The organism is Streptomyces sp. 2A115 (genome assembly GCF_052245575.1).
Lineage (GTDB): Bacteria > Actinomycetota > Actinomycetes > Streptomycetales > Streptomycetaceae > Streptomyces.
The window spans coordinates 114571-172241 of sequence record NZ_JBQQCG010000001.1 but is presented as its reverse complement, the minus strand read 5'-3'; the positions used below and the strand labels follow the sequence as shown (position 1 = coordinate 172241).

Sequence of the window (57671 nt, the reverse complement as noted above, 5' to 3'; positions counted from 1 at the left end):
CGGGCCGGTGGCCGCGAGTGCCCGGTGCCGCAGCTGGTGCGCCTCGTCCCGGACGGTGCGGGCGGCGCGCAGGTGCAGGGCGGCACGGCGGGAGGGGCCGAGCTGGTGGTAGACGGCGGCGTGCACGAGGGGGTGTGGGAAGCGGACCACCGGGTCGCCGGGGGTGTCCGTCAGCAGGCCCGCGTGGACGGCCTCTTCGAGTGCGGTGAGCATGTCGGAGCTCCGGCGTTCCTCGTCGAGGAGGTCCGCGTCGGCGACCTCCCACGCGTCGGCCGGCGCACAGTGCGAACCGAGTACCGCCGCAGCGCACACCAGGGCGTCGGCCGCCGGGGAACAGGTGGCGAGCCTCGCCAGTACGAGCGCCGCGAACGACTTGGGCGCGGGCGGAGCGACGGCCGGCTCCTCGAGCGCGTCCAGCAGTCCCGCGCCTTCCTGTTCCAGGAGTGCCTTGACGTGGAGGGGGTTGCCGGCGGTGTGCGCGTGCAGCCGCGCGGCGGCTCGCGCGGTGAGCCCTCGTACGCCCATCTCACGGCTGAGTCCAGTGAGTTCGGCGGGACCGAGTCCGTCGAGCCGCACCCGCACGGCGTCGTCGGCGGTGAACAGCCTCCGCAGCCCCTCGGTCAGGCGCGCGTCGTCGGCGTCCCGCACGACGACGAGAACGAGCACGCGGTCGGCTCGCAGTCGCCGTACCGCGAAGGCGAGGGCCTGGAGGGAGAGGTGGTCCGCCCATTGGGCGTCGTCGAGGACGAGAGTGACGGGGAGCTGGGTGACGGGGTTGTCGGCGGCCGGGGCTGCCGGGCCGTCGGGAGCGCGGGCCCCGGGATCGTCGGAGGCGCCGGCTTCCGGGCCGTCGGGAACGCCGACTCCGGGATCGTCGCAGGCCGGTGTTCCGCCCGCTCCCTGTGCCTCGTCCAGCGCTTCCAGCAGTTCCGCTCCGGCGGCGTGCGCGTCGGCCCATCTGCCGCCGCGCCGTGCGCCGAGCAACTGCTCCAGCGCCCCGAACGCCAGCTGCGACTCGGCTTCCTCTCCCGCTCCGTACAGGACGTGCTGGTCGTCGCGGAGGAAGCGGCGGACGAGGGCCGTCTTGCCGATGCCTGCCGGGCCCTCGACGAGCACACGCTGAGGGTGTCCGGCGCGGGCGCGCTCACGCGCCGCCGTGAGGAGCGCGAGGCTGTCCTCTCGTCCGACGAACTCTCCGACGAACTCCATCTGAGCCCACCCCCGCCCGGTCGGCCTGCCCTGCTGGGCATCCTGACGAGCGAGGGCTGCGGGGTCCAGCGTTCCGGCTCCTGGGTGCCTCCTAGGTGTCGTACGCCGATCGCACTACTGCGCTCCGTAGACCGGCTGGGGCGCCTCCGCCTCCGCGAGCAGCTTGAGGGCCGTGTCCCCGGCCTCGGAAGCAGTCCACCGTGCCCCTTTGTCGGCGGTCGGCCCGGGTCGCCAGCCCTCCATGACGGTGATGCGGCCTCCCTCGGTCTCGAAGACCCGGCCGGTGACTCCGTCGCTCGCGGCGGAGCCGAGCCAGACGACGAGCGGGGAGACGTTCTCGGGTGCCATCGCGTCGAAACCGCTGTCGGGTGCCGCCATCGTCTCCGTGAAAGTGCCCTCGGTCATTCGGGTCCGCGCGGCCGGCGCGATGGCGTTGACCCGCACTCCGTAGCGCCCCATCTCGGCGGCGGCCACCAGCGTGAGCCCGACGATCCCGGCCTTGGCCGCGCTGTAGTTCCCCTGCCCCACCGACCCCAGCAGCCCTGCTCCGGAGCTCGTGTTGACGACCCGCGCCCGGGGCGTGCGCCCGGCCTTCGCCTCCGCCCGCCAGTGCGCGGCGGCGTGCTTCAGCGGCAGGAAGTGCCCCTTCAGGTGTACGCGTATCACGGCGTCCCAGTCGTCCTCGTCTAGGTTCACCAGCATCCGGTCGCGCAGGAACCCGGCGTTGTTGACGAGCGTGTCGAGCCGTCCGAAGGCGTCCAGCGCGGTGCCGACGAGGGATGCGGCGCCCTCGGACGTCGCGATGTCCCCACCGTGTGCGACCGCCGCACCCCCCGCCGCCGCGATCTCCTCGACGACCCGCCCGGCCGGGCTGTCGGACCCGGGCGAACCGTCGAGCCCGACACCCAGGTCGTTCACGACGACCCGCGCGCCCTCCGCCGCGAACGCGAGCGCGTGCGCCCGCCCGAGCCCCCGCCCCGCGCCGGTGACGATCACGACCCGCCCGTCGCAGATTCCGGTCATCTCACTTCCCCTGTTGATCTTGTTGATCCTGCTGATGCCTCTGTTGACCCTTTGGATCTTTTTGGCGTTGCTCCTTGTTGACAGTCGCCGCGTCCAGGAAGGCGAGCCGCTCCCCTCCGCCGTGCACGTGGAGGCTGGCCCCGGTGATGTACGCGGCGGCGTCCGACGCGAGGAAGACGGCCGCGCTGCCGACGTCCGAGGGCTCGGCGAGTCGCCCCAGCGGGACGGTGCGGGACACGGCCGCGATGCCGTCCTCGTCCCCGTAGTGGAGGTGGGACAGCTCGGTCCGGACCATCCCGACGACCAGCGTGTTGACCCGCACGTCCGGTGCCCACTCGACGGCCATCGAGCGCGCCAGGTTCTCGAGGCCCGCCTTGGCCGCCCCGTAGGCCGCCGTGCCGGGCGAGGGCCGTGTCCCGCTCAGGCTGCCGATCATCACGACGGAGCCCCGGGCGCGTTGGAGATGCTCGTACGCGGCCAGGGACGCGGTCAGCGGCGCGGTGAGGTTGAGTTCGATCACGCGCGCGTGCCGCTCGGCGTCCGCCTCCGCGAGCGGCCGGTAGGGGGCGCCGCCCGCGTTGTTGACGAGGACGTCGACCCGGGGCAGCCCGTCGAAGAAGGCGCGCACGGCAGCCGGGTCCCGCAGATCGACGGGCACGAACTCGACGCCCTCGACCGGCACTTCGGGCGGCCTGCGCGCACAGACCACGACCTCGGCGCCCGCCTCGGCGAACGCCCGGGCGATCCCGGCGCCCACGCCCCGGGTGCCGCCCGTGACCACCGCGAGCCGTTTATCCACAGGGCCTCCCGCTCGTGGGTATTCGCTGTTACCTTCACACCTGACGAACCTAACAAACGTTTGGTGGAAAGGTAGCTGATGCGTCCATGGGTGTCTCCACCTCGGTCCCGGAAAAGGGGATCTCCGCCATCACGGTCGACTTCCCGCCCGTGAACGCGCTGCCCGTGCGCGGCTGGTTCGAGCTGGCCGACGCCCTGCGCGCGGCCGGCCGTGACACCGAGACCCGCTGTGTGGTGCTGACGGCGGAAGGGCGCGGGTTCAACGCGGGCGTGGACATCAAGGAGATACAGCGGGACACGCAGGACGCACAGGGCACACGGGAGACACAGGAAACACGGGATCCGCCGCGTCATGGCGCGCTGACGAGTCATGACGCGCTGATAGGCGCCAACCGCGGCTGCGCGGAGGCGTTCGCGGCGGTGTATGAGTGCGAGGTGCCGGTGGTCGCGGCGGTGCAGGGCTTCTGTCTGGGCGGTGGCATCGGGCTGGTGGGGAACGCGGACGCGATCGTGGCGAGCGATGACGCCACCTTCGGCCTGCCCGAGCTGGACCGGGGGGCCCTGGGTGCGGCCACGCATTTGTCCCGCCTCGTCCCGCAGCACCTGATGCGCGCGCTCTACTACACGTCGCGTACGGCCACTGCTGCGGAGCTGCACGCACACGGTTCGGTGTGGCGGGTGGTACCGCGGGCCGGACTGCTGGACGCCGCCCTGGAGTTGGCGCGGGAGATCGCGAGCAAGGACGGGCAGCTGATCCGGCTCGCCAAGGCCGCCATCAACGGCATCGACCCGGTGGACGTGCGCCGCAGCTACCGCTTCGAGCAGGGCTTCACCTTCGAGGCCAACCTCGCCGGGGTGGCGGACCGGGTCCGCGACACCTTCGGCAAGGCAGACGAAGCAGAGGAAGCACAAGAAGCACAGAAAGCACAGGAAGCACAGGAAGCACAGGAAGCACAGGAAGAGGAAGACGAAAGGAGGGACCGGTGAGCGACAAGACCATGTCGGCGAAGGACGTCGTCGCCCGTCTGGCGAGCGGGATGACGATCGGCATCGGGGGCTGGGGGTCGCGCCGCAAGCCGATGGCCTTGGTGCGGGCGCTGCTCCGCTCCGGGATCAGCGATCTCACGGTCGTCTCGTACGGCGGCCCGGACGTCGGCATGCTCGCGGCCGCCGGGCGGATACGGAAACTGGTCGCCCCCTTCGTGACCCTCGACTCGATCCCGCTCGAACCGCACTTCCGCGCGGCGCGTGAGCGCGGGGCCTTCGAACTGATGGAGGTCGACGAGGCGATGTTCATGTGGGGACTGCATGCCGCCGCGAACCGGCTCCCCTTCATGCCGGTGCGGGCCGGGATCGGCTCGGACGTGATGCGGGTCAACCCCGGGCTGCGCACGGTGACTTCGCCGTACGCCGACGGGGAGGAGTTGGTCGCCATGCCCGCCCTGCGCATGGACGCCGCGCTCGTCCATGTGAACCGCGCGGACCACCTGGGCAACGGGCAGTATCTGGGCCCGGATCCGTACTTCGACGACCTGTTCTGCGAGGCGGCCGACACGGCGTACGTCTCCTGCGAGCGGATCGTCGACACCGCGGAGCTGACGAAGGCGGCACCTGTGCAGAGCCTGCTGATCCAGCGGCACAGCGTGACCGGCGTGGTGGAGGCGCCGAGCGGGGCGCACTTCACGTCCTGCGCCCCCGACTACGACCGGGACGAGGACATCCAGCGGCTCTACGCCTCCACGCCCTGGCCCGAGTTCGCCGAGCGGTTCCTCACCGGTGACGAGCAGGCGTACCGGTCCGCCGTGGAGACCTGGCACAAGGAGCGGTAATGAACGCGTCCAGGAACACCGTCACCGACGCCCCTCTTCTCCCGCCCACCCGCGCCGAGTACTGCGTGATCGCCTGCGCCGAGGCATGGCGGGACAACGGGGAGGTGCTCGCCAGCCCCATGGGGCTGATCCCCTCCGTCGGCGCCCGGCTCGCGCGGCGGACCTTCGCCCCCGACCTGCTCCTCACCGACGGTGAGGCGACACTGATCGGCCCGGACGGCACGCCGGAGGGCTGGCTGCCGTACCGCCGGCACCTCACGATGGTCACCGGCGGCCGACGCCACGTGATGATGGGCGCGAGCCAGATCGACCGGTTCGGCAACCAGAACATCTCCTGTATCGGCGACTGGGAGCGGCCCGCCCGGCAGCTCCTCGGGGTGCGCGGAGGCCCCGTCAACACCCTCAACAATCCGGTCAGTTACTGGGTGCCCAAACACTCGACGCGGGTCTTCGTCGAGAAGGTCGACATGATCAGCGGGGTGGGATACGACAGCGCGGCGGCGGCCGGCCCCACGGCGACCCGCTACCACCGCATCCCCCGGGTCGTCTCGAACCTCGGAGTGTTCGACTTCGCGACCCCGGACCACTCGATGAGGCTCGCTTCACTGCATCCCGGGGTGACGGTCGAGGAGGTCGTCGCGGCGACCCGATTCGAACTGACCGTCCCGGACGAGGTCCCGTACACCCGCGAACCATCCCTGGAGGAGCTGGAGTTGATCCGCGAGGTCATCGACCCGCAGGGACTCCGCGACCGAGAGGTCCGGGAGTCCCGGGAGGTCAAAGGCTGATGGACAAGGCTGGTGGAGAAGGCTGATGGAGACCGCGCTCACGAAACTCGTCGGCGTCCGCCACCCCATCGTGCAGACCGGCATGGGCTGGGTCGCCGGCCCCCGTCTGGTCTCCGCCTCGGCGAACGCGGGCGCGCTGGGCATCCTCGCCTCCGCGACGATGACGCTCGACCAGCTGCGGGGGGCGATACGCGAGGTCGGCTCCCGCACGGACGCACCGTTCGGGGTGAACCTGCGCGCGGACGCCGGGGACGCCCGCGACCGAGTGCGGATGATCATCGAAGAGGGTGTGAAGGTGGCCTCCTTCGCACTCGCCCCCTCCCGCGAACTGATCGCCGAGCTCAAGGACGCGGGCGTCATCGTCATCCCGTCCGTCGGGGCCCGCCGCCATGCCGAGAAGGTCGCGGCCTGGGGCGCGGACGCGGTGATCGTGCAGGGCGGCGAGGGCGGGGGCCACACCGGCGAGGTGGCGACGACCGTCCTCCTCCCCCAGGTCGTGGATGCCGTGGACATACCCGTCGTCGCGGCGGGCGGCTTCTTCGACGGCCGGGGTCTGGTCGCCGCGCTGGCCTACGGGGCGGCGGGGATCGCCATGGGGACCCGTTTCCTGCTCACCTCCGACTCGACGGTGCCGGACGCGGTGAAGGCCCAGTACCTGGCGGCGACGGTGCGGGACGTGACGGTCACGACGGCCGTGGACGGCCTGCCGCACCGCATGCTCCGTACGGATCTCGTCAACTCCCTTGAGGGAGCCGGCCGTACGAGATCCCTGGCCCATGCGGTGCGCCGGGCCGCCGCCTTCAGAAAGCTCTCCGGCCTCTCCTGGCCCCGCCTGGTCCGCGACGGACTCACCATGAAGCACGGCAAGGACCTGTCCTGGAGCCAGGTCCTCCTCGCCGCCAACACTCCGATGCTCCTGCGCGCGTCGATGGTCGAGGGCCGTACCGATCTGGGGGTGATGGCCTCGGGCCAGGTGGCCGGCGTGATCGAGGACCTGCCGTCATGCGCGGAGCTGGTGGAGCGAATCATGACCCAGGCGAACACCGTCATATCCAACCTGAGCTGAAGCGCCCCATAAGGGGCGCGGGGCGGTGACATCATGCGGCTGTGCCGCGTAGGCGGGACCAGCCCAAGACAACCCACAGCCAACGACGTTCTACATCCGCTCAATGATCGTCACGTTCGCCTGCCCCCCACCCTCACACATCGTCTGCAAACCGAACCGCCCACCCGTCCGCTCCAGTTCATGCAGCAGGGTCGTCATCAGCTTCACACCGGTCGCACCCAGCGGATGCCCAAGAGCGATCGCACCCCCGTTGACGTTGACCCGCTCAGGATCCGCCCCCGTCTCCTTCAGCCAGGCGAGAACGACCGGCGCAAACGCCTCGTTGATCTCGACGAGGTCGATGTCGCCGATGGACATGCCGGTCTTCTTCAGGGCGTACGCGGTGGCGGGGATGGGCGCCGTCAGCATCCGTATGGGGTCCTCGCCGCGTACGGAGAGATGGTGGATCCTCGCACGCGGCACAAGCCCGTGCTCCCGCACCGCCCGCTCGGAGGCGAGCAGCATCGCGGCGGCGCCGTCGGAGACCTGCGAGGAGCAGGCGGCGGTGATGGTGCCGCCATCGACGACCGGCTTCAGACCGGCCATCTTCTCCAGCGAGGTATCCCTGCGGGGCCCCTCGTCGACCACGACATCCCCGTAAGCCACGGTCTCGCGCGCGAAGCGCCCCTCGTCGATGGCCCGGATCGCCCGCTCGTGGGACCGAAGCGCGAACTCCTCCTGATCGCGGCGGCTGATGCCCCACTTCGCGGCGATCGTCTCGGCACCGTAGAACTGGTTCACCGGCCGGTCCCCGTATCGCGCCCGCCAGCCCTCGCTCCCCGCGAACGGCCCCTCCGTGAGCCCCAGCGGCACGGTGGCCTGGCGGGAGGCGAAGGCGATGGGGATCTGCGTCATGTTCTGGACGCCGCCCGCGACCACCAGGTCCTGCGTGCCGGACAGGACGCCCTGCGCGGCGAAGTGCACGGCCTGCTGAGAGGACCCGCACTGCCGGTCGACCGTCACCCCGGGCACCTCCTCGGGCAGCCCGGCCGCCAGCCAGGACGTCCGCGCTATGTCACCGGCCTGGGGCCCCACGGTGTCCAGGCAGCCGAAGACGACGTCCTCCACGGCAGCCGGATCGACAGCGGAGCGCGCGACCAGGGCCTTGAGCACATGCGCGCCCAGGTCGGCCGGGTGAACCCCGCTCAGCCCGCCCTTCCGGCGCCCCACGGGCGTACGGACCGCTTCGACGATGTAGGCCTCGGCCATGGCAACTCCCCTGTGAGTCCCAATAAATCCCGATGAGTTACGTGCGTACGGCGATCCCGTCCAGCACCATCGACAGGTACTGCCGGGCGATCTCCTCCGGGCTGTGCTGTCCGCCGGGCCGGTACCAGGACGCGGCGACCCACACGGTGTCGCGCACGAACCGGTAGGTGAGGCGGATGTCGAGTTCGTCCCGGAAGACCTCGGCGGCCACGCCACGCTCCAGCGTGGACAGCCACGCCTTCTCGAATTTGCGCTGCGACTCGGCGAGGAACGCGAAACGCTCCGTCGCCGCGAGGTGCTTGGACTCCTTCTGGTAGATGGCGACGGCCGCACGGTGCCGGTCGATCTCCCGGAAGGACTCGGTGACCAGGGCCTCCAACGTTTCCCTGGGCCCGAGTTCGGCGTCCAGGACGGTGTCGTACCCGTCCCAGAGCTCGTCGAGGAAGGTCCGCAGAATCTCCTCCAGCATCGATTCCTTGGAGTCGAAGTGGTAGTAGAGGCTGCCCGCGAGCATGCCCGCGTGATCCGCGATCTTGCGGACGGTGGTGGCGTTGTAGCCCTGGTCGGCGAAGACCTCGGCGGCGGTGCCGAGGAGTTCACGGCGCCGCTCGGGCGAGGCGGTCACCTGGGGCTTCTTCTTGGTAGGCACGAACACATTGTGGTCCTACGCATGCTGACTGCTGACGGAGACGACCTCGCCGGTCATGTACGACGAGTAGCCGGACGCCAGGAACACGATCACGTTGGCCACCTCCCAGGGCTCGGCGTACCGCCCGAAGGCCTCTCGGGCCGTCAGCTCCTCCAGCAGTTCGGGGGTCGTCACCTTCACCAGGTGCGGGTGCATCGCGAGGCTCGGTGACACCGCGTTGACCCGCACCCCGTACGCGGCCGCCTCCAGCGCAGTGCACCGGGTCAGCGCCATCACGCCCGCCTTCGCCGCCGCGTAGTGGGCCTGACCGGCCTGGGCCCGCCAGCCGACGACGGAGGCGTTGTTGACGATCACGCCTCCCCGCCCGCCCTCGCGAAAGGCCCGCAAGGCCGCGCGCGTGCACCGGAAGGTGCCGCCCAGCGTCACGTCGAGCACCCTCGACCACTGCTCGTCCGTCATGTCGACAAGGTCCGAAGTGCCGCCCAGACCCGCGTTGTTGACGACGATGTCGAGCCGCCCGTGCAGCCCTACGGCCGTGTCGAACAGCGCCCGCACCTGGGCGTCGTCGGTGACGTCACACGGTATGGCCGCGACGTCCTCGAACTCCCCGGACAGCTCCTCCTCGTACTCCTTGAGCCGCCGCGTGTGCGCGTCGCTGATCAGCACCCGCGCACCCTCCTCCAGGAAGCGGCGGGCCGTGGCACCGCCGATCCCCGCACCGGCCGCCGCGGTGACGACTGCGGTGCGGCCGCGCAACAGCCCGTGCCCCGCCTCGTACGCCGGGCTCTCGACGTCTGTCATAGCCCCACGCTAACCTACCAAACACTTGTTAGGGAAGTCCCGCCGTCCGAAGGGTGCCGCCCGTGGACCTGACCCACTCCCCCGCCGACGAGGCGTTCCGCGCCGAGGCCCGGACCTGGCTCGACGCACACGTACCGGCCGTTCCGCTGCCCTCCTTGGAGACCGAGGAGGGCTTCGCGGCCCACCGCGCGTGGGAGGCGGAACTGGCCGCGGACCGCTGGTCGGTGGTGTCCTGGCCGACCGCCTACGGCGGACGGGACTCGGGGCTCGTACGGTGGCTGATCTTCGAGGAGGAGTACTACGGCTCGGGCGCCCCGGGCCGGGTCGGCCAGAACGGCATCAGCCTCCTCGCGCCGACCCTCTTCGACCACGGCACCGAGGAGCAGCGGGCGCGGATCCTGCCGCCGATGGCCTCCGGCGAGGTCGTCTGGGCCCAGGCGTGGTCCGAGCCCGAGGCCGGTTCGGACCTGGCCTCGCTCAGGTCCAGAGCGGTGCGTACGGACGGCGGCTGGCGCTTGAGCGGGCAGAAGACGTGGTCGTCGCGGGCCGCGTTCGCCGACCGTGCCTTCGGCCTGTTCCGCAGCGAGCCGGACACACCGAAACCGCACCAGGGGCTCACCTACCTGATGTTCGACCTGCGCGCGCCGGGTGTCACCGTCCGCCCCATAGGCCGCCTCGACGGAAAGCCGGCCTTCGCCGAGCTCTTCCTGGACGAGGTCTTCGTGCCGGACGAGGACGTGATCGGCGAGCCCGGCCAGGGCTGGCGGGTCGCGATGTCGACGGCGGGCAACGAGCGGGGGCTGACGCTCCGTTCCCCCGGCCGTTTCCTGGCGTCGGCCGACCGCCTGGCCGCGCTCTGGCGGGAGCGCGGCCAGGACCCGGTCACCCGCGACCGCGTGGCCGACGCGCTGATCGGCGCCCGCGCGTACCAGCTCTTCACGTACGCCAACGCCTCCCGTTTCCTCGAAGGCGAGTCCATCGGCCCCGAGTCCAGCCTCAACAAGGTCTTCTGGTCCGAGTACGACATCGCGCTGCACGAGACGGCCCTCGATCTCCTGGGCGCGGAAGGGGAATTGACGAACGGTGAACCGGCGGGCGGAGAGCCGGCGGGCGGCGCCTGGGCCGAGGGATACGTCTTCTCGCTCGCCGGCCCCATCTACGCCGGCACGAACGAGATCCAGCGCGACATCATCGCCGAGCGCCTCCTGGGCCTGCCGAAGGGACGCCGCTGATGCGTTTCCTCCTGGACGACGAACAGCGCGCCTTCGCCCACTCGCTCGACGCCCTGCTGACATCGGCGGACACGCCCTCGGTCGTACGTTCCTGGGGTGCCGGGGACCATACGACCGGCCGCGCGCTGTGGTCCCGTATCGCCGACGCGGGGGTCTTCGCGCTCGCGGTTCCCGAGGAGTACGAGGGTGTCGGACCGCGTCCCGTCGAACTGGCCGTCGCCTTCGTGGAGCTGGGGCGGCACGCGGTGCCGGGCCCGTTGGCGGAGACGGTGGCGGCGGCCGCGCTGCTGACGGAGCCGGGCGTGGCAAAGCGGTTCCTTCCGGGGCTGGCCTCGGGAGAAGTGATCGCGACGGTGGCCCTGCCGGGCGGAGGACCGTACGTGCTGGACGGAGACGCGGCCAGCCTCCTGCTCCGCGTCGACGGCGACGGCGACAGCGACAGCGACAGCGACGAACTACGGCTGGCCCCCGGGCACGGCCGGGTGCGTACGTCCATCGACCCGGCCCGGCGGCTCACCCGTCCGGACGCGGGCGGTGAACTCCTCGCCACCGGCCCGCACGTCACCGAGGCCGCCGCCCACGCCCTCACCTGGGCCCGCCTCGCCACCGCCGCCCAGGCCCTCGGCGTGGGGCTCACCCTCCTCGACAGGACCGTGGTGTACGTCAGGCAGCGGACCCAGTTCGGCGTGCCCATAGGTTCGTTCCAGGCGGTCAAGCATCGACTGGCCGACGCGAAGATCGCGTTGGAGTTCGCCCGGCCGCTCCTCTTCGGTGCCGCGATCTCGATGGCCCCGGCCGACGTCGCCGCCGCCAAGGTCGCGGCCTGCGAGGCGGCGTACGCGACCGCCCGTACGGCACTGCAACTGCACGGCGCGATCGGCTACACCGCGGAGTACGACCTCTCCCTGTGGCTCACCAAGGCCCGTGCGCTGCGCACCGCCTGGGGTACGCCCGGCGAGTGCCGGGCGCTGGTGATCAGCGAGCGGTGAGCAGTGAGCAGTGAAAGCGACAAACGACAAATAACAAACGAGAGTGACCAGCGATCAGCACTAGCACTAGCACTCAGTGGTGATGCTCGTCGCTGCTCGTGAGCTCGCGGTACTCCTCGACCGTCGGCTTGGGGATGTGTGTCTCGGGTCCGTACATGGCCCGGGCCAGCCGCGCGCGCAGCCGCTGGGACCGCTTGACCTTGCGGGCGACACCGTTCGCGTCGACGAGCGGGCCCACGTCGTACGGCGGAGCCTGCTCATGCTGGGTGAGGGTGAACCGCTGCTCCTTCGAGAGCGGTTCGTGCACCTCGATGTACTCGCCGTGCGGCAGCCGTTTGATGGTGCCGGACTCCCGCCCGTGCAGCACCTTGTCGCGGTCGCGGCGTTGCAGCCCGATGCAGACCCGTCTCGTGATCATGAAGGCCAGCACAGGCACCACGAAGAAGGCGATCCGCACGAACCACGTGATGAAGTTGATCGACAGATGCAGATGCGTGGCCACGATGTCGTTGCCGCCGCCGATCAGCAGCACCCCGTACAGACTCAGCCAGGCCACCCCGAGACCGGTGCGTGTGGGGGCGTTGCGCGGCCGGTCCAGGATGTGGTGCTCGCGTTTGTCCCCGGTGATCCACGCCTCGATGAACGGGTACACGCCGATCGCCAGCATGATCAGCGGGAAGAGGGAGAACGGGATGAAGACGCCCAGTGCCAGCGTGTGGCCGAAGGCGTTGATCTCCCATCCCGGCATCACCCGGATCAGCCCCTCGGAGAAGCCGAGGTACCAGTCGGGCTGGGCGCCCGTGCCGACCAGGTCCGGGCGGTAGGGGCCGATGGCCCAGACGGGGTTGATCGTGGCGATGGCGCTCACCGCCGACACCACACCGAAGACCAGGAAGAAGAAGCCGCCGGCCTTGGCCATGTAGACCGGCATGAACGGCATGCCGATCACGGTCTTCTGGTCGCGGCCGGGCCCTGGGTACTGCGTGTGCTTGTGGTAGAAGACCAGGATCAGATGGGCGACGACCAGGCCGAGCATGATCCCGGGCAGCAGGAGGATGTGGATCGGGTACAGCCGGGAGATGATGTCGTGGCCCGGGAACTCTCCCCCGAAGAGGAAGAAGGAGAGATACGTCCCCACGAGCGGCACGGAGAGGATCGCGCCCTGCGCGAAGCGGATGCCGGTGCCGGAGAGCAGGTCGTCGGGGAGTGAGTAGCCGGTCAGCCCGGTGATGATTCCCAGGAAGAGCAGCGTCCAGCCGAACAGCCAGTTCACCTCGCGCGGCTTGCGGAACGCGCCGGTGAAGAACACCCGCATCATGTGGATGAGCATCCCGGCGACGAACACGACCGCCGCCCAGTGGTGGATCTGCCTTATGAGGAGTCCGCCGCGCACGTCGAAGCTGATGTCGAGCGTGGACTCGTACGCCCTGGTCATCAGGATGCCGTTCAGCGGCTCGTACGAACCGTTGTAGACGACCTCGGCGCCGCTCGGCTCGAAGAACAGCGTGAGGTAGACGCCCGTGAGGATCAGGATGATGAAGGTGTAGAGGCAGATCTCGCCCAGCATGAAGGACCAGTGGTCCGGGAACACCTTGCGCATCTGGGACTTGGCCAGCGTGTGGATCCCGAGCCGGCCGTCGGCCCAGTCCGCCAGTCGCTCGCCCTTGCCCGTCTCCACGGGCCGTCCCTTGCCCGTCCGCGCCGGACCTCCGTCACTCCGCCCGGCGTCCACCGATCGCGCGCCCATGCGTGACCTTCCCCTTGGCTCACCTCAGAGTGGCTCACCTCAGAGTGGCACGCCACCCGGGCGAAGCCAACGGGACGCTCAGGATCCTCGCCGCCGAGTCCCAGGGAACCCTCCAGCCGGGCGATCCCTCAGGCGGACGTCGGCAGCCCGATCACCGCCGTTCGCCCCTTCGCGTGCAACTCGGCGGTCCTCTCCCCGTCCCTCTTCCCGGTCAGCAGCACGGCGTCGTACGGCCCGAGCCGCGCCCCGGCGACCTCGGCGGTGCCGTCGAGCGCGACGACGAGCAGGGCCGCCGGGCCGGTCGCAGAGCCGGTCTCCGGGGTGGTCTCCAGGCCTGTCTCCAGGCCTGTCTCCAGGCCTGTCTCCGTGGCCGAGAGCGGCAGTCGCCCCCGTACGACAGCGACGGTCGGGGTCCCCCGGCCGCCGGCTCTGCGCCACATCACGTTGAGGTTCACCACCGGTCCGCCGAGGAGGCGGCAGTCGGTCGGGACGTCGCCGCGGAAGTCCTGCGGGACGAATCGCTCGTCGACGAGCCGCCGCTCGCCGCCCACCGTCAGGTCCATGCCCGCCCCCTCGACGACCGTCAGCGTGCGGTCGACCTCTGGGAACGCGGAGAACGGCCCGTCCGCAGCGACCTCGGCGAGGCTCACGCGCCACGTGAAGTCGCCCATGCCGGCGTCCGGCGGCCAGGCCGCGATCTCGCGGGTCAGGCCGCCGCCGTTCTTCCAGGGCACGGCGACACGTTCGGCGGCGGGCAGCAGCCGTACGTCCGCCTTCACCGGACGATCCCCTGGGCACGCGCAGCCGACAGCCACTGCGGGAACTCACTCACCAGCCGGTCGTACAGCTCACCGTCCGGGACCCGTCGCGGATCCGCACCGGCGTGGAAGAAACCGGCGTTGTCGACGACCCGCTTCCCCGGCACCGCCAGCTCGTCCAGCTTGCGCAGGAAGTCGAACTGCTTGCTGGACGTGTCCCCGAAGCCGATGAACTGCCAGAACAGCGGCAGTCTGGCCGCCTTGCACAGGTACCGTTCGGCGGCGAGCTTGTTGATCGGGCCGCCGTCGGTCTGGAAGACGACGAGGGCCGGTTCCTTGGAGCCGCTGTCGAAGTAATGGTCGATGACCGCGTCCATGGCCAGGTGGTAGCTGGTCTTGCCCATGTGCCCGAGCCCGGCGACGATCCGCTCGATGCGCCCCTGATGGTTGTCGAGCGCGATGTCGGTGACGGCGTCGATGTCCGTGGAGAAGAAGACGACGGGGACCGTCCCGTCGTCGTCGAAGTGCGCCGAGAGCCCCAACACCCGGTCGGCGAGCGCCTGTACGCTCCCGTCCGCGTAGTACGGCTTCATCGACCCCGAGTAGTCGACCACGAGATAGACGGCGGCCCGCTGCCCGCTCAGCCCGTGCTTGGTGAGGGAGACCTGCGCGCTCTTGTAGAGACTGACCAGCGCGGGCGCGGTCTCTTCCACCTTGGTGAGGCTGATCCCGGCCACGGAGGGGCTCCTTTCGGTCATGGACTGACCGGGTGAGCCTAACCGGGTAGCCGCTCCTGGAAGGCCGGCAGCTCGAAGAGCCGCTGCTTGGCCGTGTCGTCCATCAACTCGACGAGCGGGAGGACCAGTTCCCAGAGGTCCTCCTTGTCGACACCGCGGGCCAGCACATCGAGTTGGGTGTCCGAGAGCGCGCCCACGCTGTTGGCCACGACCCGGCGAGCGGTCGGCGGCAGCGCCCCCACCGTCGGCAGGAACTCCGCCCAGACTCCGGTCGCCACCACTCCGCGTACGAGCCCGCCGAGCACCGAGGGATCCCGCAGCGCGGGCAGGGCCGCGACCGCCCGCAGCTCGTTCTCGCTCAGCAGTGCCACGATCGGCAGCAGCGACTCCCACAGGTCCTGCTCGGCGGTGGTGCGTACCAGGGAGTCGAGCCGGGCCTCGGGCTGGGCGGCGGTGAGCGAGGCGATCCAGGCCCGCTGCTCACCCTCCACCATGCCCGCGACGGCCATCGCCTCCGGCCACAGCCCGTCCTCGGCGGCGGACGCGATGACCGAGGAGATCCGCTCCTCGCCCATCAACTCCACGATGTGGCCGAGCCGTTCGGGATGATCGATGACGAAGCCCGTTCTCAGCACGGTGGCGTCGTCGAGCCGCGGCAGGATCCGGAGCAGCGCCGAGTCCCGCAGATGGCCGACGAACCGGCCCATCGTGAGATGGTCACCGCGGTCGGCGAGAACGAGTGCGATGCGTACGACGATGTCGTCGTCCAGCCTGCCCATGATCGCGGCGATCCGGCGCGGGTCGACGTGGTGGCAGCACCGGGCCGTGAAGTCGGCCGGCAGCCTGTCGATGATGTCGGCGGCACGGGCCGGTTCGAGACGCCCGGCGAGAGCGGCGGCCAGGCGCGGCCCCAGCGCCTTCTGCGCGATGCCCGCGGCGACCCCGACGGGCAGCAGCTTCGTCAGGGCGGCGATGCGGTCGAGCATCTCCGGGGCGTCGTCGAACAACGAGGCGGCGGACCGCTCACGGAAGGCGCGCACGTCGGCGACGGGCAGTTCTTCGAGGAACGCCAGCTGCCGCGGCTCGACGTCCAGCAGACGGGCGAGCTTCAGGGTCTCGGCCCTGCTGCGCAGCGTGTCCATGCGGGAGGTTCCCCCAAGCGGAATCGACGACGTCCGATGCGGTACCGAGCTCCGTGAGGGGCGCGGCTGTGACACCAGGCGGCCGGGCCGCGCGGGAGCGACCGGCCACGGGCGGCACGCAGCTTCTGCGCCGCACTTCCCGCCGAGCGCTCGGCGCCCTTGTCGGAGCTCTTGGCGGCGCCCTCAGCGGAAGAGCATCCGGCGGACAGGTTCCCTGGTCAGAGCAGGTACGAGGGTGAGGGCGTCCTCGGCGGCCTCGTTCAGCCCCGACGCCCGCCGCTCCCGCGCCCGCCGCAGCGCCACGGCGAGCAGCCGGGCCTGCGTGCCGTCCAGCCGCCCGAAGCTCTCCGGCAGTGGTCCGCCCGACTCCGCCCGCAGCAGCGCCAGTTCCTCCGCGCTCACAGGTCCTCCCCCGACGCTCACAGAATCCCCACCCGATGCGGGACGGCACTCCTCGACGATCGTACTCTTTGCGGCATGAAACGCGCTGGCCGTCTGCTGTTCGCCACCGTCCCTCTCGTGGCGGTGGCCGTGTACTTCCTCGTGCCCGACCAGAACACCGACGACGACCCGCCTTCAGACGCGCGGAAGCCCACCTCGACCGCCTCTCCGTCCCAACAGGCGGGCCTGGCGGCGCCGGAGAAGAAGGACCTGGCCCAGCAGATCGTGTCCAGTGCCGAGAACTCCAGCCTCGACTGGCGTGCCCAGTACGGCTACATCGAGGACATCGGCGACGGCCGCGGCTACACGGCGGGCATCATCGGCTTCACCACCGGCACGCACGACCTGCTCGTCCTGGTCGAGCGGTACACGAAGGACCACCCGGACAACGCCCTGGCCCGCTACCTCCCCGCTCTCCGCGAGGTCGACGGCTCCGACTCCCACGAGGGCCTCGATCCCGGCTTCACGACGGCCTGGAAGGAGGAGTCGGAGAAACCGGCCTTCCGCCGGGCCCAGGACACCGAACGCGACCGCGTCTACTTCGACCCGGCGGTCCGCCTCGCCGAACGCGACGGCCTGGGCACGCTCGGCCAGTTCATCTACTACGACGCCATCGTCATGCACGGCCCCGGCACCGACCCCGGCTTCTACGGCCTCCGCAGGGACGCCATGGCGGAGGCGGACACGCCGGCGGAGGGCGGGGACGAGAAGGCGTACCTGGACATTTTCCTCGATGTCCGCCGCAAGGTCATGAAGGCCGAGAAGCGCGACACGAGCCGCGTAGACACGGCCCAGCGTCGGTTCTTGTACGACGGGAAGCTGGAGCTGGAGACGCCACTGGAGTGGAAGGTGTACGGGCAGGCGTACAAGGTGCCGTGAGCCACCGGGCTCATGGTGCGCTCCGTTCGTCAACTCCCTTTCACCGCTGGTCACTTCTGGGATGATGTGATCCGGAGTGTTCGGTGGGAAGGTCAGTACGTGGAACTGGAACAGGACGACGGGGCTGCCGGCGGCCGACGCCGTGCACTGCTTGTCGGAGTGAAGAGCACCCCATATCTTGCCGGGCATCGGGAACTCGATGCCGTCTACCGGCCGTTGGCCTTCGTCGAACGTGACCTGTCACTGGTGGGCGCGGCTCTCGAACAGTCCAACTACGAGGTCACCGCGCGATGCGACGACACCTGTGTGGGTCCGGTCATCGGGGCCGTCACCGACTTCCTGGCCGCCTGCGAACCGGGCGACACCGCCTTCCTGTACTTCTCCTGCCACGGGCTGACGATCAACGGCCGGGACCATCTGGTCCTCCAGGACAGCCAGCCCGGAGCACCGCTCCCCGACGGCAGCCGCGGCCTGCTCCCCCGCAGTCTGCTTCGGGCCGACCCCGCCGAACTGCTCGGCGCCCTCCCGCAAGGCGTTACCGCGATCATCTGCCTGGACATCTGTCGGACGGACGAACCGCGGCGCGCGAGGGACACCGCCGACGGCGCGTGGGCCGAGCCGCACGACGCCTACTGGCTCTACAGCTGTGGCCCCGGGCAGCGCGCCTACGCTGACCCCGTGGCGGGCAGCTGGTTCGCGCAGGCACTCGCCGCGGCCCTGTCCCGGGTCAACCCGCCGACCACGTTTCACGCGGTCGCCGAGTACACAGAGGAGGAACTGCTTCAGCTCGCCGCCCGGCACCCCCAGGTCACGTCGCCCACCGTCGGGACCCTGCTGCCGGTGCCTCCGCAAGGCGGCGAGCACAGGGATCCGGTGGTGTGCGACGGTGCCCAGCAAACCCTGGACTGGACCCGAATCATCCACGCCTCCGGTCTGTGGCGGCACACCTCGGGCCGCTCCGAGACCCATGATCGGGTGAAAGAGCGTCTGACCGAGCTGGTGCGGTGCGTCGTCGAGACCAACTCGCAGACCCGTGCACACCGGGACGACCCGTGGGCGGACCCCCTGTATCCCGAGCGGGTGGAGGCCCGGCTCAGCGACCTGGTCAAGCGGGCCGACCTCCGCGAGGACGAGCGGCTCTCACCGGCCGAGACGGCGTGCTTGCTGGCGGCGGCGGTCGTCCAGGAGGGCATCGTCGCCATCAGCCTGGACCAGTTGCACAGGCTGCTGCCGGGCCAGTTCGACCCGGGGCCGCGCGGCCGGGAGGAGGCCAGGGACGACCAGGAGCGACTGGTGCGCGACGCCGCCCGCGACGTGTGCCGCGCACACTCCCTGGTCGTGCGCACCACCGAGACCCTGCGTGGCCGCGGCCTCGAACAGGCCGTCGCGGCGGCGGATCACTGGCTGCGGCACCGCTTCATCGCCGACTGGGACGGGCTCTGGGAGCACGGTGGCGGTTACAACGCCGTCGACGAGCTGATCACGATGGTGGTGAAGGCCATCGAGGCCGCCACCGACACCCCGGCCCCCGTCCGCAGGTCTCCCGAGGAACGCCAGGAGATCGACAGCCAGGTTCGCCAGGTACTCGGGCACCTCACGGTGAAGCCGGGCCGCAGCCCCCGGGTCAACGACGCGCGGCACGGTGAGTCCTGGATCGAGACCAGGCCGGTGCGCGGCAACCACTGGCGAGGACGCCAGCTCGCCCGGCTCCTGTGGACGGCCGGGCTGCTCGCCGCGGACCCGCGCCGGCTCTCCAGCGTGATGGTCGATCACCTGGGGGCGCACGAGCCTCTGCTGGCGAGCCAGGTGGTGGCCACGCTCGGCGGTCTCGACTACGACGGCACGGACGGCCGCACCGCCGACACCCGTGGCATCACCGTACGGCTACGCTGCCCCCACCCGGCGCTGCACGCCGCCATCGAGGAACTGTCGCTCGCCGCTGATGCCACGATGCGGGCCTTCCGTACGGACGCCACGGCGCAGCCGCTGCTGCGAGGGCTCCCGGACCGGGTGACGACCGAGGAACTGCGGGCCGTGCCCGGCCGCTACAAGGAGCCCCTCGAACGCTTCCGGCTGGCCGAGGACGAGATCCGCCCGCTCCTGATGGGCACCCAGCTGTACGGCGACCGAATGCTCGCGGTGCGAGAGCTGTACCAGAACGCGCTCGACGCGTGCCGCTACCGGTACATGAGACGCCAGTACGGCCGGATCCACTCCACCTGGGACGCCGAGATCGTCTTCACCCAGGGCTGGCACGACAGCCGCCCCTACATCGAGTGCCTCGACAACGGCACCGGCATGAGCCGTGCACGGCTCACCTCGATGTTCGCCCGGGCCGGCAAGCGCTACGAACAGGACCCCGACTTCGTCCAGGAGCGCCGCAACTGGCGCCGGGCCGGAATCGTGGACCAGTCCCTCAACTCCCGTTTCGGCATCGGCGTGTTCAGCTACTTCATGCTGGCCGACGAGGTCGTCGTATGGACCCGCGCCGTCGACGCGACCGGGCGGACCGGCGCGGAGCCCGCGCTGCGCGTCGACATCCGGTCGGGCTCCGGTCTGCTCCAGATCAACGCCTCGGACGATCCTGAGGTCCCGGAGGACGGCGGCACCCGCGTGCGGCTCTATATGGCCGAGCCGCAGGAGGGCGAGCAGGTGCCGTCCCTGGTGGAGACGTTACGCACGCACCTGTGGGTCACGGAACACAACGTGACGGCCCAGGAGCTGACCAGGCAGGGCGAAACCGTCCGGAAGCTCGGCTGGGAACCAGGACGGCTGGTGGGCCGGGACGACTGGCGCGTGCTGCCCGTCCCCCTCTGCGACGAACAGGGTGAGGCGGACGGAGAGGCGTGGCTCGTCCAGGGGAAGGGGCAACTGCTCCTGGACGGCGTCCTCATTCAGGACGCCCCCGAGGTGTACGGGTACGTCGTCAATCTGCGCGAGCGGCACAGTCCCGTGCCGAGCGTCGACCGCAACCAACTGCTCTCGCACGACGAGGAGTTGGTGATGCGGGAACTGCTGGCGCGGATTCCGGCCGCGGCTTCGCAGCTCGCTGACGTGTCGCTGCCCTGGTTGTGGGAATTGGCACGGAAGACACCACGGATGGCTGTCGTGCTCCTGGACGCCCTGCCCGACGGGACGATGGCGTCACTCGACTCGGAACAGGGCAGACGCCTGGTGCAGGGAAGCGTGTCGCTGGCCGTCACGGGATGCCTGCCCGCGGACAGAAGTGCGCTGAGCTTCCAGACGCCGCTGGCCATCACAGCAGGCGGCCCCTACGAGCGCGCTCTGATCGGGTCCTGGAGGGCAAGCCGTCTCGGCCTGAGTCAGACGATGGAGCACTTCGCACCCGCCGGCTACCCGGAACCGGCCGGGCTCGACGCCTTGCTCTTCCAGTCGGCGGTAACCCATGGGTGGCAGACGGTGCTCCAGGCCGCGGCACAGGGGCGCCGTTCCGTGCGTGAGTCACTGCGTGCCCTGCGCCGTTATGCCGTGGTCGGCATCGAGGTTCCCCACGTCACCGACATCAGGGCACTGGACAACCTCGTGGTCTCCCAGGCGGCTGCCGACCTCTACGGCGCCTATGCCTCCCTCGAGGAGTACATGTCGGGCCTGGAGAACGACACCGCCTACACCTTCAGGCCGCATTCCCGTGATCTCAAGAGAGTACGTCCCCCCGCCCGGCACGCTCCCTTGCTCGCCATCTCGGCGCTGCACGGCCTCCCCCTGGGCGAAGCGGTGGACCTGCTCCGCCAACTGCGCCTGGTGAGCCATGACCTGCCGGCTCCTCCGCAACCACCCGAGGATCTCGCGAAGCGGCGCCTGACCACGGACGAGCTGTACCGCCTCGCCCTCGACCAGGGGGTATCCGTGGTGTCTCCTTGGAGGGGCGAGTGCGACTGGCTACCCGGCTCCATCGGCCCGGTCGATCTGCTGAGCCGCGCCGCACCCCCTTTCTCCCTTCCCGAACTGGCCCGGCTTGTCGAGCAGTTCGCTTGCCTCGGATTCTCGTTGGACGCACACCCGACTCCCGAAGCACTCGAAGCACAGGCCCTCCCGCCCAACCAGCAGCTTCTGCTGTCAGAAGGCTTCAACCGGCAGGCGCCCTGGTACGAGGGAGCCGTGCCGCTCCACCGCCTCCTGGAGGTCTCCCAGCAGACCGGGGCCACTCTGGGTGAGACCGCCGACCGCATCAACTCCGCGACAACGATCACCGGCGCCCATGTGCCCGCTCTGCCTCAGGAGGCCGTCGACTGGGCCGCCCCGTACTGGCTGTCCAGCATCTTTGCGGAGCGGCGCGGCGACACGCTGACGGATCCCGTCACGCCATGGGAGATGGTGGGCGCGTTCACCCGCGAGGACTCCAGTCGCATGGACGAATTCCGCAGCGCTGTACGCGCCCTCGACGCCTGTGGACTGTTCGACCGGCGAGGCGCCGACGACCTGGCCCTGGAGGGCCAGGTGAAGACCCCCCACCGCCTGCTGCTCCCTTCGCCCGGCACGTCCGCGGCCGGCTTCAGCGGCCGCTTCGACGAAGGGGGCGCAACCATGGGCTACCTCATGGCGCTGGCCGCGCACTTCGACCTGGAACTGGGGGTCGCGGCTGACAGGTTGCGGCAGTTGGAGACCCCACTCCAGCTGAGCGTCCCCGACATCCCGGCGGATGCGGTCCGTCTACGGCTGACCGAAGTGGACCTCCAAGTCCTGACGCACAGCGACTTCTACATGTCGAGTAGGCCCGTCCGCCTCAAGGACGAGTTGTCCGTCAGCGACCTCCTTGCCTTCACGAAGCGGCGAGGAGGCAACGGGCACGTCACACTGGGCGAGGCCTTCGACCACCTGGCACGCCTGGCCGTCCTGGCCGGCATCAAGCTGCCGGGAGATCTCCAGGGGCCCGCCGGCGAGCTCCTGGCGGGCCTCACGCCCAACGAATTCGACCAAGCCGCCTTCGATCGTGGTCTCCTGGGCCCCGGAACCCTCGGCGCCCTGGAACTCGTCCTCGTGGCGGGCCGATTCGGCTGGACGCTGGCCAAGACCTACGAACGCTACGCCCCCTTCGCCTGCCTCGGCCTCGATGTGAGAGTCCGCGCGCCGGAGGGCGAGGAGGCGGGCATCCGCCCCGACTGGATCGACGTGGTCGTCCTCACCACACAGCTCACCGGCCGCGCCCCGGCACTGTCCGGCGGCGTGTCCGAGGACCACATCACTCTCTGCGCCGAGGAGACCGGACTCGACGAGGCCAAGGTGCGCGACCGCCTGACCCGCTACGCACGCCTCTTCCAACTCTCTCTGCCGGCACGGAAAGACTCCGCCTCATGACCTCAGCGACGCCCTATCATCCCCACAGCCACCCCGGCACCCTCACCGTCCAGTGGACGGCACAGGACAACAGCGGCGAGAGGGAGTTGACGGTCAGCGGCACATGCCCAGTTTGCGGCTGCGCCATGACCCACACCTTCGGCCCCATTCAGCCCCTGGCCGCCAAGGGCGGTTTCCTGGGCCGCCGCAAGCCGCCCGCCGAGCCCGACATCTGGAACATGTCCTGTTCCTGCGACGGCTACCACCAGCCCCGCCCCGCACGGCGCCGCGGCTGCGGGGCCATGCTGGCCCTCGCCCCGCCACCCGCTCAGCTCACCACCGGGAACTGAGGCCGCACATGCCGTCACCGCGCTTCACCGACGACCAGCTGCGCGACGCGGAGGACCGGGCGGAAGCGTTGCGCGATCCGCACCAGCAGCTGCGCCTCGCGCTTCAGCAGGCGGAGGGCTACCGCACCTACCTCTCCTCGCTCACCGGACTCCTCGCCGCCGTCTTCGTCCTGAAGGGCCAGGAGGATCTGAGCAAGCTGTCCGACGGCCCGCGCTGGGCCGTGGTCGCCCTGCTGGCCTGCGGCTTCCTCGGCTTGATCATCGCTTCCTGGCTCAGTGTCCTCGCGGTCCACGACCGGCCCGGCGTGGAGGTCTACAGCGAACCCAACCGGCTCCTGGCCCATGAGAAGCGGCGTACCCGGCAGATCTGGCGTCTGGTGGAGGCCGCTCGCTGGCTCGGTCTGTTCGGAGTCCTGGCGGTGGCCGGCGCCGTGATCGTCACGTGGGTGGCTCCCGGCCAGTAACGGACAGGCGGCGCCTACTCAGGCACCCCCGCACGCACCACGGCGCCCACCATCGTCCGGTCGGGGACAAAGCAGGCGCCGTGCTCAGTTCCGTACGCCGTTGTACGGGACGTCTGTTGGGGTGGAGCGTGAGACGAGGTCGAGCGTCAGACCATCAGCGAACGGTCCGTAGGACGGATCGGCGCCGGCAGGTCGCTCGCACCCGTCAGGAACCGGTCGACCCCACGCGCGGCCGAACGCCCTTCAGCGATCGCCCACACGATCAACGACTGCCCCCGCCCCGCGTCACCGGCGACGTACACGCCGGGCACGTTGGTCGCGAAGTCGGCGTCCCGCGCGATGTTGCCGCGCGCGTCGAGTTCGAGGCCGAACTGGGAGACCAGCCCGTTCTCGACGTCCGTGCCGGTGAAGCCCATGGCCAGCGTGACCAGCTGGGCCGGGATCTTCCGCTCCGTACCCGGCTTCTGGGTCAGCTTGCCGTCGATGAACTCGACCTCGACGAGGTGCAGCCACTGGACGTTGCCGTCCTCGTCGCCCTCGAAGTGGGTGGTGTTGACGGAGTAGACCCGCTCACCGCCCTCCTCGTGCGCGGAGGTCACCTTGTAGAGCATGGGGAAGGTCGGCCAGGGCTGACCCGGGTTCCGCTCCTCGCCCGGCCGGGGCATGATCTCCAGCTGCGTGACGGAGGCCGCGCCCTGACGGTGGGCCGTGCCCACGCAGTCCGCGCCGGTGTCGCCGCCGCCGATGACGACGACGTGCTTGCCCTCGGCGGTGATCGGGGGCGCTACGAAATCGCCCTCCTGCACCTTGTTGGCGAGGGGCAGGTACTCCATCGCCTGGTAGACGCCCTTCAACTCCCGCCCGGGGACGGGGAGATCACGGGCGGTCGTGGCACCGGCCGCGATGACCACGGCGTCGTACCGCTTGCGCAGCTTCGCCGCGTCGGTGTCGCGCCCGACCTCCACGCCCGTACGGAACTTGGTGCCCTCCGCGCGCATCTGCTCGATACGCCGGTTGATGTGCCGCTTCTCCATCTTGAACTCGGGGATGCCGTAGCGGAGCAGGCCGCCGATGCGGTCCGCGCGCTCGTACACCGCCACCGTGTGGCCCGCCCGCGTCAGCTGCTGCGCGGCGGCCAGGCCGGCCGGACCCGAGCCGATGACCGCGACCGTCTTCCCGCTCAGCCGCTCGGGGATCTGCGGGGCGACATCCCCGCTGTCCCACGCCTTGTCGATGATCGAGACCTCGACGTTCTTGATGGTCACGGCGGGCTGGTTGATGCCGAGCACGCACGCCGACTCGCAGGGAGCGGGGCAGAGGCGGCCCGTGAACTCCGGGAAGTTGTTCGTGGCGTGCAGGCGCTCCGACGCGGCGGACCAGTCCTCGCGGTACGCGTAGTCGTTCCACTCCGGGATGAGGTTCCCCAGCGGGCAGCCGTTGTGGCAGAACGGGATACCGCAGTCCATGCAGCGGCTGGCCTGCGTGGGAATGATCGGCAGCAGCGAGCCCGGAACGTAGACCTCGTTCCAGTCCCTGACGCGCTCCGGCACGGGGCGGGTCTTGGCGACCTCGCGACCGTGGTTCAGAAAGCCCTTGGGATCAGCCATTGGTCGCCGCCTCCATCATCTTCTCGGTGATCTCGGTCTCCGTGAGACCGGCTCGCTCGGCGGCGTCCTTGGCGGCGAGCACTGCCTTGTACGTGCTGGGGATGATCTTGCTGAAGCGGTCCACCGCGGTGTCCCACTCGGCCAGGAGCTTCTCGGCGACGGTCGAGCCGGTCTCCTCCTGGTGCCGGCGCACGACGTCGTGCAGCCACTGCTTGTCGGTGTCGTCCAGCTCCTCGACGGCGCCGACGTTGCCGATGTTCACGTTGTCGCGGTTCAGGTCGATGACGTACGCGACGCCACCCGACATACCGGCCGCGAAGTTGCGGCCCGTCTCGCCGAGCACGACGGCGTGACCGCCGGTCATGTACTCGCAGCCGTGGTCGCCCACGCCCTCGGACACGACCGTGGCGCCGGAGTTGCGGACGCAGAACCGCTCGCCCGTACGGCCCCGGAGGAACAGCTCGCCGCCGGTCGCGCCGTACGCGATCGTGTTGCCCGCGATCGTCGAGAACTCGGCGAGGTGGTCGGCGCCCCGGTCGGGACGGACGATCACGCGGCCGCCGGAGAGGCCCTTGCCGACGTAGTCGTTGGCGTCGCCCTCCAGGCGCAGCGTGACGCCGCGCGGCAGGAAGGCGCCGAAGGACTGGCCCGCCGAGCCGGTGAAGGTGATGTCGATGGTGTCCTCGGGCAGGCCCGCGCCACCGAACTTCTTCGTCACCTCGTGGCCGAGCATGGTGCCGACCGTGCGGTTGATGTTGCGGATCGCGACCTGGGCGCGGACCGGCTGGGCGTCGGTCGCGCTGGACGCGGCGAGGGCGTCGGCGGCGAGCTTGATCAGCTCGTTGTCGAGCGCCTTCTCCAGGCCGTGGTCCTGCGCGATGACCTGGTGGAGCGGGGCGCCCTCGGGCAGTTCGGGCACGTAGAAGAGCGGGGACAGGTCCAGGCCCTGCGCCTTCCAGTGGGTGATCGCCCGCTCCACGTCGAGGGACTCGGCGTGGCCGACGGCCTCCTCGATCGTGCGGAAGCCCAGCTCGGCGAGGATCTCGCGGACCTCCTCGGCGATGAACTGGAAGAAGTTCACGATGTACTCGGCCTTGCCGGCGAACCGCTCGCGCAGCACCGGGTTCTGCGTGGCGATACCGACCGGGCAGGTGTCGAGGTGGCAGACGCGCATCATCACGCAGCCGGAGACGACGAGCGGCGCGGTCGCGAAACCGAACTCCTCGGCGCCGAGGAGCGCGGCGATGACGACGTCACGGCCGGTCTTCAGCTGACCGTCGGTCTGGACGACGATGCGGTCGCGCAGGCCGTTCAGGAGCAGCGTCTGCTGGGTCTCGGCGAGGCCGAGCTCCCAGGGACCACCGGCGTGCTTGAGCGACGTCAGCGGCGAGGCGCCCGTGCCACCGTCGTGACCCGAGATGAGTACGACGTCCGCGTGCGCCTTCGACACACCCGCGGCGACCGTGCCGACGCCGACCTCCGAGACCAGCTTCACGTGAATCCGCGCCTGCGGGTTCGCGTTCTTCAGGTCGTGGATCAGCTGGGCCAGGTCCTCGATGGAGTAGATGTCGTGGTGCGGGGGCGGGGAGATCAGGCCGACACCGGGGGTGCTGTGCCGGGTCTTGGCGACCCACGGGTAGACCTTGTGGCCGGGCAGCTGGCCGCCCTCGCCGGGCTTGGCGCCCTGGGCCATCTTGATCTGGATGTCGTCGGCGTTGACCAGGTACTCGGACGTGACACCGAAGCGGCCGGAGGCCACCTGCTTGATCGACGAGCGGCGCGCCGGGTCGTACAGGCGGTCCGCGTCCTCGCCGCCCTCACCGGTGTTGGACTTGCCGCCCAACTGGTTCATGGCGATGGCGAGGGTCTCGTGCGCCTCCTTGGAGATGGAGCCGTACGACATGGCGCCGGTGGAGAAGCGCTTGACGATCTCGCTCGCCGGCTCGACCTCGTCGATGGAGATCGGCTGACGGCCATCAGTACCGGTCTTGAAGCCGAACAGGCCGCGCAGCGTCATCAGCCGCTCGGACTGCTCGTTCACGCGGTCCGTGTACTTCTTGAAGATGTCGTAGCTGCGGGTGCGCGTCGAGTGCTGGAGGCGGAAGACCGTCTCCGGGTCGAACAGGTGCGGCTCGCCCTCGCGGCGCCACTGGTACTCGCCGCCTATGTCGAGGGCGCGGTGCGCCGGCGCGATGCCGCTCGCCGGGTACGCCTTCGCGTGGCGGGCGGCGACCTCCTTGGCGATGACGTCGATGCCGACGCCGCCGATCTTGGTGGCCGTGCCGTTGAAGTACTTCTGGACGAAGGTCTGGTCGAGACCGACGGCCTCGAAGACCTGGGCGCCACGGTAGGAGGCGACGGTCGAGATGCCCATCTTGGACATGACCTTGAGAACGCCCTTGCCGAGGGCGTAGATCAGGTTGCGGATGGCCTGCTCGGGCTCGATGCCGGGAAGGAACGTTCCGGCCCTGACCAGGTCCTCGACGGACTCCATCGCCAGGTACGGGTTGACGGCCGCGGCGCCGAAACCGATGAGGAGGGCCACGTGGTGGACCTCACGGACGTCGCCCGCCTCGACGAGCAGGCCCACCTGGGTGCGCTGCTTGGTGCGGATGAGGTGGTGGTGGACGGCCGCGGTGAGCAGCAGCGAGGGGATCGGCGCGTGCTCGGCGTCGGAGTGCCGGTCCGAGAGGACGATCAGGCGGGCGCCGTTCTCTATGGCGGCGTCGGCCTCGGTGCAGATCTCGTCGATGCGCGCGGCCAGCGACTCGCCGCCGCCGGAGACTCGGTACAGGCCGGACAGGGTCGCGGCCTTCATGCCCGGCATGTCGCCGTCGGCGTTGATGTGGATGAGCTTGGCCAGCTCGTCGTTGTCGATCACCGGGAAGGGCAGGGTGACGCTGCGGCAGGAGGCCGCGGTCGGCTCCAGGAGGTTGCCCGCGGGGCCCAGCGACGAGCGCAGCGAGGTGACGAGCTCCTCGCGGATCGCGTCCAGCGGCGGGTTGGTGACCTGCGCGAACAGCTGGGTGAAGTAGTCGAAGAGCAGCCGCGGGCGCTCGGACAGGGCCGCGATCGGCGAGTCCGTACCCATGGAGCCGAGCGGCTCGCCGCCGGACTTGGCCATCGGCGCGAGGATGACGCGCAGCTCCTCCTCCGTGTAGCCGAAGGTCTGCTGGCGACGGGTGACCGAGGCGTGGGTGTGCACGATGTGCTCGCGCTCGGGCAGGTCGGAGAGCTCGATCTCCCCGGCCTCCAGCCACTCCTGGTACGGCAGGTCGGTGGCGAGGCCGGCCTTGATCTCGTCGTCCTCGATGATGCGGTGCTCGGCGGTGTCCACGAGGAACATGCGGCCGGGCTGCAGGCGGCCCTTGCGGATGACCTTCGCGGGGTCGATGTCGAGGACGCCGACCTCGGAGCCGAGGACGACGAGGCCCTCGTCGGTGACCCAGTAGCGGCCGGGGCGCAGACCGTTGCGGTCGAGGACCGCGCCGACCTGGGTGCCGTCGGTGAAGGTGACGCAGGCCGGGCCGTCCCAGGGTTCCATCATCGTGGCGTGGAACTGGTAGAAGGCGCGGCGGGTGGCGTCCATGGAGGCGTGGTTCTCCCAGGCCTCCGGGATCATCATCAGCACGGAGTGCGGGAGGGACCGGCCGCCGAGGTGAAGCAGCTCCAGGACCTCGTCGAAGGACGCGGAGTCGGAGGCCTCGGGCGTACAGATCGGGAAGATCCGCTCGATCTTCTCCTGCTCGCCGAAGAGGTCGGAGACGAGCTGGGACTCGCGGGCCGCCATCCAGTTGCGGTTGCCCTTGACCGTGTTGATCTCGCCGTTGTGCGCGACGAAGCGGTACGGGTGGGCGAGCGGCCAGCTCGGGAAGGTGTTCGTGGAGAACCGGGAGTGCACGAGCGCGATCGCGGAGGCGAAGCGCCGGTCGGACAGGTCCGGGAAGAAGGGCTCCAGCTGGCCGGTGGTCAGCATGCCCTTGTAGACGATGGTGCGGGCGGAGAGCGACGGGAAGTACACGTCGGCCTCGCGCTCGGCGCGCTTGCGCAGCACGAACGCCTTGCGGTCGAGCTCGATGCCCTGGCTGGAACCGTCCGCCACGAAGACCTGGCGGAAGGCCGGCATCGTCGAGCGGGCGGTGGCGCCGAGGAGTTCGGGAGCGACCGGGACGTCACGCCAGCCGAGGACGGTCAGGCCCTCGTCGGCGGCGATCGCCTCGATACGTGCGACGGCGTCGGCGGCGCCCTCCTCGGGCAGGAACGCGGTACCGACCGCGTACGCACCGGCCTCGGGCAGCTCGAAACCGGCCACCTCACGGAGGAAGGCGTCGGGGACCTGGGACAGGATGCCGGCACCGTCGCCCGAGTCGGGCTCAGCGCCGGTGGCACCGCGGTGCTCCAGGTTGCGCAGAACCGTGAGCGCCTGCTCGACCAGCGCGTGGCTCGCCTCACCGGTGAGGGTGGCCACGAAGCCGACGCCGCAGGCGTCGTGCTCGTTGCGGGGGTCGTACATACCCTGCGCAGCAGGGCGAGCATCCATGAAGGACCAGTTCTGGCCATTCGCGGAGTGCTGGGACGGCTGGCGCGGCGTACGCATCGGCTCTCCCGTCGTCGTCGTGGCATATGCATGTGCCGAGGGACGACGTTGGCCCTCTGCTGTGGGTGCAAAATTTCGTGCAGGTTACATGATGGAGCGGTTCTCGTGAACCGGATACTGCGTTCCAACATGCGGACGCCACAGGTCGCGGCGCGGGTACCGCTCGTGGCGGTGAAATAGGGGGACCTTTTCGGACAGATCAGTGACCGTCGGTCCGATCGAGGCAGGCAACGTCACCCGCCTCGTGGCTTACGGCGCAGGCCTCATTGCCCGAGCGCTTACGGCTCATGCCCAGTGGTTAAGGAATCGAAACCGCCGAGTAACGGCTACTTATGCAGTCCCTTGCATAGCTGCTCGACTCGGCGCCCAAATCATCCTACGGCCGTACCGAACAAACTGCCCAGGACGTACGTCACACCGGCCGCGGCCCCGCCCAGCGCGAGTTGCCGGAATCCGCTGTACCACCAGGACCTTGCGGTCACCTTGGCCACGATCGCACCGCATGCGAAGAGCCCGAGGAGCGCCAGCAGAACAGCGGGCCACAGGGCGGTCGCGCCGAGCAGATACGGGAGTACGGGAAGGAAGGCGCCGAGGGCGAACGAGCCGAAGCTCGACACGGCGGCGACGGTCGGCGAGGGCAGATCGCCGGGGTCGATGCCCAGCTCCTCCCGAGCGTGGATCTCGAGGGCCTGCTCGGGGTCCTTCGACAGCTGCCGGGCGACCTCGCGGGCGAGTACGGGGGCGACACCGCGGGCCTGGTACAGCTCGGCGAGCTCGCGCTCCTCGTCCTTGGGGTGCTTTCTCAACTCCCGTCGCTCCACGTCGAGTTCCGCCTCGACGAGTTCGCGCTGCGAGGCGACGGAGGTGTACTCGCCGGCGGCCATGGAGAAGGCGCCGGCGGCCAGACCGGCGAGCCCGGTGATGACGATGATCCGCGGCGCGACGGACCCGCCGGCGACACCGGCCATCAGGGCCAGATTGGACACGAGTCCGTCCATCGCACCGAAGACGGCGGGACGCAGCCAGCCGCCGCTCACGTCCCGGTGGGTGTGGTTGTCGCGGTGCGCCTCGTGGAGCGTCGCCTCGGTCTCGATGATGGCCATGTCTGAGATCCCCCCACGGGTCTTGGTTGGACTAATTCCACCTTTGGACAACACTCAACGTACGCCTGAAATTTCACGCCTGCCAGCAAGGAAGGCCGTACTTACCTGTGCTTTTGCCCCACTTCGCTCATCCGTAGGGAGCGACGCACAAATGTCGACCGGGTGACGCTGAGGCACTGGAGGCTCGGACGAACCGCTCAGGTGGGACAGATCCGCAAAGGGTCCTTCTGGGACCCCGCGATGGAGAGGCACCGCCATGGCTTCTATTGCCTGCGTTCCCTCGGTACCGGCACCCGGGGACTCGGTCGACCTGCGCGAACGGGCCCGCGGCGCGCTGCTCGGACTCGCCGTCGGGGACGCGCTGGGGGCGCCCGCCGAGAACATGAAACCGTCCGAGATCCGCGCACGCTGGGGCCGCATCACCGGGTACGTCGCCGAGAACCCGGCCGGGACGGACGACACGGAGTACGCGATCTTCTCGGGGCTCCTCCTGGCCAGACACGGCTCGGCGCTCACGGTCGCGCACGTCGAGGCGGCCTGGCACCAGTGGATCGCGGACCGGGACGAGGGCCCGTTCCGGGGTGCGGGGTTCAGCGAGCGGGGCACGCTGGAGAATCTGCGCCGGGGCCTGGCCGCCCCGATCTCCGCCCAGCACCGGCACGCCTGGAGCGACGGTCTCGCCATGCGCGCGGCCCCCTTCGGCGTCTTCGCGGCGGGCCGCCCCGCGGAGGCGGCCCGGCTGGTGGCGATCGACGGTTCGGTGAGCCACGAGGGCGAGGGCATCTACGGCGGCCAGGCCGTCGCGGCGGGCGTCGCCGCGGCGATGGCGGGCGCCCCGACGATCGTGGTGGTCGCCTCGGCCCTCGCGGTCGTCCCCGACGACTCCTGGACAGCCCGCTCGCTGCGCCGGGCCGTCGCCTGCGCCCACCGCGGCGAGCGCGCGGTCCGCTCCGCGGTCGTCGTCGGCGGCTACCCCTGGACCGACCTGGCCCCCGAGGCCGTGGCCCTGGCCTTCGGCGCGTACGCGACCGCCGACGGCGACTTCGCGGAGGCCGTCCTCACAGCGGTGAACATGGGCCGCGACGCGGACACGACGGCGGCGGTGGCGGGCGCGCTGGCGGGGGCGACGAGGGGCGTCTCGTCGATCCCGGCGGCCTGGGCGACCGAGATCGGCCCGGCGAGGGGAAGCTGCCTCCCGTCGATGCGGGGCCACCACGTCCTGGACGTGGCGGACCTGCTGACGCCGGACGAGGAGGAGCACACCTACATCCACGAACGAGCGACTCCGGACCCGTGCGCGTACGTGCTGGTCTCAGACGAAAACGAGGTGGCCCTGTGACCCACCTCGCCCCCGACGGCGCCCCTTCAGGGGCGCGGGGAACTGCGCGACCAGCCACAACGCACCCGCACATCGCCCACAGGACCCACGCCCCACGGCGAATCGAAGGCCTCCTCCTAGGCCTGGCCGCAGGCGACGCCGCCGGCTGGCCCGCCGCCCGCCACCGCGCCGCCCGCATGCCCGAGTGGACAAGACGCCTGACCCGGGAACTGGACACCTTCGCCGAACAGAACGCCACGACTACCCTCCCCGTCCCCATCGCCCTGAACCAACCACCGGAACCGCTCAGGCTCGGCCCGTCGGACGACGCCGAGTGGGCGGCGTTCGCGGCGGAGGCCGTGCTGCGGGCCGCCGACGCCAGCGTCCTGGGCGGCGACCTGAGCCGAGAGCGCCGGATGCGCGCGGCCATCGACCTGTCCTGGAACGCCGTGGCGAGCGAAGTCGCGGCGGCAGCCGACCGCGCCCCCGAGGTCGAGTCGGCCGTACTCCCCCTGCGTGCCCGCATCTCCGTACGCGCCGGCCTCGGCAACCTCGCCACCGGCCTGCGCCCGCCCGCCACCGGCCACGACAACCCGCACTACTTCGACGACGCGGCCTGCGTACGGGCCTGCGTGCTGGCCGTCGCCCACGCCGGAGACCCCCGCCTCGCCGCGGAACTCGCCGAGTTCGACGCCCGCTACACCCAGGACGGCGACGGCGTGCACGGCGCCCGCGCCATGGCCGCGGCGGTCGCGCTCGCTCTTGGCGGCGCGGACGTCGACACCTGTACGACGGTCGCGCTCGCCGAACTCCCCGAGTCCACCGAGATCGGCCGCAACGCCCGCCACGCGCTCGGACTCGCCCGCGACACCATCCTCGAGGGGGACGGTGCCTTCGGCCTCGTACCCCTCCTGGAGCACCAGATCGTCGACCACGTCTACAGCTACGGCATCGCCGCCGCCGAGACAGTCCCGGTCGCCCTCGCCCTCGCGACCGCCGCGCGCGGCCGGATCGCCGAGGCGGTGCCCGCCGCCGCGTGCCTGTCCCGGGTCGCGGACTCGGCCCCGGCCCTCGCGGGCGCCCTCACCGGCGCGCTCGGCGGCGGCGGCGCGATCCCCGCCTCCTGGCGCGACGCCTGCCGCACCCTCTCGGGCTGCGCACTGCCCCGCCTGACCGGCACGGACCTCGTGGAACTCGCCGAACTGCTCGCAGCCACAGAACTTGCCCTCCCGGAGGGATGATTCGGACATGACGCCCACAGCACCCGCAACCCTGGAAGAACGAATCACGCGCAGCCTCGTCGGAGCCGCCGTCGGCGACGCGCTCGGCGGCCCCGTCGAGGGCTACTCCCCGGACCAGATCGCCGAACGCCACGGCGGCCGTGTCCACGGCATCGTCGGCCCCTGGAACGGCGACGCCTGGCGCACGGCCCGCCCCATCGCCCCGTACCACAAGGGCGACGGCCACGTCACCGACGACACCTTGATGACCCATGCGCTGGTACGGGTGTACGCCACGGTCCGCGACCACCTCGACGCGTACGCCATCGCCCGGCACCTGGTCCCCGACCTGATGACGACCCCGCGCTGGATCCCGGAACTCGAAACCGAGGCTCTCCCCCTCCAGCGGATCTTCCTCGCCGAGAAGTGGCTGGTGACCCGGATCCACTACGGCCACGTCGACCCCCGCGAGGCCGGCACCGGCAACATCGTCAACTGCGGTGCCGCGATGTACATGGCACCCGTCGGCCTGGTCAACACGGCCAACCCGGCGGGCGCGTACGCCGAGGCACTCGACATCGCGGGCGCGCACCAGTCGTCGTACGGACGTGAGGCCGCCGGTGTCTTCGCGGCGGGCGTCGCGGCGGCCTGCACCCCCGGCGCGACCCCGGACTCGGTGGTCGAGGCCTGCCTCACGGTGGCGAAGGACGGCACCCGCGCGGCGATCGAGACGGTCTGCGACGCGGCATCGCGCTACTCGGACTTCGAGTCGGCGCTACGTCCCCTGCGCGAGGCCGTGGCTCCCTACGACACGGTCGGCCCCGACTACCGCGCCCCCTCGCTCGGCGCCCGCCGCCCTTCCCGCATCCACTCGATCGAAGAACTCCCCATCGCCCTGGGCATGTTGCTGGTGTCGCGCGGCGACTACCGCCACGCGGTCCTGGGTTCGGTGAACTACGGCCGCGACTGCGACTCGATCGCCACCATGTCCGGCGCCCTCGCGGGCGCCCTCGGCTCGGAGGTCCCACCCGACTGGGCCAAGACGGTCGCGGAGTCCAGCCGCCTGGACCTGCTCGCCCCGGCGACGACGCTCACGGAGGTGACACGCGAGGTCTTCGAGCGTGACGTACGTCGCCGCCGGGCCCATGAGACGGCGTACGCGGGGCTGTCATGACTCCGCTGCGTCTGACCTGGGTCCAGCCCGAGGACCTGATCGGCCACGAACTCCGCCAGGCGGCACAGGACGGCCGCAACGCGTCACGGATCGCCGCCCGCTGGAGCGCGGCGGGCGGCCCGGAGGCGCCGCTCCGGGCGGGCGCGTCGCGGGAGCCGGTGTCGCCGTACTTGCGGATGCTGGCCAATGATCTCCTGGACGAACTGGCGGACCTGCCAAGTGAGTTGGCGGACACGGAGCCAACGGACCTGAACAGGATCCGGTCACTGTGCCCCAACTGGCCCACACGCACCGGCGTTGACGCCGCCCGCCACGGCCACGCTGTGGGCACAGCGAACCTCAGCCGATCAGCCGGGGGTCCGGGGGCGGAGCCCCCAGCTTCGGGAAGGGGTGCCCGCGCGCGGAGCGCGCTCAAGGGGCACAGCGGGGAAGAGACCGCCCCGACCCCAGCCACACTCCTCCCCCGCCTGGAAGCCGCCTGGCTCGGCAGAGCCGCAGGCTGCCTCCTCGGCAAACCCGTGGAGAAGCTCCCCCTCGAAGGGATCCGCCAACTCGCCCGAGCCACCGGCAACTGGCCCCTCCACACCTGGTTCACCGCCCGCGGCCTCCCACCCGACCTCGAGGCCACCTACCCCTGGAACCGCCGCTCCGCCCCCACCTCCCTCGCCGAGAACATCGACGGCATGCCGGAGGACGACGACCTCAACTACCCCCTACTGAACCTGCTGTTGCTCCAGCGCCACGGCAAGCACTTCACCACCACGGACGTGGCCCGGCTCTGGCTGGACGAACTCCCCGCGGGCCGCACCTTCACCGCCGAGCGAATCGCCTACCGCAACCTCCTCGACGGCATCGAACCCCCGCACACGGCCGTCCACCGCAACCCCTTCCGCGAATGGATCGGCGCCCTGATCCGCGCGGACGCCCACGGCTGGACTAACCCGGCCGCCCCCGCGACCGCCGCGGAACAGGCACACCGGGACGCCACCCTCACCCACACGGCCAACGGCGTCTACGCGGCGATGTTCACGGCAGCCACCATCGCCGAAGCCGCAACCGCATCCGGCACCAGCGACATCCACACCTGCCTACGCACCGGCCTCACCGTCGTACCCCCCGGCTCCCGACTGGCCCGAGCCATCCGCCACGCCATCCAACTGGCCCGGAAACACCGGCACTTCGACACGGTCGTGGACGAGCTCCACGCCACCCACGCCGCCACGTACCACTGGGTCCACGCCGTCCCCAACACCGCCCTGCTCGCCGCCGCCCTGACCCACGCCGACGGCGACTTCACGGCCTCCATCTGCCGTGCGGTGTCGGGCGGTTGGGACACGGACTCGAACGGCGCGACAGCGGGCTCGATCGCGGGACTGCTCGCGGGCCGGCCGGAAGCGATCCCCGCCCGCTGGACGACCCCCCTCAAGAACCAACTGGCCACCTCCATCGGCGACTTCAACGGAATGGGCTTCGACACCCTCGCTGACCTGACCGCCCAGCTGACCACACACCTGACGACCACACACCCGACGACCACACACACCTGACGACCACTCAGCCAACCGTCCACCGCACCCACTCGGAGTCCCCCCGCCCATGACCCACGCCGCCGTGACCGCCCCGGCACCCCTCACCAACCTCCGAGTCCTCGACCTGGCCACCCTCTTCGCCGGCCCCCTCGCCGCCACCATGCTCGGCGACTTCGGCGCGGAGGTCATCAAGGTCGAGCATCCCCGCAGACCGGACCCGTCCCGCGGCCACGGCCCGTCGAAGGACGGCATCGGCCTGTGGTGGAAACTCCTCGGACGCAACAAACGCACGATGACGTTGAACCTCTCCACCAGCGGCGGCCGCGAGACTCTCCTCCGCCTCGCCGCCACCACGGACGTGATCATCGAGAACTTCCGCCCCGGAACCCTGGAGAAGTGGGACCTCGGCTGGGAGGAACTGTCGGCGGTCAACCCCCGCCTGGTCCTGGCCAGGGTCACCGGCTTCGGCCAGTTCGGCCCGTACGCGCACCGCCCCGGCTTCGGCACGCTCGCCGAGGCCATGAGCGGCTTCGCCGCGATCACCGGCGAACCGGACGCCCCGCCGACCCTCCCGCCGTTCGGCCTCGCCGACTCGATCGCGGGCCTGGCCACGGCGTACGCGGTGATGACCGCCCTGGCGGCCCGCGACCGCACGGGGCGCGGGCAGGTCGTGGACATGGCGATCATCGAGCCGATCCTCACGGTCCTCGGCCCGCAGCCGCTCTGGTACGACCAGTTGGGCCACGTCCAGCCCCGCATGGGCAACCGCACCCAGAACAACGCGCCCCGCAACACCTACCGCACGGCCGACGGCACCTGGGTCGCCGTCTCGACCTCGGCGCAGTCGATCGCCGAACGCGTGATGCGCCTGGTCGGCCGCCCGGACCTGACCACCGAGCCGTGGTTCGCCACGGGCGCGGACCGGGCCCGCCACTCCGACGTCCTCGACGAGGCGGTCGGCGCGTGGATCGCCCGGCACACCCGCGACGAGGTCATCGACGCGTTCGAGAAGGCGCAGGCGGCGGTGGCACCCATCCAGGACGTACGCGATGTCATGGCGGACCCGCAGTACGCGGCCCTCGACACGATCACGACCGTCGACGACCCCGAACTGGGCCCGCTGCGCATGCAGAACATCCTCTTCCGCCTCACCGACACCCCCGGCGGAATCCGCTGGGCAGGCCGCCCGCACGGCGCCGACACGGACACCGTCCTCACCGAACTCGGCTTGACGGCGGCCGAGATCACCACGCTCAGATCGGAGGGCGCGCTGTGACCACGAGTACCGCGGGAGTCACGCAGGCCACGGGAGCCATCCCGCTCACCTGGCTGTACGTCCCCGGCGACCGCCCGGAGATGGTGGGCAAGGCGCTGACCTCCGGCGCCGACGTGGTGGTCGTCGACCTGGAGGACGCGGTCGCCCCCGCCCGCAAGGAGTACGCCCGCGCCGCCACCGCCGAACTCCTCGCCGAGCCGCCCCCGACTCCCGTCCACGTCCGCGTCAACGCCCTGGACAGCCCCGAGTGCGAAGCGGACCTCCGCACCCTGGTCGCGCTCCCGACCCTCTCGGGCCTGCGCCTCCCCAAGGTCACCTCCCCCACCCAGGTCGTACGGACGGCGGAACTCGCCCCCGACATCCCCTTGTACGCGCTCCTGGAGTCGGCCCTGGCCATCGAGCACGCCTACGCGATCGCCACCGCCCACCCTGCCCTGCGCGGCATCGCCCTCGGCGAGGCCGACCTACGGGCCGACCTCGGCGTACGGGACGACACCGGCCTCGACTGGCCCCGCGCCCGCGTCGTCCTGGCCGCCCGCGCTGCGGGCCTGGCCCCAACGGCCCAGTCCGTCTATCCCCACGTGAGCGACCTCGCCGGCCTGGCCACCTCCTGCGCCCACGGCCGCGCCCTGGGCTTCCTGGGCCGGGCGGCCATCCATCCCCGCCAGCTCCCGGTGATCGAGCGGGCGTATCTGCCGACCGACCGGGAGATCGAGGCCGCCGAGCAGATCGTGAAGGCGGCCGGCGCCGGGACCGGCGCCCTCACGCTGCCCGACGGACGCTTCGTGGACCCGGCGCTCGTCGCGGGCGCACGACGCACACTCGCCCTGGCCCGCCACCCCCGATGACCGACTTCAGTCAAATCCCCCCTGTGTCAGGGAATTCATGACCGAAGTCACTCATCCACTGCTACTTTCCTCGCGTGACATCGAGCAAACGCCACATGAAGATCGTCGAATCGCTCCGGGTGACGGGGGTCGCCTCCGTGCGCGAGCTCGCCGAACGGCTCCAGGTGAGCGAGTCGACGATCCGCCGGGACCTGACCGAGCTCGACCGGCACGGCGAACTCGTCCGCACCTACGGCGGCGCCGCCCTGTCGCCACGTGCGGTGGCCGAACGGCCCGCCGTGGAGGAGCCGTTCGACGTCTCGGCCGCCCATGACCGGGCGGTGAAGGAAGCGATGGCCGAGCGCGCCGCCGAGCTGGTGGCCGACGACACCGTGGTCGTCCTGGACATCGGCACCACGACCCCGCTGATCGCCCGGCGGCTGCGCGGCCGCCCGGTCACCGTCATCACCAGCAATCTCGCCGTGCTCGACGAACTGCGCGACGACGACTCCGTACGGCTCGTCGTCCTCGGCGGCGTCCTGCGCCGCAACTACCAGTCCCTCGTCGGCACGCTCACCGAGAGCGCCCTGCGCCAGGTCAGCGCGGACCTGGTCTTCCTGAGCTGCACCGGCGTACGTGCCAACGGCCATGTGGTGGACGACATGGCCGTCGAGGCCCCGATCAAGCAGGCGCTGGTCGAATCCGCCCCCCGGGTGGTGCTGGTCGCCGGCGAGTCCAAGTTCCCCGGCACCGGCAGCCTGCGGCTGTGCTCGCTCGCCGACATCGACGTGCTCATCACGAGCGCGGGCGCCGATCCCCGGACGCTCGACCTCTGCCGCCAGGCAGGCGGACAGGTGATCACCGCCTGAAACAGGCCCTCTCTGCAAGGAGTTACCGCGATGCGTCAACTGGTACGAAGAGCGTGGAGGAACGCGGGCACCGTCGCCTGCGGAATGATCCTCTGCCTGTCGGCGGCGACGGTGCCCGCCCAGGCAGCACCGGCCCAGGCGGACCCCGCCCGGTCGGCCCCCGAGGGAGGCACGGTGACCGCTCGCGGCAAGGCGGCCGCGGCCGTCGGCGCGATGATGGGCTTCTACGACGAGGAGACCGGCCGCTGGGATCCGGCCTCGCCCTGGTGGCAGTCGGGCAACGCGCTCCAGGCGCTGCTCGACTACATGGCGAAGACCGGCTCCCGGAGCTACATGCCACAGGTCGAGAACACCATCGAGATCCAGCGGCAGCCGCTGCCCTGGTGGCCGGAGGGCGGCGGCGAGTTCCGGGCCGACTCCACGGACGACACCGGCTGGTGGGCCCTGGCCATGACCCGCATGTACGACCTGACCGGCGACAAGGAGTACCTCGACATCGCCAAGCTCGACGAGGCGTACATGCGCGAGTACTGGGACGACACCTGTGGCGGCGGCATCTGGTGGGACATCCCGGGCAAGACGTACAAGAACGCGATCAGTGCCGAGCTCTACATCCAGCTCCTGGCCTCGCTGCACAACCGCATACCCGGCGACAAGGTCTATCTCGCCCGCGCCCTCGACGCTTGGCACTGGTTCGAGAAGAGCGGGATGATCAACGACGAGCACCTGGTCAACGACGGCCTGAACACCCAGGGCGGCGGCTGCGCCAACAACGGCGGAACGACCTGGACGTACAACCAGGGAGTGGTCCTCGGCGGTCTCGCCGAGCTCTACAAGGCCACCGGTGACCGGCGGCTGCTCGCCTCCGCGCGGAAGATCGCCGACGCGGTCGTCACGAGCCCGGAACTGTCCCCCAAGGGGATCCTGACCGAGCCGTGCGAGCCGAGAGGCGACTGCAACTCCGACCAGGCGGCGTTCAAGGGGATCTTCGCGCGCAACCTCGCGGAACTGGACAAGGTGCTGCCCGGTCACCCGTACCGCGGGTACCTCCGCGCCCAGGCCCGCTCGGCCTACACATACGACCGCGACGGCCAGGACCAGTACGGGCTGAGCTGGTCCGGGCCGTTCGACAGCGCGGACATCGGACGTCAGGAGTCCGCGGTCTCACTGCTGACCGCGGTCCTCTGACGACTTCGGGATCCGGAGCCGGGTCAGGTCTTCTTGGCCGACTCGGCCTCGTCCTTCGTGCCGACGGACTCGGTGTCGGACTCCGGCTCGGTGTCGGACTCGCTGTCGGTGTCGGTGTCGGGTTCGGACTCCGACACCGGCTCCGCCTTGGCTTTCTCGCCCTCCTTGGCGGAGGCGTCTGCCTCGTCGCCGTCGTCTTCGGAGGGGGCCGGCTCGACGACTTCCTCACGCCCCGGCCGCTTCCTGGCCGACACGACGATGTAGATCACGGCGAGGACGAAGACAACGATCGAGGTCCAGCCGTTGAGGCGCAGCCCAAGGAAGTGGTGGGCCTCGTCGACACGCATGTACTCGATCCAGAAGCGGCCTACGCAGTACGCCGCGACGTACAGCGCGAAGGCCCGGCCATGGCCGAGCTTGAAGCGCCGGTCGGCCCAGATCACGAGGACCGCGACACCGATGCACCACAGCGACTCGTACAGGAACGTCGGGTGGTAGTAGCCGGGCACCCGGCCGTCCGTCGAGGACGTGATGTGCAGGGCCCAGGGAAGGTCCGTCTCCCGCCCGTACAACTCCTGGTTGAACCAGTTCCCCCAGCGCCCGATGGCCTGCGCCAGCGCGATGCCGGGCGCGAGGGCGTCGGCCCAGGCGGGGAGCGGGATGCCACGTCGGCGGCACCCGATCCACGCGCCCACCGCGCCGAACGCGATGGCGCCCCAGATACCGAGGCCGCCCTCCCAGATCTTGAAGGCGTCGACCCAGTCCTCACCCTCGCTGAAGTACAGCTGGTAGTCGGTGATGACGTGGTAGATCCGCCCGCCGACGAGGCCGAACGGGACGGCCCACACGGCGATGTCCGCCACGGTGCCGGCCCGGCCACCGCGTGCGATCCACCGTTTGTTGCCGAGCCAGACGGCTACGAAGACGCCGATGATGATGCAGAACGCGTAGCCGCGCAGCGGAATGGGGCCGAGGTGCAGCACTCCGCGCGACGGGCTGGGGATATAGGCAAATTCCATGGCAGGGTCGACGCTACCCTGCCGGGCGGGAAGCGCGGCAACCCGCCCTGGCTACGGCTCCATAACGAGACCGACGGGACCGCCAGGGCCCGGAGGGGCGGGAGGGGCCGGAGGGGCCGCCGACGACCTCCCGGGACTCACGCCTTGGCGGCCTGCTCCACCATCTGCTTCAGCTTCGCCGGGGTCATCGTCCGGTCCTGGTAGATGTTCTTCCCGTTCAGGAGCACGGTCGGCGTGCCCGAGAAGCGGCCGCTCTGGAACGCCTTGTTGGACTTGGCGACCCAGCTGTCGTGCGTGCCGTCGTCCACGCACTTCTTGAAGGTGTCGGTGTCGAGCCCGTCGACCTTGCCGGCCAGTTCGATCAGCTTGCTGTTCTTCGCGTACGCGTCGTCCGTCTCGGCGGGCTGGTTCTCGAACAGCACGTCGTGGTACGGGGTGAACTTCCCGGCGTCCTGGGCGCACGCGGCGGCATTGGCCGCGCGCAGCGAGCCGCTGCCGCCCATGTTCCCGTCGATCAGCGTGGCGAGGTGGTACTCGACCTTCAGCTGTCCGGAGTCCGTCAGCTCGTGGATCGTCGAGCGATAGCCGGCCTCGAAGCTCTTGCAGGCCGGGCAGCGGAAGTCCTCCCACACGGTGAGGGTCGACCTGGCGCTCTCCTTGCCGACGGGGATGGCGAGTCTCTCGTCGCCGTTCGCCCCCGAGGGTGCCGTCAGCGGGCCCGCCGCGTCCGTCTCCTCCTTGCCCGCGTTCGCGGCCAGTACGCCGACCACCCCGGCCAGGGCCAGTACGCAGACGACCGCACCACCCATGATCAGCACTCGTCGGCGCTTCTCCGCCGTCTTGTGCTTCTGTCGCTCTTCCGCCAGCCGCTCACGGGCGGTGCGCTTTGCCTCACGGTTCTTCTCGCTCACATCCGGCAGAACGAACCGGGAAGGCGCAACGCGCCTCCCCGGTCCCAGATCCACCCGTTCGGGCGAGCGGATCGTCCGTTGCGTACGAGCACATACGAGATGGAACGTACGCGAACGGACTGTTCGTCACTCCGTGCCGCGCACGCCCTTCGCGAGATCGGCGGCGAGGGCGCGTACGGCGTCCAGGCCCGCGGCCTCGTCCGGGGCGTCCAGCATCAGCTTCACGAAGGCCGAGCCGACGATCACGCCGTCGGCGAAGCCGGCGACCTCGGTGGCCTGCTCGGCGTTCGAGACGCCGAGCCCGACGCAGACCGGCAGGTCGGTGGTGGCCTTGGTGCGCTGGACCAGGTCCTGCGCCTGCGCGCCCACCGACTCGCGGGTGCCGGTGACGCCCATCAGCGAGGCCGCGTACACGAAGCCGGAGCCCGCCGCGGTGATCTGGGCGAGCCGGGCGTCCTTGCTGCTGGGCGCCACGACGAAGACGGTCGCGAGGCCGTGCTTGTCGGCGTGCTCCCTCCACAGCGCCGACTCCTGGACGGGCAGGTCGGGCAGGATGCAGCCCGCGCCACCCGCCTCCGCCAGCTCGGCGGTGAAGCGCTCGATGCCGTAGCGGTCGATGGGATTCCAGTACGTCATCACGAGCACCGGCTTACCGGTGGCCGCGTACGCCTCGCGCACCGTCCGCATGACGTCGGCGATCTTGAGGCCGCCGCGCAGGGCGATGTCGTCGGCGGTCTGGATGACGGGCCCGTCGAGGACCGGGTCGCTGTGCGGCAGCCCGACCTCGACGACATCGGCGCCGCCCTCGAAGACGGCCTTGATCGCTTCGATCCCGCCGTCCACCGTCGGGAAGCCGGCAGGCAGGTACGCGATGAGGGCGGACCGGCCCTCGGCCTTGGCGCCCGCGAGGGTGTCACTCAACAGCTGGATGTTGCCGCTCACTTGGCGTCCCCCTCGATCTCGGCGTTGTCGCTGTCGGCGTCCGCTTCGACGACGGCGTCGGCGCCGTCGTCGTACAGGCCGAAGTAGCGGGCGGCCGTGTCCATGTCCTTGTCGCCGCGGCCTGACAGGTTGATGATGATCAGCCCGTCCTTGCCCAGCTCCTTGCCCACGTCCAGGGCGCCGGCGAGCGCGTGGGCGCTCTCGATCGCCGGGATGATGCCCTCGGTGCGGGAGAGCAGGCGCAGGGCCTGCATCGCCGCGTCGTCGGTGACGGCTCGGTACTCGCCGCGGCCGCTGTCCTTGAGGTACGAGTGCTCGGGGCCGATGCCCGGGTAGTCGAGGCCGGCCGAGATCGAGTACGGCTCGGTGATCTGGCCTTCCTCGTCCTGGAGGACGTACGACCGCGAACCGTGCAGGATGCCGGGCTCGCCCGCGGTCAGAGTGGCCGCGTGCTCGCCGGTCTCGATGCCGTGCCCGGCGGGCTCGCAGCCGATGAGGCGGACGTCCGCGTCCGGGATGAAGGCGTGGAAGAGGCCGATGGCGTTGGAGCCGCCGCCGACGCAGGCCACGGCGGCGTCGGGGAGACGTCCGGCGCGCTCCAGGATCTGCCGCCGTGCTTCCACGCCGATGACGCGGTGGAAGTCGCGGACCATGGCGGGGAAGGGGTGCGGTCCGGCGACGGTACCGAAGAGGTAGTGCGTGTGGTCGACGTTGGCGACCCAGTCGCGGAAGGCCTCGTTGATGGCGTCCTTGAGCGTGCGGCTGCCGGACTTCACGGCGATGACCTCGGCGCCGAGCATGCGCATCCGGGCCACGTTCAGGGCCTGGCGCTGGGTGTCGATCTCGCCCATGTAGATGGTGCATTCGAGACCGAACAGCGCGCAGGCGGTGGCCGTCGCGACGCCGTGCTGGCCGGCGCCGGTCTCCGCGATGACGCGCGTCTTGCCCATGCGCTTGGTGAGGAGGGCCTGGCCGAGCACGTTGTTGATCTTGTGCGAGCCGGTGTGGTTGAGGTCCTCGCGCTTGAGGAACACCCGGGCGCCACCGGCGTGTTCGGCGAAGCGCGGCACCTCCGTGAGGGAGCTGGGCCGGCCGGTGTAGTGGACGAGCAGGTCGTCCAGTTCCCGCGCGAACTCGGGATCCGTCTTGGCCTTGTCGTACTCCACGGCGACCTCGTCCACGGCGGCGACCAGCGCCTCCGGGATGAACTTGCCGCCGAACGTGCCGAAGTACCCCTCGACGCTGGGAACTTGACCCTCGGGGTCGGGAATGAAGAACTCGCTGGACATGCGGTTACCTCGCAGGGGCGACAGCCCCGGTTACAGGTCGGATGAACGGTCACGGTAGTCGCGTAGCGGCGCGCCATGCCTCCGGCGGTCGGCCCGGTCCGGGCACCCCGTGTCCGGGATCGCTGAGGTCCGCCGGTGGGACCGTCTGCTTCCCGTCGGCGAGAAGGACCACCGCGAGGTGGTTCTCCCGCCGCGACGGCGAGAAGCCCGACGGCGCGGATCGGCGGTGCCGGACTCGGCTCAGCCCACCCGCAGGGTGAGATCCGCCAGGGACGGGGCGAGCGCGCGTACGCGCCGACGCCATCGCATCCCGTTCACCTGACCCGGCTCATCCCCGATGACGTACCGCACGCGACGCCCGTGCACGCGACGCGCAGGCGCCCGGCAGCCGCGCGGGCGGCATCCCCGGGCAAGGCGGGCGTACGGGTCCCGGGTCACTGAGGGCCCCGTGGCGGCCGACCTCACGCACGCCGGGCCACCGTCGGGGCGCGAGCCCGGACGGATGGCGGCGGCGAGCAGGCCGGCGTGCACCGGGGCGTCAGCTCCGTCCGTGCCGCAGCGCGGGGTGCGCGCCCGCGGCGACCAGGTCGGAGACGGCCGTCTTGGGGTCCCGGCCGGTGACCAGGGACTCGCCGACCAGCACGGCGTCGGCGCCGGCGTTGGCGTACGCGATGAGGTCGTGCGGGCCGCGGACGCCGGACTCGGCGATCTTCACGATGTGCGCCGGGATCTCGGGCGCGACGCGTTCGAAGGTGGTGCGGTCGACCTTGAGGTCCTTGAGGTTACGCGCGTTGACGCCGATGATCTTCGCGCCCGCGTCCACCGCCCGCTCGACCTCGTCCTCGTCGTGCACCTCGACGAGCGGCGTGAGCCCGATGGACTCGGCGCGCTCGATGAGCGACTCGAGGGCGGACTGGTCGAGGGCCGCGACGATGAGCAGCGCGAGGTCGGCGCCGTACGCCCGGGCCTCCCACAGCTGGTAGGAGGTGACGATGAAGTCCTTGCGCAGCACCGGGATGTCGACCCGGGCGCGGACGGCTTCCAGGTCGGCCAGCGAACCGCCGAAGCGGCGCTGTTCGGTGAGGACGGAGATGACGGCCGCGCCGCCCGCCTCGTAGTCGGCGGCGAGTGCGGCGGGGTCGGCGATCGCGGCGAGCGCGCCCTTGGACGGGCTGGAGCGCTTGACCTCGCAGATGACCTTGACGCCGTCGCCGCGCAGGGCCGCGACACCGTCCTTGGCAGCCTGAGCCTTCGCGGCGCGCTCCTTGAGCTCGTCGAGGCTGACGCGCGCCTGCCGCTCCGCGAGGTCGGCACGGACTCCGTCGATGATCTCGTCGAGCACACTCACGCGAGCGGCCCCCTTCCCTGCGGTGGACGGTTGAAGCGGTGGTGAAGCTGTTGTTCGGCCGTTGTGCGGCTGACCCGGGTCCCGTCGCATCAGCTGAAACCGATGGTCACTGTGATGGTATCCGGAGGAAGGCGTAGACCTCGCATCCGGTTGACGTCAGTCCCACTACCTGGGCATTCCCCTCTTGATCAAGGGAGCAGCCAGCCACCGAACGGCAGGTTCCGGACAACTGTGAAAACCAGCAGCAGCGCGCCGAGTCCCCACTGCAGGGACGGCCTGAGATCGATGCGCAGCGGCCGCCCCTGGAGGGAGCGGACCAGCCAGACGGTCCACACTCCAGCGAACACCAGGTATCCCAGGACCGCGACCGCGTTGGCGCCGAGCGCCGCCGTGAAGTCGCCGTGCACGAAGGCGTGCGCGCTGCGCAGTCCACCGCAGCCGGGGCAGTACACGCCCGTGTACTGGAACAGCGGACAAACGGGGTAGTGCCCCGGTTCGTTGGGATCGACGGTCCCCACGTACGCGAAGGCCCCGACGACGGCCGCGAGGATCCCGCCCGGCACGAGGAGCCGTCGTGGTACGGATCCGGGAGCGGGTGTCACCCTCTGGGTTTCGGCATTCACCTGACGCATTCTGCCCCTCGCAGGTGAACCCCGCACATACGAAGACCCGCGCTGACGCCCGCACATGGCGGGAGGCGGTCCCGGCGCTCGACGCCGGGCCCGCCTCCCGCGAGGCCGTGAGCGGTCAGCTCTTGGAGGACGCCACCTGGTGGGTGCGGTGGGCCTTGCGCGAGCCGAGGCCCGCGGCGCTCATCACCATGCCGACGACGCCGCCGAGGAGGACGACGACCAGGCCGGCCCAGAAGATCAGCGGGCTGGCCATCACCGTGCCCGCACCGGAGACGCAGAAACCGATGAAGGCGATGATGACACCGGTCCAGGCGGCCGGGGTGTGACCGTGGTTGCTGCCCGCCATGACTTGCTCCTCATTGCTGTGTTCGTGGGTGAGTCGGACGCTCGCGGTCCATTGTCCCGCACGCGCGTGCACGCGCTGAGCAGGGGGGGTAGCCCCGTAAGGGGCGTGGGTCTGTGACGTTGTGCGGCTCCGCCGCGGGCGCGACCAGCCCCCACCGACCCGCAGCCGAACCCAGAAGCCCAGCGGAGCGCTACGCGCCGGTCGGGTCCTCGCCCCGGTCGAGGGCCTTCCAGATCTCCTCCGGCCGGTCCGGGTCCGCCGGTGCGCGGGTCCTGCGCGGCCGCGGGGTGCCGTCACGCTCGTACCGGCCCGACATGGCAGGCCAGAGCCGTCCGTAGCGCAGGGCGAGGAGGCCCGCGAGGAGGAGCAGCAGGCCGCCCGCGGCGGCGACGTACGGCCAGGCGGTGTGGGTCATGGTGTCGACGGTCGCGGCGGTGTCGCCGGTGGCCTGCGCGGCCTTCTCGTCGAGCGCGGAGCTGTCGGAGACACCGAGGAGCGCCGAGGCCACGGTGCCCGCGCCGGAGAGCGCGAGGAGCCCGGCGACCAGGAAGCGGCCGGCGCGGCGGACGGCGAAGACGGCGACAAGGGCGGCCAGGCCCACTATGGCGAGGGACGCGGGCACGCCCGTGACGTCGCTGCCCTTCGCGCTCAGCGGGAAGTCGCCGCCGGCCACCGTGGCGGTGCCCTCCGACCAGCCCTGCCGTGAGGCGAGCAGCGCGACGGCCGCGCCGAGCGCGCCGAACATCAGGGCGAGGGCGAGGCTTCGGCGGCCGGACCGGTCGGGTCCGGAGGCTTCGGTTCGGGGGTGAGGTACAGCAGTCACGTACACCACTATCGCCTGAACCCCGGGCGAACCGTCACCCGGGGCCCACGTGAGAAGTCCCCTATTGTCCGAGCCGGTTCGCCGTGTGGACCGCGCGGAGGACGGCCGCCGCCTTGTTGCGGCACTCGGTGTCCTCGGCCACGGGGTCCGAGTCGGCGACGATTCCGGCGCCGGCCTGCACGTACGCCGTGCCGTCGCGCAGCAGGGCCGTGCGGATGGCGATGGCGGTGTCGGAGTCGCCCGCGAAGTCGAGATAGCCGACGCAGCCGCCGTACAACCCGCGCCGCGAGGGCTCCAGTTCGTCGATGATCTGCATCGCGCGGGGCTTGGGGGCTCCGGAGAGGGTGCCCGCGGGGAAGCAGGCGGTCAGTACGTCGAAGGCCGTACGGCCCTGTGCGACCCTGCCCGTCACCGTCGACACGATGTGCATGACGTGCGAGTACCGCTCGATGGACATGAAGTCGACGACCTCGACGGAACCCGGCTCGCAGACCCGCCCGAGGTCGTTGCGTCCCAGGTCGACGAGCATCAGGTGCTCGGCGCGCTCCTTGGGGTCGGCGATCAGTTCGTCGGCGAGGGCCTGGTCCTCCTGGAGCGTGCCGCCGCGCGGCCGGGTGCCCGCGATGGGGTGGACCATCGCCTGCCCGTCCTCGACCTTGACCAGGGCCTCCGGGGAGGAGCCCACGACGTCGAAGCCGTCGAAGCGGAAGAGGTACATGTACGGGGAGGGATTGGTCGCCCGCAGCACGCGGTAGACGTCCAACGCGCTTGCCGTGCACGGGGTTTCGAAGCGCTGGGACGGGACGACCTGGAAGGCCTCGCCGGCCCGGATGCGCTCCTTGATGTCCTCGACGGCGTCCTGGTAGTCGGGGCCGCCCCAGAGCGCGGTGTACTCGGGGAGCTCGGAAGGCGGGAGCGCGGCCGGGGGCTGTGAGACGGCCCGCGACAGGTCCGCCTCCATGGCGTCGAGGCGGGCGACCGCGTCCGTGTAGGCCTCGTCGACGCCCGTGTCGAGGTCGTTGTGGTTGATCGCGTTGGCGATCAGCAGGACCGAGCCGTCCCAGTGGTCCATCACCGCCAGGTCGCTGGTCAGCAGCATGGTGAGTTCGGGCAGCTTCAGGTCGTCGCGCTCGCCGGGGCCGATCTTCTCCAGGCGGCGCACGATGTCGTACCCCAGGTAGCCGACCATGCCTCCGGTGAACGGGGGCAGTCCCTGGTCGTAGACGAGGTCGTGCGGTGTGTGCAGGGCCTCGATGGTGGCGCGGAGGGCGACCAGCGGGTCGCCGCCGACCGGGACGCCGATCGGCGGGGTGCCCACCCAGTGGGCCTCGCCCGCGCGCTCGGTGAGGGTGGCGGCCGAGCGGACGCCCACGAACGAGTAGCGGGACCACGAGCGGCCGTTCTCCGCGGACTCCAGCAGGAACGTGCCGGGCCGCTCGGCGGCGAGCTTGCGGTAGAGCGCGACGGGCGTGTCGCCGTCCACCAGGAGCTTGCGGCTGACGGGGATGACACGCCGGTCGGTGGCCAGCTTGCGGAAGGTCTCGAGGTCCATGGCGGCTGACCCTACTGTCGGCTCGGCGGTACGTCGGACACGGCGTCGTTCAAGGCGTCCTTCAGCGGGCCGTCGGCCATCAGGACGGCTTCGTCGAAGCAGGTGCGGGCGCCCGTGTGGCAGGCCGCGCCGATCTGGTCGACCTTCACGAGGACGGTGTCGGCGTCGCAGTCGAGGGCCACGGACTTCACGTGCTGGAAGTGGCCGGAGGTGTCGCCCTTCACCCAGTACTCCTGGCGGCTGCGCGACCAGTACGTGCACCGGCCGGTCGTCAGCGTGCGATGCAGTGCCTCGTCGTCCATCCAGCCGAGCATGAGCACCTCACCGGTGTCGTACTGCTGGGCGATGGCGGGTACGAGCCCGTCGGCGCCGCGCTTGAGGCGCGCGGCGATCTCGGGGGCCAGGTCGCTGGGCCTGGCGGGCCTGCTGGGCGGGGGCGTGCTGGTCATGCCGACCATTGTGCCGCGCCGGTCGGACACTCCTGGCCGACGTCCACTGTCCGGACCGCGGGGCCGGTCGTAGGCTGGCAGACATGTCGACCCATGCCAAGCGTGAACGACTTCTCCTCGCCGATCTGTTGGAGACCGAGGGCCCGGACGCCCCGACGCTGTGCGAGGACTGGAACACCCGCGATCTCGCCGCCCACGTCGTGGTGCGCGAGCGCCGCCCGGATGCCGCCGGCGGCATCCTGATCAAGCAGTTGGCGCCACGCCTGGAACGGGTGATGGCGGAGTTCGCCGAGAAGCCGTACGAGGAGCTGATCCAGCTGATCCGTACGGGGCCGCCGCGCTTCTCGCCCTTCTCTCTCAAGCAGATCGACGAGGCGTCCAACGCGATCGAGTTCTACGTCCACACCGAGGACGTACGGCGCGCCCAGCCCGACTGGGCCCCGCGCGAACTCGACCCGGTCTTCCAGGACGCCCTCTGGTCCCGGCTGGAGCGGACCGCCCGCCTGATGGGCCGCAGCGTGCCGACCGGCCTGGTGCTGCGCCGCCCCGACGGCCAGACGGCGGTCGCCCACCGGGGCACACCGGTCGTGACGGCAACCGGCCAGCCCTCCGAACTGCTGCTCTTCCTGTACGGCCGCCAGAACGCGGCCGACGTGGAACTGGAGGGCGACAAGGACGCGATCGCGAAGCTGCACGAGACGAAACAGCTGGGCATCTAGCCTCGTAAGGGGCGCGGGGCTGTGACAATATGCGGCTCCGCCGCGTGGGCGCGACCAGCCCCCACGACCCGCGGACCGCACACATCCCCCGCAGCCCCTTCATTCCGGGAGTTCGGCACCGCGCAGTGCACGGGAGCACAACCCGAGCACCCCACCGAGCACACACACCACCGCACTGCCGGTGAAAACGACCGCGGTCCCCCAGAGGGCAACCGCGGCACCGGTGAGCGGAAAGGTCAGGGGCGCGACGCCGAGGCTGAAGAGGTTCGAGACGGACGAGACCCGGCCGATGTAGGCCGGGTCCGAATCGGTCTGGACCAGCGCCCCGCACAACGCACCGCTCAGCCCGGCGAGCAGGCCGATCCCCACAGCCACGGCAGCGGCGGCGGCAACGTTCGGCACATACGCGAGCGCGCCGATCGAGACGGCACCGGCGGCGATCGTCACGGACAGCACCAGCCCCGCACGCGGCACCCGCCCGCGCGCGGTCAGCAGCAGGGATGCCGCCCCCGCCCCCGCTCCGAAGCCCGCCAGCACCCAGCCCATCCCGGAGGCACCCCACCCACGCTCGTCCGCGAGGAGTGTCAGGCCGACGTTCATCGGGCCGACGAAGCCGAGGTCGCTGAGGGCGATGACGAGCATCAGGCGGGCGAGGACGGGGTGGCCGCGGATGTAGCTCAGCCCGGCACGGAGATCGCTTGCGGCACCGCCGGGTGCTTTGACGGCACCGCCGGGTGCTTTGGCGGCGGCCGCGCTCCCGATGCGTACCGCAGTCAGCAGGGGCAACGACGCGGCGAACAGCAGCGCCGCGAGCCCGAACGCCGCGGCCGCGCCGCCCAGGGCCACGCCCAGCCCGCCCAGCGGGGCGCCCACGACGTTGGCGAGGCGGCTCGCGAGGCCGCGCATGCCCTGGACTCGGGCGAGTTGGCCCCGTCCGGTGATGCGGGCCGGGAGGGCGCCCAGGGCGGGCATGAGCACGGCGTCGACCACACCGAAGACGAGCGCGAGCAGGGCCAGCAGCCACAGTCCGGGGCTGCTCACCAGCAGCAGGACGGCGGCCGCGAGCACCGCCGCGCAGCGCGCGCCGTTGCTGCCGATCAGGACGCGACGCGGCCCGAACCGGTCGGCGACCACTCCCCCGCCCAGCATCAGCAGGGCGCGCGGCACGGCGCTCGCGGCCATCACGAGTCCGGCCTGGGACGGCGTTCCGGCCTGTACTGCGGCCCACGACAGGGCGATGTAGTAGACGTTGTCGCCGATCGCCGACGAGGCGTACGCCCCGAGCCAGCGCAGGACGTTGGGGTCGCGGTGGGCGGGCCGCTCCGAGGCGGGCGCGTCGGATTCGGGTATCGCGGGGGTGACGGTCACGGCGGTGGCCTCTCTGGGGCACACGAACGCGAATACCGGCGGGGAACTCGCGGGCACGGACGCTCAGTTGCGAGTTCTCGGGCCCGAACTCTCAGGCCCGAACTCTCAGGTGCGGAACGGGAATCCGTACACATGCAGCGCGACGTTCTCGCGCCCCTCGGTTTCGCCGGCCGCCTCTGCGGCACGTCCACGCTCCTCGTACTTCCGGAGAACGGCGGACAACTCCTCGGTCAGCTCGGACAGTTCACCGGCCGTCAGCCGCATCAGGAACTCGCTGTCGGAGGTGGCGCTGTTCCACTCTGGGCCCCAGGTAAGGCGCTCGTCGAGGTAGCGGCGGTAGAGGTCGCCGCGCTGTTCGTGGAAGAGTCGGCTCGCCGCCCGGTGCGCGGCCGCCTTCTCGGGCGCGTCCCGGAAGTCCTCGCTGTGGATGCTCACCTCGTCCGAAGCGGGCTGCCACCACCGCTCCCGCCCGTCCCCGCTCCGCGGCTCGGCCCCCTCGATCAGCCGGTGGTCGGCGAGCTTGCGCAGGTGGTAGCTGACCAGCGAAACCGCCTCGTCGACCTGCTCGGCGAGCTGCGACGCGGTCGCGGTACGCGCCACGATCAGCGCGCGGTAGAGCTGTGACCGCAGGGGATGCGCGAGCGCCTTGAGCGTGCCGAGGTCGGTGATGCGGCGGTGCTCTTTGTCGTCGGCGTCGTCGGCCATGACTTCACCGTAATTACGCAAGAAAAGTTGCGCAACTAAAATTGCGCGACGTTCCTTGCCCGACCGGCCCCCGCCAGTCGCCCGACCGCCTTCACGCTGACCCTGATCGATCGCCGGCCGCCATAGCTGAGCGGGATCTCCCGGATGCGGACGACGGCCGTGTCGGCGGGGTCCGCGCCCGCGGCGACGGCGGTCTCGTGGGCCTGCCCCAGGGCGTTCAGGCGGCCGATACCGGCCGAGACGACCGTCTCGTGCTCCCGCTGACCAGGGACGGCTGCCAGAGAGACAGCCCGAGCAGCAGGATCACGCCGCCGAGGGCGAAGTAGAGGTAGGTGATGTTGGCGGCGAACCGCGCTCAGAAGAGTTCGCGCGGGCGCCCACGGCGTTCCGCGTCGGGGGATGTGGTAAATGCCGCGGGCCTCGACCCGGCCGGGCACGTCGCCACCGGAGTCGGGCAGGCCCGTGGCCGTCCTGCTGAGGGTCCACGGTCACCATCGCACAGAGTTATTGGCCTACAGACCAGCAGAAGGGGAGGGTGGGGAGTCCACCAAGAGGGCTTCGCTCCGTCACGCGGCGCTCTGGCCCCCTCTCCCGGGAGGGGAACGGAAATTCTTAGGTCGAATGAGTGACCTTTGCGGGTGGTGCTCGTTGAGTGCCATGACAGGGTCTTCGGCCGGGCGGGGGTGAACGGGTGGGCGGGCTGCGGGAGTTGACGGAATCCTTCGTGGTGCCCGGTCCCTCCGGGGTGGCCATCCGGGACCGGCTGCGGGTGTCGCAGGCGGACGCGGCGATGCTGGCCGAGATCGGGATGTTCCTCGGCTCGCTGGCCGCAGGTGATCTGGCAGATCGGTCCCGGCAGGGGCTGGCGCATGATGCCGCGTCATGGGCGGTGCGTAAGCGGGAGCTGACGGGTAAGTCGTCGGCGCGTTGGGCGGGCAGTATCACCAAGGCCACGCATGACCAGTGGGCGCTGGCGAGGCGCGGGCAGGTGGCGCATCTGAATTGGCTACGGAGGCAGGTCGCTGCGGTCGAGGCGCGGTTGGCGAGGCCGCTGGGCGCCAAGGCGAACAAGGGGGAGGGGCTGGCGCGCGGCTATGCCTCGCGTGGTGAGTGGCATGCCAAATCCCGCCGTCTGCAGGCCTTGAAGGACCGGCTGGCGGGGGTGGAGGCGGACTGGGCGGCGGGCCGGGTGCGGGTGGTGCGCGGCGGCAAGCAGCTCGCGAACACCCGCCACCATCTTGAGGCGGCCGGGCTGAGCGAGCAGGCCTGGCGGGAGCGGTGGCAGGCGGAGCGGATGTTCCTGGCCGCCGACGGGGAGTCCGGCAAACGGTTCGGCAACGAAACCATCCGCGTCACCGACACCGGCCAGATCACCATCAAACTCCCTGCCGAGTTGGTCCACTTGGCGAACGCACCGCGCGGCCGGTACGTGCTGGACGCGACCGTACGGTTTAGGCATCGGGGCGGGGAGTGGCGCGACCGGATCACCGCGAACCGAGCGGTGGCCTACCGCATCCACCACGACGTGGCGCGCGGCCGCTGGTATGTCACCGCAGCCTGGCAGCGCACCGCTGCCCCCGTCCTGCCGCTGGAGGCGGCGCTCGTCCAGGGGTGGTCGGGGTGGACATGAACGACGACCACCTCGCCGCCTGGCACCTGGACGGGCACGGCAACCCGGTCGGTGAGCCGCGGCGCTTTTTCTACGACCTGACCGGCACCGCGGAACACCGTGACGCCCAGATCCGGCACGCGCTGACTCGGCTGCTGCACTACACCCGTCGCTGCCAGGCCGCCGCGATCGCCATCGAGGACCTCGACTTCACCGACGGCACAAGCCGGGAGAAGCACGGCCGCAACAAACGCTTCCGCCGCCTACTCTCCCGTTTCCCCACCGCGAAACTCAAGGCCCGGCTGGTCTCGATGGCCGCCGAGCAGGACATCGCGATCGTCGCGGTGGACCCGGCGTACACCTCCCGGTGGGGTGCCCAGCACTGGCAGAAGCCCCTGACCACACCGGCTCGCAAGATTTCCCGGCACGATGCGGCGAGCATCGCGGTCGGGCGACGCGCCCTCGGGCACCCGATCAGGCGACGGACGGCACCGCCCCACCCCGACCAGAGTGATCGTGGTGGGCATCGGACCGTCCAGGCCCGACCGGAGGCTCGACGGCGTGAGGAAACCCGCCGCCACCCGCCCGGACCGCGCACCGGATGCGCGCCGCCGGGCCGTGGAGCGAAAGCGGGGGACCAGGGTGCCCAACACCGTTCGGGGCACCCGGCTGAGCATGGGTTCTGGCACCAGGACTCACTCCCACTCAGCCTTTAGGAACGGTTTGCCCGGACCGTACGGTCGGAAGTCCCCTATGAGCGCAACGCAGCCCACCGCCAAGAGCCGACGCCTGTCCCCCGCCGAGCGGCGACAGGAGATCATCGAGGCGGCGGCGCTCGCGCTGGAGGAGGGGCTCGCGGCCGTGACGTACCGCGGCGTCGCCGCCCGGCTCGGCTGCGCGCCGGGCCTGGTCCACCACTACTTCGACGCGGTGGAGACGCTGGAGGCGGAGGCGTTCACACACGCCGTCACGACTGACTTCGAGGGCACGTTCCGGGAGGTCGAGGAGCTCGACGACGCGGTGGACGGCCTGCGGCACCTGCTGCGCATCTGGGTCTCGGAGAGCCCGGAGCCGCACAAGACGGTATGGCTCGACGCCTGGTACCTGGCGGCCCGCAAACCCCGGGTCCACGCGGCCGTCGACCATGCCATGCGCAAGACCCACAGCCTTCTGGTCGCGGTTCTGGAACGAGGCCTGCGCGAGGAACGCTTCGCCCCGCACGACCCGGACTCCCTGGCCTGGCAGCTCCTCACAACCCTGGACGGCGTCATCGTCCACTCCTCGATCGGCGTGAACCAGGGCATCGTGGACGTCCCCCGCACCATCGCCCACTTCACGGAAACGGCCCTGGGTTTGGAGCACGACACCCTGGCCTCGACCTTCGACGACTGAACCGTGAAAGCCCCGGCGCGGCGCCGCGCCCCGTAAGGGGCGCGGGGAACTGCGCGATCAACCCCCACGGCCCGCAGCCAACGACGAGCAAGCCCGCCCCTCAGGGGCGCGGGGAACTGCGCGCCCAGCCACAACCAACCGGCACCCGACAACCCAACAGACACCCCACAAGGGGCGCGAGGAACTGCGCGACAAGCCCCCACCAACCCGCACCCACCCGCAAACCCGCCAACCCGCCAAGCCCAGCGGAGCGTTACCGCACGGGCCGCCCCGCCTCCCGAAGCGTCTGCTTCACCTCACCGATCCGCAGATCCCCGAAGTGAAAGACAGACGCCGCGAGCACGGCGTCGGCACCCGCGGCGATCGCGGGCGGGAAGTGGGCCAGCCGCCCCGCTCCCCCACTGGCGATCAATGGGACGCTGACGTGCTTGCGGACGGCCTCGATCATCTCGATGTCGTAGCCGTCCTTCGTACCGTCGGCGTCCATCGAGTTGAGCAGGATCTCGCCCGCCCCCAACTCGGCCGCTTGGTGCGCCCATTCGACGGCGTCGAGGCCGGTGCCCTTGCGGCCACCGTGAGTCGTCACCTCGAAGGACCCGCTCTCAGTCCTGCGCGCATCGACCGAAAGCACGAGCACCTGCCGCCCGAAGCGCTCCGCGATCTCGCGGATCAGTTCGGGCCGGGCGATGGCGGCGGTGTTCACACCGACCTTGTCCGCCCCGGCCCGCAGCAGCTTGTCGACGTCCTCCGCCGTGCGTACCCCGCCCCCCACGGTGAGCGGGATGAAGACCTGCTCGGCCGTGCGGCGCACCACGTCGTACGTGGTCTCGCGGTTCCCGGAGGACGCCGTGATGTCCAGGAACGTCAGCTCGTCGGCGCCCTCGGCGTCGTACACCTTGGCCATCTCGACGGGGTCGCCCGCGTCGCGCAGGTTCTGGAAGTTGACGCCCTTGACGACCCGGCCGTTGTCCACGTCCAGGCAGGGGATGACTCGTACGGCCAGGGTCATGACTGGGGTGCCTCTCGGTACGCCTCCACCTCGACCTCGACCACCAGGCTGGGGTCCACGAAACCAGAGACGATGATCATTGATGCCGCGGGCCGGACGGAGTCGAACAGCTCCTTGTGAGCGCGTCCGACGTCGTCCACATCGCGGGCATGGGTGAGGTACATGCGCGTACGTACGACGTCGTCGAGGCCGAGGCCCAGCTCCTTCAGCGCCGCCAGCGCGACGTTGAACGAGTTGACCGCCTGCTCGTACGGGCCGCCTCCGGCGATCTCGCCGTCGACTATCGAGGTGCAGCCGGAAACCAGCACAAGACCGTTCGGCAGCTGCACCGCGCGTGAGTAGCCGAATGCCTCCTCCCACGCGGTTCCGGTCGTGACGCGTCGCACGTCGCTCACTTGGCTACCGCCTCCAGGGCCTCTTCAAGGGTGAACGCCTTCGCGTACAGGGCCTTCCCGACGATCGAGCCCTCGACACCGAGGGGCACGAGCTCGGCGATGGCACGCAGGTCATCCAGGGAGGACACGCCTCCGGAGGCCACCACGGGACGGTCGGTCGCCGCGCAGACGTTCTTCAGCAGCTCCAGGTTGGGGCCCTGAAGCGTGCCGTCCTTCGCGATGTCGGTGACGACATAGCGGGCGCAGCCCTCGGAGTTGAGCCGCTCCAGCGTCTCGTAGAGGTCGCCGCCGTCACGGGTCCAGCCGCGGCCGCGCAGGGTCGTACCGCGTACGTCGAGACCGACCGCGATCTTGTCGCCGTGCTCGGCGATGACCTTGGCGACCCACTCCGGGGTCTCCAGCGCGGCCGTGCCGAGGTTGACCCGGGTGCAGCCGGTGGCGAGGGCGGCCGCCAGAGAAGCGTCGTCCCGAATGCCGCCGGACAGCTCGACCTTGATGTCCATGGCGCCGGCGACCTCGGCGATCAGCTTGCGGTTGTCGCCGGTGCCGAACGCGGCGTCCAGGTCGACGAGGTGCAGCCACTCCGCGCCCGCGCTCTGCCAGGCGAGCGCGGCCTCCAGAGGAGAGCCGTACGAGGTCTCCGTACCGGACTCGCCGTGTACGAGCCGGACGGCCTGGCCGTCACGGACGTCCACGGCGGGGAGGAGTTCGAGCTTCACGGAAGACATCGGGGGCATCAGAGGGTTCCGATCCAGTTGTTCAGCAGCTGCGCTCCGGCGTCGCCGGACTTCTCGGGGTGGAACTGGGTGGCCCACAGGGCGCCGTTCTCGACGGCCGCCACGAAGGGCTTGCCGTGCGTGGACCAGGTGACCAGGGGGGCCCGCATCGCCGGGTTCGTGATCTCCAGGGACCAGTCGTGGGCGGCGTACGAGTGCACGAAGTAGAAGCGGGCGTCCGGGTCGAGCCCCGCGAAGAGCTGCGACCCGGCCGGCGCCTCGACGGTGTTCCAG

General features: G+C 70.7%; 51 protein-coding genes and 1 pseudogene (2 of these 52 only partly in view). 21 read left to right on the top strand and 31 right to left on the bottom strand.

Annotation, left to right across the window (positions count from 1 at the left end; all coding sequences use genetic code 11):
• The 3 genes from ACTWQR_RS00775 to ACTWQR_RS00765 all read right to left on the bottom strand — a co-directional run.
• Nucleotides 1-1209: the 5' end (the start) of an ATP-binding protein gene (locus tag ACTWQR_RS00775; RefSeq protein ID WP_443224858.1), read on the bottom strand. 1653 nt of this gene lie to the left of the window's left edge; the window shows 1209 of its 2862 coding nt (coding positions 1-1209); it begins with the start codon at nt 1207-1209; its stop codon lies off the left edge, out of view.
• Nucleotides 1210-1323: 114 nt separating this feature from the next.
• Nucleotides 1324-2232: an SDR family oxidoreductase gene (locus ACTWQR_RS00770; protein ID WP_443224857.1), complete on the bottom strand. Its 909-nt coding sequence runs from the start codon at nt 2230-2232 to the stop codon at nt 1324-1326.
• A gap of 1 nt (nt 2233) precedes the next feature.
• On the bottom strand, nt 2234-3031 hold the full coding sequence (locus ACTWQR_RS00765; RefSeq protein ID WP_443224856.1) for an SDR family oxidoreductase: 798 nt from the start codon (nt 3029-3031) through the stop codon (nt 2234-2236).
• Nucleotides 3032-3117: 86 nt separating this feature from the next.
• Here ACTWQR_RS00765 and ACTWQR_RS00760 point away from each other — a divergent pair, with 86 nt between their 5' ends.
• The 4 genes from ACTWQR_RS00760 to ACTWQR_RS00745 are packed head-to-tail and all read left to right on the top strand — an operon-like array spanning nt 3118 to nt 6713.
• Nucleotides 3118-4017, top strand: a complete 900-nt coding sequence (locus ACTWQR_RS00760) for an enoyl-CoA hydratase family protein (RefSeq protein ID WP_443224855.1) — start codon at nt 3118-3120, stop codon at nt 4015-4017.
• Nucleotides 4014-4859 carry a CoA transferase subunit A gene (locus ACTWQR_RS00755; protein ID WP_443224854.1) on the top strand — a complete coding sequence of 282 codons (846 nt, stop codon included), beginning with the start codon at nt 4014-4016 and terminating at the stop codon, nt 4857-4859. The genes ACTWQR_RS00760 and ACTWQR_RS00755 overlap by 4 nt, the downstream gene beginning before the upstream one ends.
• On the top strand, nt 4859-5647 hold the full coding sequence (locus ACTWQR_RS00750) for a CoA-transferase subunit beta (protein ID WP_443224853.1): 789 nt from the start codon (nt 4859-4861) through the stop codon (nt 5645-5647). Before ACTWQR_RS00755 ends, ACTWQR_RS00750 begins: the two co-directional genes overlap by 1 nt.
• A gap of 25 nt (nt 5648-5672) precedes the next feature.
• A complete protein-coding gene (locus ACTWQR_RS00745) occupies nt 5673-6713 on the top strand; it encodes an NAD(P)H-dependent flavin oxidoreductase (RefSeq protein WP_443224852.1) in 1041 nt (346 codons plus the stop codon).
• 90 nt (nt 6714-6803) lie between these two features.
• Here ACTWQR_RS00745 and ACTWQR_RS00740 read toward each other — a convergent pair whose 3' ends face one another.
• From ACTWQR_RS00740 to ACTWQR_RS00730, 3 genes are read right to left on the bottom strand one after another with little or no spacing between them, the layout of a single operon-like run.
• The gene (locus ACTWQR_RS00740) at nt 6804-7961 is read right to left on the bottom strand and encodes an acetyl-CoA C-acetyltransferase (protein ID WP_443224851.1); all 1158 of its coding nucleotides are present in this window, start codon (nt 7959-7961) and stop codon (nt 6804-6806) included.
• Between the two features lie 37 nt (nt 7962-7998).
• A complete protein-coding gene (locus ACTWQR_RS00735) occupies nt 7999-8610 on the bottom strand; it encodes a TetR/AcrR family transcriptional regulator (RefSeq protein WP_443224850.1) in 612 nt (203 codons plus the stop codon).
• Between the two features lie 15 nt (nt 8611-8625).
• Nucleotides 8626-9411: an SDR family oxidoreductase gene (locus ACTWQR_RS00730; protein ID WP_443224849.1), complete on the bottom strand. Its 786-nt coding sequence runs from the start codon at nt 9409-9411 to the stop codon at nt 8626-8628.
• 62 nt (nt 9412-9473) lie between these two features.
• On the opposite strand from ACTWQR_RS00730, the gene ACTWQR_RS00725 reads away from it, so the two are divergent.
• Together ACTWQR_RS00725 and ACTWQR_RS00720 are read left to right on the top strand one after the other, a co-directional pair.
• Nucleotides 9474-10643: an acyl-CoA dehydrogenase family protein gene (locus ACTWQR_RS00725; RefSeq protein ID WP_443224848.1), complete on the top strand. Its 1170-nt coding sequence runs from the start codon at nt 9474-9476 to the stop codon at nt 10641-10643.
• Nucleotides 10643-11632 carry an acyl-CoA dehydrogenase family protein gene (locus ACTWQR_RS00720; protein WP_443224847.1) on the top strand — a complete coding sequence of 330 codons (990 nt, stop codon included), beginning with the start codon at nt 10643-10645 and terminating at the stop codon, nt 11630-11632. The genes ACTWQR_RS00725 and ACTWQR_RS00720 overlap by 1 nt, the downstream gene beginning before the upstream one ends.
• Nucleotides 11633-11705: 73 nt before the next feature.
• Here the strand turns inward: ACTWQR_RS00720 and qcrB are convergent, their stop codons facing one another.
• The 5 genes from qcrB to ACTWQR_RS00695 all read right to left on the bottom strand — a co-directional run bounded on the left by qcrB (nt 11706) and on the right by ACTWQR_RS00695 (nt 16418).
• A complete protein-coding gene (qcrB, locus tag ACTWQR_RS00715; protein WP_443224846.1) occupies nt 11706-13379 on the bottom strand; it encodes a cytochrome bc1 complex cytochrome b subunit in 1674 nt (557 codons plus the stop codon).
• A gap of 128 nt (nt 13380-13507) precedes the next feature.
• Entirely contained in the window at nt 13508-14158 is a 651-nt protein-coding gene (locus ACTWQR_RS00710) for a HutD/Ves family protein (protein WP_443224845.1), read from the bottom strand.
• On the bottom strand, nt 14155-14874 hold the full coding sequence (locus ACTWQR_RS00705) for a vWA domain-containing protein (protein WP_443224844.1): 720 nt from the start codon (nt 14872-14874) through the stop codon (nt 14155-14157). Before ACTWQR_RS00705 ends, ACTWQR_RS00710 begins: the two co-directional genes overlap by 4 nt.
• Before the next feature lie 38 nt (nt 14875-14912).
• A complete protein-coding gene (locus ACTWQR_RS00700; RefSeq protein WP_443224843.1) occupies nt 14913-16016 on the bottom strand; it encodes a hypothetical protein in 1104 nt (367 codons plus the stop codon).
• 183 nt (nt 16017-16199) lie between these two features.
• Nucleotides 16200-16418, bottom strand: coding sequence for a hypothetical protein (locus tag ACTWQR_RS00695; RefSeq protein ID WP_443224842.1), 219 nt, complete (start codon nt 16416-16418; stop codon nt 16200-16202).
• 75 nt (nt 16419-16493) lie between these two features.
• Between ACTWQR_RS00695 and ACTWQR_RS00690 the strand changes: the two genes are divergently transcribed.
• From ACTWQR_RS00690 to ACTWQR_RS00675, 4 genes are all read left to right on the top strand, one after another.
• The gene (locus ACTWQR_RS00690; protein WP_443224841.1) at nt 16494-17336 is read left to right on the top strand and encodes a chitosanase; all 843 of its coding nucleotides are present in this window, start codon (nt 16494-16496) and stop codon (nt 17334-17336) included.
• A gap of 99 nt (nt 17337-17435) precedes the next feature.
• The gene (locus ACTWQR_RS00685; protein ID WP_443224840.1) at nt 17436-22652 is read left to right on the top strand and encodes an HD domain-containing protein; all 5217 of its coding nucleotides are present in this window, start codon (nt 17436-17438) and stop codon (nt 22650-22652) included.
• Entirely contained in the window at nt 22649-22981 is a 333-nt protein-coding gene (locus ACTWQR_RS00680; protein ID WP_443224839.1) for a hypothetical protein, read from the top strand. Before ACTWQR_RS00685 ends, ACTWQR_RS00680 begins: the two co-directional genes overlap by 4 nt.
• Before the next feature lie 8 nt (nt 22982-22989).
• On the top strand, nt 22990-23445 hold the full coding sequence (locus ACTWQR_RS00675; RefSeq protein ID WP_443224838.1) for a hypothetical protein: 456 nt from the start codon (nt 22990-22992) through the stop codon (nt 23443-23445).
• 146 nt (nt 23446-23591) lie between these two features.
• On the opposite strand, the gene ACTWQR_RS00670 is transcribed toward ACTWQR_RS00675, so the two are convergent.
• The 3 genes from ACTWQR_RS00670 to ACTWQR_RS00660 all read right to left on the bottom strand — a co-directional run bounded on the left by ACTWQR_RS00670 (nt 23592) and on the right by ACTWQR_RS00660 (nt 30752).
• A complete protein-coding gene (locus ACTWQR_RS00670) occupies nt 23592-25052 on the bottom strand; it encodes a glutamate synthase subunit beta (RefSeq protein WP_443224837.1) in 1461 nt (486 codons plus the stop codon).
• Nucleotides 25045-29649 (bottom strand): glutamate synthase large subunit, encoded by a 4605-nt coding sequence (gltB, locus tag ACTWQR_RS00665; protein WP_443224836.1) that lies wholly within the window; start codon nt 29647-29649, stop codon nt 25045-25047. The genes ACTWQR_RS00670 and gltB overlap by 8 nt, the downstream gene beginning before the upstream one ends.
• Before the next feature lie 371 nt (nt 29650-30020).
• Nucleotides 30021-30752, bottom strand: a complete 732-nt coding sequence (locus ACTWQR_RS00660; protein ID WP_443224835.1) for a VIT1/CCC1 transporter family protein — start codon at nt 30750-30752, stop codon at nt 30021-30023.
• 256 nt (nt 30753-31008) lie between these two features.
• Between ACTWQR_RS00660 and ACTWQR_RS00655 the strand changes: the two genes are divergently transcribed.
• From ACTWQR_RS00655 to ACTWQR_RS00620, 8 genes are all read left to right on the top strand, one after another.
• On the top strand, nt 31009-32091 hold the full coding sequence (locus ACTWQR_RS00655; RefSeq protein ID WP_443224834.1) for an ADP-ribosylglycohydrolase family protein: 1083 nt from the start codon (nt 31009-31011) through the stop codon (nt 32089-32091).
• The gene (locus tag ACTWQR_RS00650; protein WP_443224833.1) at nt 32088-33311 is read left to right on the top strand and encodes an ADP-ribosylglycohydrolase family protein; all 1224 of its coding nucleotides are present in this window, start codon (nt 32088-32090) and stop codon (nt 33309-33311) included. Before ACTWQR_RS00655 ends, ACTWQR_RS00650 begins: the two co-directional genes overlap by 4 nt.
• A 7-nt stretch (nt 33312-33318) precedes the next feature.
• Entirely contained in the window at nt 33319-34464 is a 1146-nt protein-coding gene (locus ACTWQR_RS00645) for an ADP-ribosylglycohydrolase family protein (protein ID WP_443224832.1), read from the top strand.
• Complete coding sequence (locus ACTWQR_RS00640; protein WP_443224831.1) at nt 34461-36011, top strand: ADP-ribosylglycohydrolase family protein; 1551 nt, start codon at nt 34461-34463, stop codon at nt 36009-36011. Before ACTWQR_RS00645 ends, ACTWQR_RS00640 begins: the two co-directional genes overlap by 4 nt.
• Nucleotides 36012-36060: 49 nt before the next feature.
• Entirely contained in the window at nt 36061-37269 is a 1209-nt protein-coding gene (locus ACTWQR_RS00635) for a CaiB/BaiF CoA transferase family protein (RefSeq protein ID WP_443224830.1), read from the top strand.
• A complete protein-coding gene (locus ACTWQR_RS00630) occupies nt 37266-38117 on the top strand; it encodes an HpcH/HpaI aldolase/citrate lyase family protein (protein WP_443224829.1) in 852 nt (283 codons plus the stop codon). The genes ACTWQR_RS00635 and ACTWQR_RS00630 overlap by 4 nt, the downstream gene beginning before the upstream one ends.
• A gap of 74 nt (nt 38118-38191) precedes the next feature.
• On the top strand, nt 38192-38965 hold the full coding sequence (locus ACTWQR_RS00625; RefSeq protein WP_443224828.1) for a DeoR/GlpR family DNA-binding transcription regulator: 774 nt from the start codon (nt 38192-38194) through the stop codon (nt 38963-38965).
• Between the two features lie 30 nt (nt 38966-38995).
• Nucleotides 38996-40153 (top strand): glycoside hydrolase family 76 protein, encoded by a 1158-nt coding sequence (locus ACTWQR_RS00620; RefSeq protein WP_443224827.1) that lies wholly within the window; start codon nt 38996-38998, stop codon nt 40151-40153.
• 23 nt (nt 40154-40176) lie between these two features.
• Here ACTWQR_RS00620 and lgt read toward each other — a convergent pair whose 3' ends face one another.
• The 11 genes from lgt to hisI form a co-directional block, all read right to left on the bottom strand.
• Nucleotides 40177-41172: a prolipoprotein diacylglyceryl transferase gene (gene lgt, locus ACTWQR_RS00615; protein WP_443224826.1), complete on the bottom strand. Its 996-nt coding sequence runs from the start codon at nt 41170-41172 to the stop codon at nt 40177-40179.
• 137 nt (nt 41173-41309) lie between these two features.
• Nucleotides 41310-42083, bottom strand: coding sequence for a DsbA family protein (locus ACTWQR_RS00610; RefSeq protein WP_443224825.1), 774 nt, complete (start codon nt 42081-42083; stop codon nt 41310-41312).
• 126 nt (nt 42084-42209) lie between these two features.
• Complete coding sequence (trpA, locus tag ACTWQR_RS00605) at nt 42210-43025, bottom strand: tryptophan synthase subunit alpha (RefSeq protein WP_443224824.1); 816 nt, start codon at nt 43023-43025, stop codon at nt 42210-42212.
• Nucleotides 43022-44314, bottom strand: coding sequence for a tryptophan synthase subunit beta (trpB, locus tag ACTWQR_RS00600; RefSeq protein WP_443224823.1), 1293 nt, complete (start codon nt 44312-44314; stop codon nt 43022-43024). Before trpB ends, trpA begins: the two co-directional genes overlap by 4 nt.
• Before the next feature lie 240 nt (nt 44315-44554).
• Nucleotides 44555-44779, bottom strand: a complete 225-nt coding sequence (gene trpM / locus ACTWQR_RS00595) for a tryptophan biosynthesis modulator TrpM (RefSeq protein WP_443225000.1) — start codon at nt 44777-44779, stop codon at nt 44555-44557.
• 73 nt (nt 44780-44852) lie between these two features.
• Nucleotides 44853-45662, bottom strand: coding sequence for an indole-3-glycerol phosphate synthase TrpC (trpC, locus tag ACTWQR_RS00590; protein ID WP_443224822.1), 810 nt, complete (start codon nt 45660-45662; stop codon nt 44853-44855).
• Nucleotides 45663-45850: 188 nt separating this feature from the next.
• Nucleotides 45851-46294 (bottom strand): DUF2752 domain-containing protein, encoded by a 444-nt coding sequence (locus tag ACTWQR_RS00585; RefSeq protein ID WP_443224821.1) that lies wholly within the window; start codon nt 46292-46294, stop codon nt 45851-45853.
• A 115-nt stretch (nt 46295-46409) separates the two neighbouring features.
• Entirely contained in the window at nt 46410-46640 is a 231-nt protein-coding gene (locus tag ACTWQR_RS00580; protein WP_443224820.1) for an HGxxPAAW family protein, read from the bottom strand.
• A gap of 190 nt (nt 46641-46830) precedes the next feature.
• Nucleotides 46831-47472: a TIGR02234 family membrane protein gene (locus tag ACTWQR_RS00575; RefSeq protein WP_443224819.1), complete on the bottom strand. Its 642-nt coding sequence runs from the start codon at nt 47470-47472 to the stop codon at nt 46831-46833.
• A 52-nt stretch (nt 47473-47524) separates the two neighbouring features.
• Complete coding sequence (locus tag ACTWQR_RS00570; RefSeq protein ID WP_443224818.1) at nt 47525-49015, bottom strand: anthranilate synthase component I; 1491 nt, start codon at nt 49013-49015, stop codon at nt 47525-47527.
• Between the two features lie 11 nt (nt 49016-49026).
• Nucleotides 49027-49464, bottom strand: coding sequence for a phosphoribosyl-AMP cyclohydrolase (gene hisI / locus ACTWQR_RS00565; RefSeq protein ID WP_443224817.1), 438 nt, complete (start codon nt 49462-49464; stop codon nt 49027-49029).
• A gap of 83 nt (nt 49465-49547) precedes the next feature.
• Between hisI and ACTWQR_RS00560 the strand changes: the two genes are divergently transcribed.
• Complete coding sequence (locus ACTWQR_RS00560) at nt 49548-50183, top strand: TIGR03085 family metal-binding protein (RefSeq protein WP_443224816.1); 636 nt, start codon at nt 49548-49550, stop codon at nt 50181-50183.
• Nucleotides 50184-50282: 99 nt separating this feature from the next.
• Here the strand turns inward: ACTWQR_RS00560 and ACTWQR_RS00555 are convergent, their stop codons facing one another.
• Both ACTWQR_RS00555 and ACTWQR_RS00550 read right to left on the bottom strand, forming a co-directional pair.
• Complete coding sequence (locus tag ACTWQR_RS00555; protein WP_443224815.1) at nt 50283-51551, bottom strand: MFS transporter; 1269 nt, start codon at nt 51549-51551, stop codon at nt 50283-50285.
• Between the two features lie 105 nt (nt 51552-51656).
• A complete protein-coding gene (locus tag ACTWQR_RS00550) occupies nt 51657-52256 on the bottom strand; it encodes an ArsR/SmtB family transcription factor (protein WP_443224814.1) in 600 nt (199 codons plus the stop codon).
• Between the two features lie 790 nt (nt 52257-53046).
• Here ACTWQR_RS00550 and ACTWQR_RS00545 point away from each other — a divergent pair.
• Both ACTWQR_RS00545 and ACTWQR_RS00540 read left to right on the top strand, forming a co-directional pair.
• Nucleotides 53047-54581: pseudogene (locus ACTWQR_RS00545) on the top strand (IS200/IS605 family accessory protein TnpB-related protein).
• 37 nt (nt 54582-54618) lie between these two features.
• Complete coding sequence (locus tag ACTWQR_RS00540) at nt 54619-55257, top strand: TetR/AcrR family transcriptional regulator (protein WP_443224813.1); 639 nt, start codon at nt 54619-54621, stop codon at nt 55255-55257.
• Between the two features lie 253 nt (nt 55258-55510).
• Here ACTWQR_RS00540 and hisF read toward each other — a convergent pair whose 3' ends face one another.
• The 4 genes in view from hisF to hisH are tightly spaced (at most 8 nt apart) and all read right to left on the bottom strand, a layout consistent with a single transcriptional unit that may run on beyond the window.
• Entirely contained in the window at nt 55511-56266 is a 756-nt protein-coding gene (hisF, locus tag ACTWQR_RS00535) for an imidazole glycerol phosphate synthase subunit HisF (RefSeq protein ID WP_443224812.1), read from the bottom strand.
• The gene (locus ACTWQR_RS00530; RefSeq protein WP_443224811.1) at nt 56263-56661 is read right to left on the bottom strand and encodes a RidA family protein; all 399 of its coding nucleotides are present in this window, start codon (nt 56659-56661) and stop codon (nt 56263-56265) included. Before ACTWQR_RS00530 ends, hisF begins: the two co-directional genes overlap by 4 nt.
• Nucleotides 56658-57389 carry a bifunctional 1-(5-phosphoribosyl)-5-((5-phosphoribosylamino)methylideneamino)imidazole-4-carboxamide isomerase/phosphoribosylanthranilate isomerase PriA gene (gene priA / locus ACTWQR_RS00525; protein WP_443224810.1) on the bottom strand — a complete coding sequence of 244 codons (732 nt, stop codon included), beginning with the start codon at nt 57387-57389 and terminating at the stop codon, nt 56658-56660. The genes ACTWQR_RS00530 and priA overlap by 4 nt, the downstream gene beginning before the upstream one ends.
• An 8-nt stretch (nt 57390-57397) precedes the next feature.
• On the bottom strand, nt 57398-57671 hold the end of the coding sequence (gene hisH, locus ACTWQR_RS00520) for an imidazole glycerol phosphate synthase subunit HisH (protein ID WP_443224809.1). It continues 377 nt past the right edge of the window; the window shows 274 of its 651 coding nt (coding positions 378-651); its start codon lies beyond the right edge, outside the window; its stop codon occupies nt 57398-57400.

Excerpts from the sequence above, each read along its gene's own strand:
- ACTWQR_RS00770 (WP_443224857.1), bottom strand. The coding sequence starts at position 2,232 with ATGACCGGAATCTGCGACGGGCGGGTCGTGATCGTCACCGGCGCGGGG.
- ACTWQR_RS00760 (WP_443224855.1), top strand. The coding sequence starts at position 3,118 with ATGGGTGTCTCCACCTCGGTCCCGGAAAAGGGGATCTCCGCCATCACG.
- ACTWQR_RS00750 (WP_443224853.1), top strand. The coding sequence starts at position 4,859 with ATGAACGCGTCCAGGAACACCGTCACCGACGCCCCTCTTCTCCCGCCC.
- ACTWQR_RS00745 (WP_443224852.1), top strand. The coding sequence starts at position 5,673 with ATGGAGACCGCGCTCACGAAACTCGTCGGCGTCCGCCACCCCATCGTG.
- ACTWQR_RS00740 (WP_443224851.1), bottom strand. The coding sequence starts at position 7,961 with ATGGCCGAGGCCTACATCGTCGAAGCGGTCCGTACGCCCGTGGGGCGC.
- ACTWQR_RS00730 (WP_443224849.1), bottom strand. The coding sequence starts at position 9,411 with ATGACAGACGTCGAGAGCCCGGCGTACGAGGCGGGGCACGGGCTGTTG.
- ACTWQR_RS00720 (WP_443224847.1), top strand. The coding sequence starts at position 10,643 with ATGCGTTTCCTCCTGGACGACGAACAGCGCGCCTTCGCCCACTCGCTC.
- qcrB (WP_443224846.1), bottom strand. The coding sequence starts at position 13,379 with ATGGGCGCGCGATCGGTGGACGCCGGGCGGAGTGACGGAGGTCCGGCG.
- ACTWQR_RS00700 (WP_443224843.1), bottom strand. The coding sequence starts at position 16,016 with ATGGACACGCTGCGCAGCAGGGCCGAGACCCTGAAGCTCGCCCGTCTG.
- ACTWQR_RS00690 (WP_443224841.1), top strand. The coding sequence starts at position 16,494 with ATGAAACGCGCTGGCCGTCTGCTGTTCGCCACCGTCCCTCTCGTGGCG.
- ACTWQR_RS00680 (WP_443224839.1), top strand. The coding sequence starts at position 22,649 with ATGACCTCAGCGACGCCCTATCATCCCCACAGCCACCCCGGCACCCTC.
- ACTWQR_RS00675 (WP_443224838.1), top strand. The coding sequence starts at position 22,990 with ATGCCGTCACCGCGCTTCACCGACGACCAGCTGCGCGACGCGGAGGAC.
- ACTWQR_RS00670 (WP_443224837.1), bottom strand. The coding sequence starts at position 25,052 with ATGGCTGATCCCAAGGGCTTTCTGAACCACGGTCGCGAGGTCGCCAAG.
- gltB (WP_443224836.1), bottom strand. The coding sequence starts at position 29,649 with ATGCGTACGCCGCGCCAGCCGTCCCAGCACTCCGCGAATGGCCAGAAC.
- ACTWQR_RS00660 (WP_443224835.1), bottom strand. The coding sequence starts at position 30,752 with ATGGCCATCATCGAGACCGAGGCGACGCTCCACGAGGCGCACCGCGAC.
- ACTWQR_RS00655 (WP_443224834.1), top strand. The coding sequence starts at position 31,009 with ATGGCTTCTATTGCCTGCGTTCCCTCGGTACCGGCACCCGGGGACTCG.
- ACTWQR_RS00645 (WP_443224832.1), top strand. The coding sequence starts at position 33,319 with ATGACGCCCACAGCACCCGCAACCCTGGAAGAACGAATCACGCGCAGC.
- ACTWQR_RS00640 (WP_443224831.1), top strand. The coding sequence starts at position 34,461 with ATGACTCCGCTGCGTCTGACCTGGGTCCAGCCCGAGGACCTGATCGGC.
- ACTWQR_RS00635 (WP_443224830.1), top strand. The coding sequence starts at position 36,061 with ATGACCCACGCCGCCGTGACCGCCCCGGCACCCCTCACCAACCTCCGA.
- ACTWQR_RS00620 (WP_443224827.1), top strand. The coding sequence starts at position 38,996 with ATGCGTCAACTGGTACGAAGAGCGTGGAGGAACGCGGGCACCGTCGCC.
- lgt (WP_443224826.1), bottom strand. The coding sequence starts at position 41,172 with ATGGAATTTGCCTATATCCCCAGCCCGTCGCGCGGAGTGCTGCACCTC.
- trpB (WP_443224823.1), bottom strand. The coding sequence starts at position 44,314 with ATGTCCAGCGAGTTCTTCATTCCCGACCCCGAGGGTCAAGTTCCCAGC.
- ACTWQR_RS00585 (WP_443224821.1), bottom strand. The coding sequence starts at position 46,294 with ATGCGTCAGGTGAATGCCGAAACCCAGAGGGTGACACCCGCTCCCGGA.
- ACTWQR_RS00580 (WP_443224820.1), bottom strand. The coding sequence starts at position 46,640 with ATGGCGGGCAGCAACCACGGTCACACCCCGGCCGCCTGGACCGGTGTC.
- ACTWQR_RS00570 (WP_443224818.1), bottom strand. The coding sequence starts at position 49,015 with ATGGACCTCGAGACCTTCCGCAAGCTGGCCACCGACCGGCGTGTCATC.
- hisI (WP_443224817.1), bottom strand. The coding sequence starts at position 49,464 with ATGACCAGCACGCCCCCGCCCAGCAGGCCCGCCAGGCCCAGCGACCTG.
- ACTWQR_RS00560 (WP_443224816.1), top strand. The coding sequence starts at position 49,548 with ATGTCGACCCATGCCAAGCGTGAACGACTTCTCCTCGCCGATCTGTTG.
- ACTWQR_RS00550 (WP_443224814.1), bottom strand. The coding sequence starts at position 52,256 with ATGGCCGACGACGCCGACGACAAAGAGCACCGCCGCATCACCGACCTC.
- ACTWQR_RS00540 (WP_443224813.1), top strand. The coding sequence starts at position 54,619 with ATGAGCGCAACGCAGCCCACCGCCAAGAGCCGACGCCTGTCCCCCGCC.
- hisF (WP_443224812.1), bottom strand. The coding sequence starts at position 56,266 with ATGACCCTGGCCGTACGAGTCATCCCCTGCCTGGACGTGGACAACGGC.
- priA (WP_443224810.1), bottom strand. The coding sequence starts at position 57,389 with ATGTCTTCCGTGAAGCTCGAACTCCTCCCCGCCGTGGACGTCCGTGAC.